Consider the following 57,671-nt stretch of genomic DNA (forward strand, 5'->3'; position numbering starts at 1 on the left):
GCAGAAATATGGTTTGAAAAGATGACAAACGCCAATATCAAACCTAATGAAGTTACCTATAATACGCTGGTCAATAAAAGAGATTTACCTTTCCAAAAAGCCCTGCCGTATTATCAAGACTTTCTAAAAAAATTCCCTTTACGCAAAGGCAATTTTAAGAGTGAGAACAATTATAATTTCTTGTTCTCTGCCCTCTTTAGAAAAGTGCGCAGCCTACAAGATTTTTGGTATGTAGAAAAAGAGCTACACCGCTTAGGCTTTCGCATCAACGAACATACCAAGCGAGCCTACGAGTCGGCAAAAAAGCGTGTGGGGGCGAAATAGCCCCAAGCGGCACTTCCCAAACGCCAGCTTTTGGGGCTTGAACTTATCGCCTACTTTTCGTATCTTTGTGCTACACCCATCAGGCAGTTTTTATGAAATACATCACCGACATCAACGAATTAGACCTAAACGGCACTTATACATATGCCGACTATCTTACCTGGCGTTTCGAGCAGAGCGTCGAACTTATCAAGGGTAAGATTTTTAAAATGTCGCCTGCGCCCAGTAGGAAGCACCAGAAAATTTCCTTTAACCTAAGTGGTATTTTTTACAACCAACTCAAAGGAAAATCCTGTCGCGCCTTTGCTGCCCCCTTCGATGTGCGCCTTTTGGATAAGAAAAAATCTTTAAAGGCAAACACAGAAATTTATACCGTTGTGCAGCCTGATATTTGCGTGATTTGCGATAAAAGTAAATTAGATGAGCGCGGTTGTATCGGTGCGCCCGATTTGATTATCGAAATCCTTTCGCCCGGTAATTCGAAAAAGGAAATGAGAACCAAGTATGCCCTCTACGAAGAAAGTGGCGTAAAAGAATATTGGGTTCTCTATCCGTCTGAACACGTTTTGCAGCAATATATTTTAAATGAAAATGAAAAATATGAGCTAAAAAATAATTTTGCAGAAGACGAAGTTTTTAATTCCCACATTTTTGCCGACCTGCAAATTGACCTATCCGAAATTTTTGAAGAAGAAGAACTTTAAAAAAATATTAAACAACATCAAAAATTATGAAATACATCACCGACATCAACGATTTAGACCTAAACGGCACTTATACATACGCCGACTATCTTACTTGGCGTTTCGAGCAGAGCGTCGAACTTATCAAGGGTAAGATTTTTAAAATGTCGCCTGCGCCGAGCAGGAAGCACCAGAAAATATCAGGAAAGTTATATGTTAAGGTCTTTATGGCTTTCCAAAAAAATGCTTGTGAGGTTTATTCCGCCCCCTTCGATGTGCGCCTTTTGGATAAGAAAAAATCTTTGAAGGCAAACACAGAAATTTATACCGTTGTGCAGCCTGATATTTGCGTGATTTGCGATAAAAGTAAATTAGATGAGCGCGGTTGTATCGGTGCGCCCGATTTGATTATCGAAATCCTTTCGCCCGGTAATTCGAAAAAAGAAATGAGAACCAAGTATGCACTCTACGAAGAAAGTGGCGTAAAAGAATATTGGGTTCTCTATCCGTCTGAACACGTTTTGCAGCAATATATTTTAAATGAAAATGAAAAATATGAGCTAAAAAATAATTTTGCAGAAGACGAAATTTTTAACTCCCACATTTTCTCCGACCTGCAAATTGATTTATCCGAAATTTTTGAAGAAGAAGAAGAAGAAGAATTTTGAAAAGCTAAAAAATCAATTTCCCACTGCTTCGCAGTTTATCCGACACCTTCAAATCAGGATTTCCCGCTACATGAATCTTCACATTCGGAATATCCAAAAGCGTATCAGGCAGCACCTGAAGTGGGTTATTTTCTAAACTAAGACTTTTTAAAGAGCTGATTTGTCCGATTTCCTTCGGCAAAGTTTCGAGTAGGTTGTTGCTAAGATTGAAGTATTCCAAATTTTTTAGCTCGCCGATTTGAGTTGGAAGGTGGCTTATCTTGTTTTCTCTAAGCCATAAATAACACAATTCGCTCATTTCCGAGAGCGTAGCGGGCAGGGTAGTGAGTTGATTTTTTATGGCATCAATGCGCCGCACCTTTTTGAGTTTTCCTATTTCTTTGGGTAGATTTATGAGTTGATTTTTCGCTAAATCTAATGTTTCTAAAAATTCTAACTCGCCAATTTGGGTAGGCAGCGTTTGGAGTTGGTTTTTTTCTAAATTCAAAGTATGCAATAATTTGAGTTTTCCTATTGCTGGCGGAAGTGCCGTAAGTTGATTGTTTTCCAAATGTAAAGATTTCAGGTTTCGCAATTCGCCTATTGCTGGCGGAAGTGCCGTAAGTTGATTGTTTTCCAAATGTAAAGATTTCAGGTTTTGCAATTCGCCTATTTCTGGCGGCAACGTTTTGAGTTTGCCGTTGTGTAATTTAAACGATTCTAACTGAACTAATTGCTTTATTTGAGGCGAAATCGTGTCAAAAAGATTTCCCCCTAAGACCAATGATACTAAGTTTTGACATTGACAAACCTCTATCGGAAACTCGGTGAATGAATTTGCACCCAAATACAAATATTCCAAGTTTTTTAGCTGTGCAATTTCAGCAGGAATCACACGAAGCGCGTTGTAGTTGAGTAGAAGGCATCTCAACTTTTTTAGTATTTTTATTTGTGATGGAATATAAGTCAGTTTTTTTCCTTGAATTTCTAACCCGTCCAGCATCAAAGGATTTTCCACATCAGGCAAATATTCCCACACCCATTCTAAGACGATTTTATAGTCTTCTAATGAATTTTGATAATTATTTTCAAACTCATTTTGACAGTTTTGAGCCAATTCCAAAGCCAACAAAACATTTGTTTTGTCGTCGCTTTCTAAAAGTTCGATGATTTTTTGAAGTTCGGTATCAGGCATCACTTAGGCTATTTTTTTTTAATTTGATTCAGAATCTTGACCCAATCCTCCTCTGTGGGCAGTTGGTCTTTGAGCGTATGGGGGATTTTTTTAGTGAGCTGATAGGAGGCTACTCCCATCGGCTTGCTCACGTCGCGCAGGGCGTATTCTACCACTACATCATTCTTAGATTTGCAGAGAAGCAGTCCGATGCTGGGCTGGTCGCTGTCTTGTTTGAGCAAATCATCTACTGCCGAAAGGTAGAAATTGAGTTTTCCTACATATTCAGGCTTGAAATCATCTATTTTTAGTTCTACTACTACAAAACATTTGAGCTTAAAATGGTAAAAAAGCAAGTCTAAATAAAAATCTTGTCCGCCTACTTCCAAGTGGTATTGCCTTCCTACATACGAAAAACCCTTGCCCAAAGCCAATAGAAAATCGGTTACATTTTGGGTAATTTCCTTTTCAAAATCTTTTTCCCTGAATTTGTCGTTTTGTGCAATAAATTCAAAAATGTACTCATCTTTGAATAATTGCGCCGCTAATTCCGACTGCGGTTTGGGCAAAAAATGCTCAAAATTGTTGGGTAGCGTGCCGAATTGCGCATGTGCTTGCAAATCAATTTGGTGCATCAAAACGCGCTTAGACCACCCCTGTTCCACCGATTTTAAGATGTACCAAAGGCGCGTTTTTTGGTCCTTGAATTTGTCTAAAATAATGACGTGATGCGTCCAGCTTAATTGTGCAGCCACTGGCTGCACAAATTCAAAATCGGGATACGCAAGGGCGAACTTTTGCATATTTTTCAAGTTTCGCAGCGAAAAGCCCTTCATATCGGGAAAACTCGCGCTTAAATCTTGGGCAAGGTTTTGCACAACTTTTGCGCCCCAGCCCTTTTCCTGCTGCTGGGCTATGATTTTTTTGCCAATATTCCAATACAAGAAAAGCAGCTCCTGATTGACCTGCAATAGGGCTTTGGTCTTCGATTGTAACACAAGGCTACGAAGCTCCTCTAAAAACTCGGTATAGTGTTGGGGTTGCATATTCTAAAATTTTATGATTCAATTATTTTGTTTTTCTGGGACTTCGGGCTACTCAAAAATCAATTTTCCACTATTTCGTAATTTATCTGAGACTTTCAAATCAGAATTTCCCGCTACATAAATATTTACATAAGGAAGTTCTAACAGCGTATCGGGCAGAGTTTGGAGGCAATTGTGTGATACGTCAAGATGTTCTAAATCCTTCAGTTGTCCAATTTCAGATGGAAGGCTTGTGAGTTGGTTGCTGCGTACATCTAAGTAATACAGCGATGCAAGTCTGCCGATTTCAGGAGGAATTTCAGTGAGTTGATTATGATTTAGATACAGCTCACCCAAAGAGGAAAGTTGTCCAATTTCGGCAGGTAAGGTTTGAATTTGGTTGGCAGCCAAATCTAAGTTCTGTAATTTTTTTAGACCGCAGATGCCTGAAGGGAAATTTTTGAAGTGGTTTTCTCTAAGATTAATCTCATTTAAGTGCTTGAGGTGAGCAATTTCAGGCGGCAAGCTTTCAAGGACATTATCTTCTATATTCAGTTCTTTAAGTTGAGCGAGTTGCCCGATTTCAGGAGGCAAGGTTCGCAAAGGGCATTCGCACAAAAGTAGGGTTTCTAAACGCAAGAGTTTCCCTATTTCGGGCGGCAATATCTTGAAATGATTTCCAGAAAGGTTTAACCATTTTAGCTGTGCAAGCAAAGCAATTTGGGCAGGAATTTGGTGTAAACCAAACTCTGACAAGTCAAGATGGGTTCTTTTCAGAGGAATCATCTTCCCATGAAACGCTTGTCTATCAAACCAATCGAAGAGTATCTTGTAGTTCTCCACAGTAGTCCCATAATGCACCTCAAACTCTGCTTGGTAGTTTTGCGCCAGTTCCAAAGCCAAGAAAACATTTGCTTTGTCGTTGCTTTCTAAAAGTTCGATGATTTTTTGAAGTTCCATATTCTGTAGTGCGAAGCTCCAGCTTCGCCTATTGTATTTTATAGTTTCTACCGAAGCTCCAGCTTCGGGTTACAGTAATTATTTTGTGGCATACACCTGAATCTTAGACAGCCTCAAACCCTCGCCCTGCGCATATTGAAAAGAAAACTGAACACCTGTATCTGTCTGAATCAAAGCCTGTTGTTTAAAGGTATATTGGGGCATAAATTCCCAAGTTGTTTCTATTTCTTCTAAGAGGCTTAAAACGCTGTTCAAATTCGTTTTACTGCTGAGGACGTGATTGCCCGACACATAGTGCCTGCCGTTTTGTGCATCGAGGCTAATTGTTCGCAATACCCCCTCCACAAACATCAACTCTGTGCCTTCATCTGTAAAATACGAAAAACCGAAGGAGGCATTATCACGCTCGTAGTAGTGTCGTGCATCTGCTTCTATCTCACCAAAATACGCCTCATATTCTGCAAGAGGCATACCCGCTTTGAGTTCTTTGAAATACTTAAAGGTGGCGGTTTTGAGGAAACTTGTGAGTTTCACTACTTGATTTGAGTGAAAACCAAAACCACTGTAACTCAAATTATGGTATAAATGAGATAGATATTCCTCCAAAGTGTAGGGCGGTATTTTTTCAGAATTGGGATATTTGCGCTTCAAAATATTGGGGTTGGCTATCAAATGATTTATATAATGCACGATTTTTTCTTTTGTATAAAAATGAAGCATACGTCCAACGTTATGCCCCACATCTCTGTAATCTTCGGGGTGTAACATAGACATTAAAAAAGGAATGACCCAATCAGGGTACAAACCAGAATTTTCTGCCTTTTCCACAAAACGCAGTCGGTCTATAAGCGGGTCTTTATCCTGATGATTGCGGTAATAAAATGTGCGGTCGTGGAGGTCGCCGCTGGGAACAATGCCACTGTATTGCAACAAATCTATGGCTTTGAGCTTTTGATACCAAATCACATCACAAAATCCATTATCCAAGAGCCTCCCCACACAAAAATTGAGTGCCAAATAATCAATAAACTGCATCAATTTTGACGTTTCAGACTCAAAGATGGTCAGCACTTGCGCAATCGCTTCCTGCCTCAAACCCTCAAAATCCTCTGAATTTTGGTCAATAAAAACATCTGCAAAGGTTTCAAATGCCTTGCCTTCAAGGGTAGGAAAGTGTGCTTTTGCCAGCGCAAATCGTGCATCTGCCTCACTTTCAAGGTAGGTTTGAATTAGATTATTTATGTTCATAAAATTTAGATAAAATGTATTTTTTTTTTCGGTACTAAAAATCACTCAAAAATCTTAGATAAATCTATAGTCAATTTATGCACCACAACCGAAGCCAAAGTGTCCGTTTTAGAGAGCGAGGCTTGCAGTTCAAATTGATTTTCTATCAACACATATTGCTCTATTTTGCCTTCTTCTGCATCTACTATCCAATATTCACCTACATTGTGCGCTGCATAATCTTGAAACTTGACTCCGTAGTCATTCTTTCGCGTGCTTTCCGAAAGGATTTCTACCACTAAATCAGGGGCAGGGAATAGCTTTTGGTCTGCTGTAAAAGTATCAGAGATTGCCTTGCGATAAAACACAATATCAGGCTCATAGCAATTTCGTGAAAGGGTAATCATCATTTTTTCTATGCCCACAAAGCCTAAATTGTCGTCATCAACGTGGTTCATAAGGTGTTTTGAAAGACGGCTGCTCACCCTCAAATGCGCCATTCTTACGGGTGAGTGTAAGATAATTTCGCCGTTGATAAATTCCGCTTTTACATCTTCGTGTACCATTTCCAAAAATTCCTGCCTTTTTTGAGCCTCCTCCTTCAAATAGGCTTGCATTTTTTGGATAATCAGAACCACGTCAGGGGCTTGTTTGAGTTGTTCTATTAAGGTCATAAGGCAGTGTTTTTTTCTTAGGTTTGCTTTGCTGTAATCCGAAGCTGGAGCTTCGGGTTACGGTATCTCAAAAACGCTCACTTTGCAAAATTGGTTTGCCTACTTGTATTTATTTTGCGGCATACACCTGAATAGTAGAAAGTAGTTGCTTGTTTTAGCCCCAGCCCGAAGTTAGGGCTTCGGGCTACTGTAGTGCAAAGCTCCAGCTTCGCTTATTGTATTTTATAGTTTCTACCGAAGCTGGAGCTTCGGGCTACTTTTCTAAGGTCTTTTTTACTAATTCCAAAAATACCAATACTTCCTCAATCTTGCGAAAAGGCTTTATCCTGCCAAACCCTTTGGGTAAGCTACGGATTTGACTTGTGATTTCACCTTGATTGAGGTCAGTTACACCCTCTAAGATGGCGTTTATTTCATGGCACAAAATTACTGCCTGCTTGGGCGTTTGTGTTTGATAGGCTTTGATAAGACTACATTCGTCCTCAAACTGCTTGTACTGAATGTAGTGAAAATAGTAGTAGGTAAAAAAGTCGTTTAAGGCTTGATAATGGAAATACATTTCATTTATTTATTGATGAATAATTGTATGATTTTTTTTGCAAAAAAATTCTACATTCATCAGTTTTAATGCCCTTCGCTCATTTTTTTCATCTCTTCAGCCTCCGCATATTTGCCCAGTTGCTCGTAACAAAAAGCCCAATCTATGCAAAGTTGCTTACGATTAAACTTTTCGGGATTTACCCCAAAATCCATGTTCATTTCTGCAATCAAGTGATACGCTTCGCTGATGTTTTCCATGGCTTTTGTGTAATGCTTTTCTTTGATTTGTTTTTGGTATTTTTCTATCAATTCATCAAACTCTGCCTTATAGATAAGTTCACAGTTAAGGTGCTTTGCTTGTTCGGGGTTCATGCGCTAAAAGTTTAATTGATGCTGTGAAAAATAAAAAAAAGAGGCTACAGGCAAAAAGGAAGTTAGCCTTAAAAGGCTGTCGCTTTTACCCTTCATGCTAATAAAAGAATGAGTGGGGCATTGAGCCGGCGATTCTACATCTCAGAGAGACTTGCAAAGCTCAAGAACTTCATTTCACCCTATCGGTTTTTAACCCGATTTCGCTAGTTCGGTCGCCCGAATTACGCTACCTTAGAACCGTTATAGTTACGAGGAAATCCTTTTTTACGGCACTCTTTTGTTTGCAAAGTTAAGGAAAAATAGCTACATTTCAAAAAATGAAACAAATAGACATCTTGAAAACGACTGCATTATTTTTGTTGAATATGTTTTTCAAACCAAGCCTGCACCGTTTCCAAAGTCTGTTCGCCCGAAGCCACAGAAAGTGTGAAATTGATAAGCATTTCCTCATCAATTATCAAGTCATAACCATTTAATTGTAGAAATAAAAGAGCGGCTTCCAGTCCTGTGCGCTTATTTCCATCTTGAAAAATATGATTAGAAATAATGCTAAACATATAAAGCCCCGCTTTTTGGGGTATCGTAGGATAAAGCGGTTCGCCAAATATTTCCATCTGCGCTGCTTCTAAAAGGTAATCCAAACTTTCCTCGTGAAGAAAGTTATAGGGCGGCACGAAATTGCCACCCACATCAGCAATAGTTAGTTTATTGATGAGAATAATGTCTTGTTTTTCTAAGTGATTCATTTTAAGAAAGGGCTTTAAAAACGTTGTGATACCTTTTGAAATCATTTTTAATAATTGCTTCCACTTCTTGCTGTCTTTTCTCTACCTGCTCCTCTGCTGGGGGCGCAAGGGCAGCCAATAGCTTATCCACTGCCGCTTCGGGCATCTTTTGGATTTTTTTGATGAGTGCTTCGCGTTTTTCGGTGAGTGTCATGGTATTTTGGGTCATAAGATTTTGGCGCGATAAAATGAAATAATAAGGTGAAATATTCGCCCACAAAGGCTTTTCAAACACAAGAAAACAAAAAAGGCGACAAGCGAAAAGGCACTTTTTTACGCCGAGCTACCACTGCTCCACCTTTCTCTTTTCAGAAAAAGGGCAAGAATCGAACTTGCGACCTGCGGGTAATGAGCCGAAGTAAGCCTTTTCTACGGCACTTTCAAGTAAAAACGCTATTTTGAGCAAGAAAGTTGCTTGCTATTCGTTTTGTTTTTCAAACAAAAAGCCCCTAAATGCTTTGCAGCAAAAGGGGCAAGACTTTTCTTTTTTTGTTTTTATACTAAAAATTCACTCAACTTTTTTATTTTACAAAAATATTTTAGCATAAACTTAAAATAAAAAAGGCGACAAGCGAAAAGGCACTTTTTGCGCCGAGCTACCACTGCTCTACCTTTTTTTTGCAAAAAAAGGGCAAGAATCGAGCTTGCGACCTGCGGGGTTAATGCCGAAGTAAGCCTTTTCTACGGCACTTTTGAGCAAAAACGCCGAGCAGGGAGAAAAAGTTTCCCTCTCTTTGTTTTATTTTTGGTACAATTTAAAGACTTGCGCCCCAAGTTTTTAGGTCGGCGAGCAAATCAGGGGCTAATTCGTCGTTGTATTCAAGTTGCATTTTTTTGGTCTTAGCGGCTGCCTTGCTTAGAAACTTTACTAAGATGGCTTTTCCCTTCTGCACCTCTGCTTTGGGGTCGCCTTTCAGACCTGCCTGCATCTTGCCCTGATACAACATGCCCAAGAGCCAAAAAATGCTCCACCTATCAGGCGTTTTTTCATTTTCTAATAGCTCCAATAAAAAAGGAATCGCCGCTATTGATGCCGAAAAAAGCAGTCCCTTTTGTATCAAAGCGGCAGTAAGTGCGTCTAAAGCATCTTGTCGCATTTCCTCTTCATTTGAAGCCAATCCTTCTATCAAGTCGGGCAAATCGGCTGCACTGCCATAGACGTGCGAGAGTTTTGCCCAATCGAGTGAGCGCAGTTTTTTGAGCATATTTTGAAGAATAAGGTATAAATTTTTATAGGGTAGCATTGAAAACACTACCCTATAAAAACGAAAGTTTTTAAGTATTATTTTGCAAAAAAATTAAAATATCACGTATCAGACCGAAACATTTTGAAGTTTGCTACACCTTACTTTCTGCCAATTCTGCCCTAAAACCTGCCTTCTGAACCAGCTCCTGAACTTGGGTAGGCGAAAGTTCGGAAGTGGTGATGGTCAGAATTTTATCAGGGTTTTGGGTATCCACTTCCCAAGTATCGATGGCGGTTTGGGCGTCAAAAATGGGTTTGACTTGTGCAATGCAGCCGCCACATTTGATATTTGTTTTGAATTGATAGGTATTCATTTCTAATTTGTTAGTGGTGATTTGACTTTTGGTCGCGATATAGGCAGCAGTCGGGCAGTGTTTTATAGACCTCGTCAGTTGCTTTTTCATTTTGGGTGTCGTGTCCGCTTTTAGCCACAGCCTTTTCCATGTCGGCTTGGGTAACTTTGGCAGGATTGAACTCCACGACGGCTTCTTCGGTTTGGGCAGTCCATTGCACAGTTTCTATGCCTTTGAGGTCGCCTATTGCATTTTCTATGCGCTCCCTGCACATTTCACAGTTGCCACGCACTTTGAAAGTCGCTTTTTGTAGCGAAACGGTAGCCGTCTTTTGGCAGGAGGCAAAAAACATTACCACTGCGACAAACATCAATAATATAATTTTCATATTAAGCATTTTTTTAAAAAGAATTGTAATTTTTTGATTTTAGAAAAAGGGTTTTCCCTTGTGAAAGCAAGTAGCAAGATACAAATTTTTGGCAAAATTAGAAAACAAGCCCCCAGAACGGCGACGATTTGGACAAAAAAAGCTATTTTTGCCTACTGCCTCATTTGGCACAAAAAAAAGTCTTTTATGCCCAAACTCATTCCCGAAATCGGCTTAGAATTTTTTACCGAAGACGAAACCGACCGCGAACTTTGCAAGACCTATTGGCTCATCGAAGAGGACGCTTTCCGCTATACGATTGCAGAAGTAGGGCTTCGCTTTCGCCTCAAACCTGCCCAAGTGCAGCGGCGTGTGCGTGCCTTTTGCAGGGCTTTTATCAAAAAATCGCGCTGCCAACTTTGTGGGCTGCCTGCCTACTACTTTGAACGTAGGGGCGATTTTTACGACAATCTCAAAATATTTAGCTACCAAGCGTGGGAAAATCCGCAGCCTTTTTTGTGTAAAACCTGTGAGCAAGAAGCCGAAAAAAGGCGCGAAGCACGAAAAATAGGGCAAAAAAAGACAAACACAATAGAAAGCCCTTTGGCGCAAGTATCGATTTTCCGCAGTCCGCTGCACCTAAATTATTTCAAGGAGCTAAGGCGCGAAAAATATTTTGTCTACCCAAGCCTCGATTTGGGCGTTTTTCTGACCCAGCAAAGTGAAAGCGCAAAACAAGAAATGGCTACCCTTTTAGAAGGCGATATAGAAAGTTTGCAAAGTCTAAGAATTGATTTTCTCGTCTGCGACGCACAGGGGCTGCCTTTGGAAGCACTCGATTACGACCCACAAAAGAAACTATCACAGGAGGAAATTAGGCGCAAGACCCAATTTTTCGCAATTTTAAAACTCCCGTATCAATGTCTTTTTGCCTGACCTTTGTTTGCCTAAATTGGGTTCGTGCTGCTTTGCAGGGACACTAATAGCAAATTTGAAAACCGTTTTTGCGATAATTTACCTGCCTTTATATAAAAAATGATTTATTACATCAAAAATAATTTCATATAAATCATAAACAAATCCCACCAAAAAGAAAACCCGCCTCTCAAAGAAAAGCAGGTTTTACCCAACACACAAACACAAACAATAAACAACACAAACGTAAAGAACCTAAGAAAGTTGCTATAAGCTATCTCTTTTTAGCGAAAAGATAGTTTTTATAGCTTGTCCTAACTCAAAGGCTCGATTTCCTTTTCTTCTACTGCGCCACTCAAAGGGGCATTGTCGCGCTTGCGCTCTGCCACCTCTACGTTGCGCCCATTTCTGCCAATGAATTTGTCCATAGAGTTATAGACTTCGAAGACATTTTCCGCCAAAAAGTCGTACATGCGAGCAGGCAAAACGCCGCGCAGTAGGGGCAAAAACTTAACCATCAGCGGCTCTGAAACTAAAATTTCGTTGTTTTCCACTGCCTCGATAATGCTATTGCAGATGTCTTCGGGTTCTAAAAGTGGGGTGAGAAGGGGTGCAGTTACGCCCTCGAACATACCCGTTTTGATGTAACTCGGCATAACGGTTGTAACCTGCACATTGCTATTTTTCTTCTCCATTTCGATGCGCAACGATTCCGACCAGCCCAATACCGCCCATTTGCTACCTGCATAGACCGACATGCGCGGGTTTGGCGTAAGGCTTGAAGCCGAGGCGATATTGATGATGTGTCCGCCTCTTTTATCCAACATGCCGCCGATAAAAACACGCGCAATGTGCATCACGCCTGCGACGTTGATGTCGAGGGTGCGCTCGATGTCCTCATGGCTGTGTTCGTCAAAATATTTATTGCCTACCACAATGCCTGCATTGTTGAAAAGAATATCGACCGTTCCGATTTCGGCTAAAACGTCGGTGGCGGCAGTTTTGATGTCGTCTAAACTTGAAACATCTACGCGGTAGGCATGTACGCGATAGCCTTCCCTGCGCAATTCGGCACTGACGGCATCGAGGTTGTCTTGGTTGATGTCCCAAATGATGAGGTCGGACGCGCCTTTTTGCAAGCATTTCTGACCTAAGATTTTGCCAATTCCGCTTGCACCGCCCGTAATGAGGACTACTTTATTGCTTATTTTTGTCATGAGGGTAGAGATTTTTAGAAACTATTTGAAAAAATATGAAACAAGAATTTGAAAATAGAAAAAAGAGGCTGCGCTCGCCTACTTTTTGTATTAGAGCGGATTGATGCGCAGGGTCTTTTCTAAATAGTGGAAATAGGTTTTGAGCATATCCTCGCGGCTGATGCTAAAATAGTGATGAATAATTTGCATCTTTCGCTTAATTACCTGCAAAACGCCCGTTAGTTGTCCCCAAAGGACAAAAGCCGCCTCGCTGGGGTCGGTAGGGCAAAAGAGACTACCATCTTTGATACCTTGCCGTAAGACATTGATAAGGATTTCCATAACAGAATTTCCCTCTTCTAAGGTCTTGATGGACTCTGGCTCGCTGCCGTCTAAGTTGAAATTTTCGTTTTGGTAGTCTAAAATGGTATTAAAGTAGTTGGGATACTCGAAAGCGAAATTTACGTAGGCTTGGGTCAGGGCAATGAGATTGTCGTAGCCCGATTTCGCCTTATCCGTAGCAGCACGAAGCAAGCGTTTCAAGACGCGAAAAGCACGCAAGATAATGGCTTTATAGAGTTCTTCCTTGCTTTTGAAGTAGAGATAGAGCGTGCCTTTGCTCAACTCTGCCTCACGTGCCACATCTGCCATCGTTGCCTTATCCATGCCTTGTGTGAAGAAGATTTTTTCGGCGGCATCTACAATGGCTTTTTTCCGAATTTTTTTCTCTTTGGCTTTTCGTTCTAAAACGCCCATAGGAATCAATACAAGTAGGGTAGTGAGAAATAAGTAGAGGTCAGTAAGTAGAGATAAGAAAACTGACCAAGAGTCATTTATTGAACGCAAATATAAGGCTAAGGTTTTGAAATACAAAGTCTTTTTCGTTTTTTCGGAAAAAAAAGAAAAAACAAGGCTAATGCGGGCTTCAATCCTTAGAAAGGAAGCACAAAGGCAGGCAGAAATGCAAAAAAGGCGATTTTTGTTACTTGTATTGCGTAGGCTTATTTGAAAATTTGGATAAGAAGTGTTATCTTACCTTATCATTTTAGCCCCTTTGCTATGTTTGTTGCTGATGCTCATTTTATTGCGGAAGTAGAAAACCTTATCAACGATTGGGAGCGTCTTTTGTACGCCTCTGAAAGTTGGGATAAAAACTTCGACCTCGCCTCCTTTCGCTTTCTACACACGCTCAAAGGCAGTGCTGCCCTTTTTGGATTTGCAGCTTTGGCAGAAACGGCTCATGTTTTGGAATCTTTTTTTGAAACGGCACAAGCCCAACATAGCCTTACACAGGCAGAAAAAGGCTTCTTTTTGAGTGCCGTCAGCCACTTTCGCTACCTTTTGCATCACGAACCCTTGCAGGGCAAAGATGCAGAATCGCATGCCGCCTTTCTCCAAAAAGTGGTCTATCACAAAAAAGGGCTGCACAAAAAAGAAATCGCTTCTTATTGGATACACTACCAGCCTGCCACCAAAACCGCCAAAGTAGGCATCAAGCCACACCTGCATTTAGACGACCTACAAGCCATAGAAGCCGAAATCGCAATCTTTGATATTGCCACCCCCCAAGACGCTCAAAACCTCGCACAAGGGAAAGCCCAAGAATGGGTTATCCTTATTTCGACCAAACTCAAAATCGAAGAATTGCGCAATATTTTCCTTTTTCTTACAAATGAATGTAAGCTCGATATTTTGCCCCTAACCTTCGAGGGTGTTCCCCATTTTAATCTCTTTACTTATCCGCAAACGCGCTCTTTCCTACAAAATTATTTTCAAAGTCCTGACAAGGAAAACCAAAATCCTGCCGCCCTTTCTGATTTTAGCACCTTCAAAAAAGCCCTATCCAACTTTCTAACCCCCTATTGGCAACAGACAAAGACCGCTGACGCGCCGACGCACGATTTGGAAAAGACAAGCCCCTCCCTACGTCTTGCACTTTCCGAAATAGATGCTTTGAGCCAACTTGTCGCGCAAAGTTTGGCGGCACTAAAAGTAGCGCAAATAGAAAAAGCCCAAGAAAATCTTATTTTATTACAAGAAAAAATAAAAAATTGGCAATACGAAACACCCGACAAACTCAAACAAAAATGCGATTTGCTTGTCCGCAACCTAAGTCAGGAAGGGCTTAAAAAGGGAACACTAAGCCAAGAGGCGCGTCTGGATTGGCACATCGAGGCGCAATTAAGGCTGCATAAAACCCAAATAGAGCTATTAGGCGAAATCTTTTTGCACCTGATACGCAATAGTTTTGCACACGCCTTTGCATTTTGGGCAGAAAAAACAACAAAACCACTTATTTCTATCCACTTTGAAACCCTAAAAGAAGGCGAGCTAATCATTACATATCGCGATAATGGCGCAGGAATAGATGTAGAAAAAATTAGACAAAAAGCCCTTGATACACAACTTTTTAGCTCTGCCGAATTAGAAAACATGGACGCAGAAAGGCTTGTATCGCTTATCTTTCAAGACCGTTTTTCTACCCAAGCCGCAGAAAAATTGTCCCATCTGGCGGGGCGCGGTATCGGCATGGGTATCATCAAGAGCCAAGTGGAAAAAATGGGAGGCAAGTATCGCCTTTTGGTAGAAAAAGAGGGCGGATTTGGTTTGGAAATAGTTTTAAATATATAAGTTATTTGTGGGACACAAACAACGGCGAGAAATAGTTTTAAATATATAAGTTATTTGTGGGACACAAACAACGGCGAAAAAATAAACCCTAAGTCTTTAAAAGAAACTTAGGGTTTGAGATAAAAACCTGAATAGGCACTTTTTTAGTTGTACTTCACAGCATTGAGCTTGCCTTCTGTAATTTGGCGCGAACCTCCGATACCACAAACACGTGCCTCGAAAGTCCCTGAAACAGTTTTGTTTTGGGTATCAATAGCGGTGATATTGATTTTGCCACTAACATTGGGCGTGCATAGATTTGAAGCCAAAGTAGAGCCGCCGACAGGGGCAGTACGCAAGACAACAGAAGGCACAACGTTATCCTGCACGCTGGTAGAATCGAGAATCAAATTGTATTCGCCTACTTCGGCTCTAAAAGCAACGGCAATGCTCTGCCCGTCGGCAGTGCTAATGCCTGTGATGACCAAATTATTGCCCGTTTTTACCCCCGTAACTGTGTTTGAGTTCCAAGCCTGCCCCTCGATGCGTGCGTTCATGCGCTTATTGGGGTCTATTTCCTCGTCGCCTTTACAGGCGTAGAAAAGCGCGGTGGCAGCCAAAAAGAGTAGGATTGCGCCTAATGATTTCTGAATTTTCATTTTTTTCGTTTAATTAGTTTGAATTAGGTTTGGATAAAAAAAGAGATTAAGGCTTCAAACGCAAAGTTTGCTTACAAGGTTTTGCGCCGCAGCCTAAAACGAGTCTAAAAATTGAGAATTACGCGCTTTTAAGCAAAGTTTTAGGGAAACTTGCTTGCAAAGCACTAACTTTGCAGCAGGATTGTAGTGATAGGGTCGTACAATTAGAAAAGTTGAAAATTATCCGAAACCCATCAAACAACAATCCCCTACTGCCCAATTCAGCCACAAAATAGCAAAATCCGCTATCTTTTCAAAACTTACAACACCTCAAATTGCAATTTCTTATGACAACTATGAGAAAAAAATGGCATCTTACCTTTTCCCTTGCCGCTCTGTGTTTGATGAGCCTTTTTTTAGGAGCTTGTGAAAACAAAGGTAGCCAACAGACTGAAAATCAGATACAGGAAAGAGAAGCACCTGCCGAAATTTGGAAAGATACCGAATATATGGCGCGAGTCATAGACCAGCACTTCAAAGAAAATTCGGTTAAGAAAGGACTGCCCGGGGTCATGCCTATCAAAGACCAAGTAACCAAGTCGGAACGCTATATGGGCATCAAAAAGACCCTACGCGACACGCTCTACCGCATCAACGCCGATGAAATTGTGATGGGAACGCTTATGCGCGAAGGCGGCTTGGAACATGTCGTGGATTTCAAGATGATTTGGGATAAAAAGTTAGTCAATCAGGATAGCACCTATGGCGGCTTGAAGGTAAATGATGTGTTCATTCGCCATGCCGATGGCAAATCGCGCTACCGTTGGGAAAAGGCGGGTGAATATTGGGAACGCATCAATACACAATTAGAACAATAATCTTTCTAAATCTTGTGCTACAAATCCTACGCTGCCTTCTTTGGGAGGGTAGGATTTGTGTTGTTACAACGGTCAGAATGTCAAAAAACGAGGTTTTATGCTTTGCACAAGCCTCCTGAACCCCCACGCTGCCCTCCCCCCATAGGGGAGGGTTCGAAAACCAAATCATTTTTTTGCATAAATGCAAAAAAATGATACCGCATAAAAGCCCCGCCCTATGGGGGCGGGGTTTGGGGCAGTAATGTTAAGTTCTGTAAAAAGTCTTGTTTTGTCAAATTTGACACGAAATAAAATTTGGACAGAACCCTATTTTTGGGTTTGAAAATCCTTTTTTATTTCAATCGCACTGCGGACAAGGCAATGCCTTGTCCCTACATTTGCACCTGATTTTTAGAATTTAACATCACTGGGGTTTGGGGTGGGGTGTATTTAAGGCTTTTATCGTTGTAACAACGCCTTAGGATTTGCAACACTTTGCTTAGATAGCGGTTTAAGCCAATAACCGTTGGACTTTTGTCCTGCCCTTCTTCTTTCGTTTCATTTTTTAGCCCCTTTATGAAGCCTTCCATCGAACAGATACAAGCTCCGATTGCAGATGAATTACATCATTTTGAGAAAAAGTTTCGTAGCTTTCTAAAAACAGACGTATTGCTTTTGGATAAAATTACCAACTATGTAGTCAAGAGCAAAGGCAAGCAGATGCGTCCGATGTTTGTATTCCTGACAGCAGGTTTGTGCGGAACGATTAGCGAGGCAACGCATCGAGGCGCGTCTTTGGTCGAGCTGCTGCACACCGCAACCCTTGTGCATGACGACGTAGTAGATGATGCCAATTATCGCAGAGGCTTTTTTTCGGTCAATGCCCTTTGGAAAAATAAAATCGCCGTCTTGGTAGGCGACTATTTTTTAGCACGTGGCTTGCTGCTTTCCATCGATAATGACGATTTCGAGCTCCTGCGCCTTGTTTCACAGGCGGTGCGCGAAATGAGCGAAGGCGAACTTTTGCAGATGGAAAAGGCGCGACGGTTAGACATAGACGAAAGCGTTTATTTTGAAATTATCCGACAAAAAACCGCTACCCTTATCGCTGCCTGCTGTGGAGTAGGGGCAGCTTCGGCAGGAGCTACGCCCGAAATAGTGGCTAAAATGCAGGATTTTGGCGAAAAAATCGGTATCGCCTTCCAAATCAAAGACGACCTTTTTGACTACGGCACTGCCGACATCGGCAAACCCATTGGCATAGACATCAAAGAGCGCAAAATGACCCTGCCGCTGATTTATAGCCTTACCCAAGCCACTACCAAAGAGAGAAAACATATCTTGTACCTGCTCAAAAACAAGAACGAAGAAAGCACTACGGTAAAAGAAATCGTACAATTTGTGCGGCAGAAAGGCGGCTTAGACTACGCCAAAGGCAAAATGCAGGCTTTCCGAATACAAGCCGAAGCCCTATTGGAAGAACTGCCCGCCTCGCCCTACAAAGAAGCCCTGCTCGCCCTTGTTGCATACGCCATAGCGCGTGAGAAATAGCCCTTCTATCCTATAAACCAGTGGTGTTAAATTCTAAAAATTAGATGCAAATGTAAGGGCAAAGCATTGTCTTATCCGCTATGAGAGTGAGATAAAAAAGGCTTTTCAGACCCAACCAACATAGGCTACATAGGCTTAGTCCAAACTTTATTTCGTTTCTAATTTTACAAAACTATAACAAAACAAGGCTTTTCGCAGAACTTAACATTACTACCCCATGAACCTCGCCTTAGATGCCTATTATAGCCCCCAGAAAGCGCGTGTGGCAGGCGTATTTTTTCGCCATTGGGAAGATAGCACGCCCTACGCCATCGAAACCTTAGATTTCTTTTTTGAAAACACCCACAATCCGATAGCCGAATACGAATCAGGGGCATTTTTCAAAAGGGAGCTACCCCTGCTTTTGGCGTTTGTCCAAAAATACCTACAAAATTTTGAAGAGACGACCCAAAAACTACAATACCAAAATCAGGATTTGGAAACGTTGTTAATTGATGGGTATGTCTTTTTGAACCAAGACGGAAAAAAAGGCTTAGGGGCTTATTTTTATGAGGCTTTGCAGGCGCGTGTGCCTGTGATAGGCGTTGCCAAAAGGTCATTTTTAGAAAATCAACAAGGGGTAGCGCGTGTTTTGAGGGGCAAAAGTCAAAATCCGCTTTTCGTTTCCGCCATAGGGCTGCCACTTTCCCAAGCCGCAAACCACCTATCGCAAATGGAAGGCGCGTATAGAATCCCGACCCTGCTCAAAAGGGTAGATAGCGAAAGTAGGCAATAAAGGCAGAATCCAAATTTTATTTGGCGTTTTTTTTAAAAAAAAGACGCACCGCCAGCAATTTCCGACCAGAAGGCGAAGAAGCACGCTCACAATTTGCACAAAAAAGCCAAAATTCGTAATTTTGAGAACAAAGACCCCACCCTACTTTGCACCATTTTTTATACACCTCAAAATTCACCAACACTATGAGCAATTCCACCGCCGACATCCTACCTTTGAACGGCACCGACCACATCGAATTTTATGTAGGAAACGCCAAACAAGCCGCCTACTACTACCAACACGCCTTCGGTTTTGAGTTGGTAGCCTATGCCGGACCCGAAACAGGCGTGCGCGATAGAGCCTCCTACGTCCTACAACAAGGCAAGATTCGCTTCGTATTCACTACCTCCCTACTGCCCGATTCTGAAATTTCCGAACACGTCCGCTTGCATGGTGATGGCGTGAAGGTCTTGGCTCTTTGGGTAGATGATGCCGAAAAATCATACTACGACACCATGAGCAGAGGCGCGGTTTCGATACATGCCCCCCAACGCCTACGTGATGCAGATGGCGAAGTGGTAGTGGCTTCTATCAAAACCTACGGCGATACAGTTCATACTTTTGTAGAAAGAAAAAACTACAAAGGCGTTTTTATGCCCGGTTTTGTGCCTAAAAAGTCAGACTTTGCCGTTAAGCCCGTTGGTTTCAAATTTGTAGACCACTGTGTAGGCAATGTAGAGTTGGGCAAAATGAACGAATGGGTAGAATTTTACCAAAAGGTCATGGGCTTTAATCTCTTAGTAACCTTTGACGACAAAGACATTTCTACCGAATACACAGCTTTGATGTCCAAAGTAGTTTCAAATGGAAATGGCTACGTCAAATTCCCTATCAATGAGCCTGCCGAAGGTAGGAAAAAATCGCAGATAGAGGAATACATCGAATTTTATCGCGGCGCAGGCGTGCAGCATATCGCTATCGCTACCGACGATATTATCGAAACAGTAGGCGAATTGCGTCGTCGTGGTATCGAATTTTTGTATGTTCCCGAAACCTATTACGACGACCTAAGCGAGCGCGTAGGGGCAATTAAAGAAGATGTAGAAAAGCTCAAAAAACTCAATATCTTGGTAGATAGAGATGACGAGGGCTACCTGCTTCAAATCTTCACCAAGCCTGTGGAAGACCGCCCAACGCTTTTCTATGAAATTATCCAACGTGAAGGCGCAACTTCCTTTGGCAAAGGCAATTTCAAAGCCCTTTTCGAGTCGATAGAACGCGAGCAGGCACTACGCGGCAATTTGTAAGTCTTTGAAAAAGAGATACAAACCAATAAACCCTAAGTCTTTTTGAAAGGCTTAGGGTATTTTTTTTATGCGAAAAACAAAGGGCAACATCTTAAAAGTCTTTCCGCTTGCAGGCAGTAGAAGAAGCAAAAAACCATTGTAGGCACAAAGAAATAAGCGAGCCAAAGGTTTGGAAAAAAGGCAACTGCTTTTGTCGGTACGATTTTTAGACAAAAAGACTGCCTTCTCTTATACAAGGTAAGAATAGCCGTAAAAAAGAAGTTTTGACAAGGGCTTAATAGAACAAAAAGCAGCACGCTATTTTTTTTGTGCCAAAAATAGCCCTTCTAAGGCTCAAAAAGCATTTGAAAAATAAGGTATAGATGCACAAAACGGATTTTCTATGCAGAATGTTTTTAGAAATTAAGGGGTTTTCCCGACTCCCTTTTTATTTTCAAATGTAAGGGAATAGCAATTTTTTAGCATTTTTCGCCCTTCCTTTTTCTATCTCCAAAAGAGCATACAAGCCCCAAGTTGTATCAGGGCAACCTAATTAGGCGAAAAACTATCTTTTTGCGTTCAAAGATTTGAAAGGGGCTTGAAATAAGCGCACCTGATTGGTTGTCTTAGGATTTTGTTTGAAACAGAACCACTTACTTGCTCTATAACAAAAACTCACAAAAAAAATATTATCTTTACCCCATGAAACCTTTTATCCCATCTGAGCCTACATGAAACCAAAAATACATAACTCACAAAACGAATATAGAACCAAAAGGTTTCGTTCTATTACAATTCGCCTGCCCTTTATGTCTTTTGCCCTATGTTGGATAAGCCTTCTTTTGGGGTCATTTTTTGCCTTGCCCTATTCTGCGCTTTTTGCCCAAAACGACACGCCTACTATAAGAAACGAAAATGCCGTCGCCGAACTGCATAGTTCAGCCACACCGAGCAACCCAACGCGCCCTACCGAGGAGTGGCAGATAGAACGCATCTTGAAGGAGGAGAATGAAAGGTGGAGAGAGGTAGTAGAAAGTTATGAGTCGAAGATGACAGGGCTGGTGCTAATTGCCGCCTTTATGATTTTACTTTTGGTTACGCTTATTTTCTATCATTTTCATCTACAACTGCGCTATCAGAAAAGTTTGGAGGCACAAAATCTGACCATTCGCCAAAAAAATATAGAGTTGCAGGATTCCTATAAAGCCATTGAAGAAGCCAATCAGACCAAAGACCGCTTACTTTCTATCATCTCACACAATATTCGTAGCCCTTTGGCTTCGCTTTCGGCTTTTTTGAAACTTATCGAAGAGAATGCTGTCGTATTTTCACCCGAAGAGATACAAAAGCTATCACACGATTTGCAGGGCAGAGTGGAAAACTTAGGCGTTTTTATGAACAACTTACTCAAATGGGCGCAGGTGCAAAGTGGAAAAATCAATTACAGACCCACAGAAATTGAGGTACAGACCGTAGCGCAAGACATACAAAACATTTATGATTTAGAGCTAAAAAACAAACAAATTCGCCTCAATATCAGCCTGCAACCGCCTGCTTCCGTTTGGGCAGACGAACAGATGTTTCATTTTATTTTACGAAACTTGGTATCGAATGCTATCAAATTTACGCCGCGAAATGGTGAAATTCGCATCAGCAACGCCCTTATAGGAAACCAAAATCGCATCTCGGTCAGCGATACAGGCGTAGGCATGACCTTGCAAGAAATTCAGACTATCTTTCAAAGTAAAAAATATTTCACCAAACAAGGCACAGAATCGGAGCAAGGCACAGGCTTGGGCTTGGTTGTCTGCAAAGAATTTGTAGAGCAAAATGGCGGCACAATAGAAGTAGAGTCCGAAGTGGGCAAAGGAACAAGTTTTCATATCTTGCTTCCGCTTGGCAGTAGTGCCACGACACAAAATAATCGCGAAAATGTGGAAGCACTCTGCTAAAAATCATTAAATTTGCGACGGCTCACGCTTTTTTTGCTCTTTCAATAGGGCTTTAAAGGGCTTTTAAACGCTTTTTAAAGCCAAACTCAAAAACCTCCGTTTCGCCTTTCTTTGCGAAAGGAAACAAAAAAGCCCCCTTTACGTTTGTAAGGGTATGCACTTTGTTTGAAAATAGTTTGATATATTCAAACAAAGCCTGCAAAAGACAGAAGGCAAATTAACTATTCGGCTCTCATTTGGTACAAATTTTAGCCGCGCCTTCGCGCTTTTCCCAAGCCTTTTCTTTGAGGCAGCCTCTTTGAGGGTCTGTCTTTTCCTTATATTTCAAAACATTCAAACCCTTTTTATACTCACATGGCACAAGTTATTGAAGCAACCGCCCAAAATTTTGACACCCTCATCGCCGCCGACCACCCCGTTTTAGTGGATTTTTGGGCAGAATGGTGCGGTCCTTGTAAGATGATGAACCCTATCATTCAGGAATTAGCCGAGGAATTGGGCGACAAAGTAACCATCTGCAAAGTGAATGTAGATGAAGATGCCGACCTTTCTGTTCGCTATGGTATTCGTAGTATCCCTACTATGATGATTTTCAAAAGTGGCGAAATGGTAGATAAGTTAGTTGGCGCAACCACCAAGCGCGACTTAGCAGGACGTTTGGCAGCTAAAATGTAATTTTTACGCCAAACCGATAGCCTTTTTAAACCTGAAAAACCTACAAAACGTTGTCGTCTTGTAGGTTTTTTATTTTTCGAGCTGTTTTTAGACTTCAAAAAAGCAGCAAGGCTATTTTGTCAGTTTGAAACGCAATCCTGTGCGAATTTCTACATTTTCTTGGCTTCCTTTCAAGCCTCCCCCTTCAAAAAGGTTGCCTACTGTGGAGCGGTACTGTAAAGCAGCCGTCCAGTAGAGGCGTGGTGCAAGGCGATATTGCAAGCCTGTTTGTAGGGCAATTTGCGGCACCAAAGGGCGGCTATCGGGCATCAGGTAGGAAACGCCTACGCGCTCGGTTTGCATCGACTCTTGCAAGCGAAGGACAAAGACCGTTCCTGCCGAAACAAAGGCAGTTAGTTTTTTATCGCTTTCATTTGCCTGATAGCTTAAAAGCAAGGGCAAGGTGAGGTCTTGGCGTGAATACGACCATTGGTTAGGGCGTGGAAAATATTCGTCTGACGCAATGTCTGGGCTTCTTTCGTAATCGGTAGTGGCAAGGCTAAAAGCAACTTGATTGCTAAGGAAAAGCCCCGATTGCAACTGCCAACGCTTGCCCAAACCTACGGCAAGGTCTATGCCTACATTCTGAACGGTACTACGAAGCGGATTTTTGAGCAAATCAGTCTGGAAATCACTTCTTTCTGTCCCATTCCATTCTACTACCTGCAAATTCTGTGGTGCGCTATAACGGTATGTTTGGCTGCCCATGCCTGCCTGCAAACCTACATACAAAGCCAATGCGTTTTTTGGCGCAGGTTTATCGTCGTTAGTGGGCGTTTGTGCGGCTGCCCGATTTTCACTTTCAAAAGAAATCAGGGGTAGGAAAACAAGTTGCGGATTTTGGTCGGAAGGAAGGGCGACAAAAGCAAGATTTTCAAGACTTATCGCCGATTGTTTATCTGCCAAAACATCTGCCAAAATAAGTGCGTCTTGCGACACCTTTTCGGGTGCTTCCTTTTGAGGCTCACTTTGGGCAAGTGCAATAATTTTCTCTTGGTTTTTCTCTTGCTTCGGCTCTAACACTTCCATTTTTGCAGCCTTTTGGGAAACTTTCCGATTTGGCTTCTCAAATTGATTAGAGTTGGCAGACGTAGCTTGTGCTAAAAGTTGGGAAGGGGCATTTGGCGATTCTGTATTGGTAGGAGTCTGTTCCAAATTATGAGCGAGAGCCTGCTTCGCAGGAGCAGTTTCGGCTTGCGAAGGTGCAGCACTTTTCGGCGTGGCAGCGACTTGGGTTGTGATAGGATTTGGATTGAGCGTTATCCAAAAGAGGAAACCCAAAAGCAGCGTCAGGACGGTAAAGCTACCCCAAAAAGCAGGGCGACGATACCAAGGGGGCGAAAGTTTCGCCTCAATATTTTTCCAAATCGCATCTGGGGGGGCTATTTCTGCCTCCTCGAAGATACGCTTGAAGTGGTCTTCGAAATTATCATTACCCCAATTGCTCATATCGTTGTTGTTCTTTAAGTATCATATCTTGTAAGATGGCTCTCGCTCGTGAGTATTGGGACTTCGACGTTCCCTCGCTGATACCGAGCATTTCAGCAATTTCGCTGTGTTTATAGCCCTCTATGGCGTAGAGATTGAAAATCGTTTGGTAGCTGGGTGCTAATCTTTGCACCATGCGGAGTAGGTCTTGGAAATTATAGCTCGACTGAATACTCTCGCCGCCTTGCGGAATTTGTAGGTCTTCTACTTCTTCTTTGATGGCTTGGTCGATTTTCCTACGATTTTGTTTGAGGGCGGTATTGATGACGATTTTCTTAATCCAATACCCCAGCGGACATTCCCTACCGAAGCTCTCTATTTTTTGGAACACTTTTAAAAAGGCTTCCTGCAAAATATCGTCTGCTTCATGCGTAGTTTTGGAATAACGGAGAGCTATCGCATACATTTTGGGTGCGAAAAGCTGATAAAGTTGGGCTTGCGCCTGTCGCTTACCTGCCACACAACCTGCAATGAGTTCTTCTTCGATATGTGATTCTAATTGGCGCATAACGAAAGGGATAGCCTCTTATCTACAAGACCCACTTTGGTTTTCAAAAGGTTGCAAGCGAGGGCGGAAAAATCAAAAGTTTTCAAACGCTTATCTACGGTGTGTTTTTTCGAAGCCAAAAGCCTTCTTTGAGAACGGCTGCCACCCTTTGGAAGGCTACTTTTAGCGAAAACACATCCACTCCCTTTGCGCTGCATACTTAATTTTTCTATTTCCCTCTGCCAGAGCCTTTTTGGGATTACAAGGCAGAAAAGAGGAGAGAAAAAGTTTTAATTAGATGGATAGGATTCAAATGCAAAACGGTAAGTTTTCTAAGCAGAAAAAGACTTATTTTGGAAAATATTTTGAAGGGGCAGGAGGAGCAAAAAATGCCAACCGAATTTTAGTAAAGCAAAATGTTAGGGCAAAGATACGATTTTTTTTAAAATTTGACCTTTTCAAAGAAAATTTGGCTTCTTTTTTACAGCCGTTGCGCAAATTTTATGCCTTAAAAAGGCAAAGGCTCATTTTTTTCTAAAACTGAAAATAGATAAAGGGTTGAATACCAGCCGTTTTAAACTGAAAGAGCAGAAGCAATACCGCCACAATAAGCAGGGCTTTGGTCAGGTCAGAAAGTTCGATGAAAATCGTCTGTGCCTGCATCTTCCATTTTGAGGGGAGCAGGTGCAAAATCAAGCCCAAAAGTATCACTGCATAGATTTTGTAGTAGCCTGCCCAGATGGTAGGAATGGCTGCCCATTGAAAAGAACCTACAATTTGTCCCATCATCACCTGCACCGCCTCTACGTCGGTAGCCCTAAAATAAAGCCAACAGTAACAGACAAAGTGAAACGTTATCAAACCTGTTATGATTTTATATCCAATTCCTTCTTTGATAGAGGCAGGAATTGGCACAAAACGAAGCCAAAGTTTGTGTATCGCCAAAGCAATGCCATGCAAACTGCCCCAAATCATAAACCGCCACGCCGCCCCATGCCAGAGACCACCTAAAAACATAGTCAGAAAAAGGTTGAGGTAGGTACGAAATTGTCCTTTTCTATTTCCACCCAAAGAAATATAAAGGTAGTCTTTGAGCCAAGCCGAAAGCGAAATATGCCACCTGCGCCAAAAATCAGTGATATTTAATGATTTATAGGGCGAATTAAAATTGATAGGCAGGCGAAAGCCCAAGAGCAAAGCCAATCCGATGGCGATGTCGGTGTAGCCCGAAAAATCGCAATAAATTTGTATCGCATAGCCATAAGCCGCCATCAGGTTTTCGAAGCCGCTATAAAGGGCAGGGTCGGCAAAGACTCTATCCACATAGTTTGCCGAAATATAGTCAGAAATTAGAATCTTTTTCGCTAATCCATTGATTATCAAAAAGATAGCTTCGCCGTATTCGCGTCGGGAGAGCTTGTAGGGCTGATAAATTTGCGCCACAAATTCGGAAGCTCGCACAATAGGTCCCGCCACTAATTGTGGAAAAAAGCTAACATAAAAAGCAAAATCTAAGATGTTTTCTACAGGTTTGATGCGATTTCTAAAAATATCAATCGAATAACTAATGGTTTGAAAAGTAAAGAAAGAAATGCCAACGGGCAGAAAAATGCTATCGGTATTAAATTTTTCTTGTCCAAGCAAAACATTGCCGAGGGCGGCTAAATAGTCTTTGGGAATCCAAGTAGGATTTTCGCCTGTAAAAAATGCAATTATATCTTTTAGAGAACCTGCAAAAAAGAAAGTATATTTGAAATATCCCAAGACTAAGAGATTGACCACCACACTCAAAGTAACCCAAAGGCGGCGTTGAGCCTCATTTTCTTCGATGTCGTCTAATTGGTGAATTTTATTACCGATAAAATAATCTATGAGTGTAGAAAAAAGTAAAATAAGAAAATACCAGCCGCTAGAAAGATAGTAAAAATAGAGGCTAAAGACAAGCAGAAAAAGGTTGCGAATGGTTGTTTTTTGGTGTACAAATTGATACACAAAAAGTACAAAAGCAAAGAAAAGCCAAAACAAGACCTGTGTGAAAATAAGTGGCTCATTTTCTTTATGCAACAAAAAATCGAGCGAAGGAAAGGTAAATCCTGCCTCAAAAGACCCTGCCAAGAGTGTAAAGAAGTGGTACATAGGTATAAAAGCCGATAAAGAGTATGGCGCAAAGCCTTAAAATAGTCCCGAAGCCGCCTTTTTGAAAGAAAACGTAAAAATACGAGTTTTTCTTTGCCTATTGCTGCCTTCGCCCAAAAAAATCGTAGTTGTAAGAAAAGTACCTCCTCAAAGGCTACTTTTTGTGCTTTCTGACCTTGAAAAACAGCAAAAATTTGCCTTTTTTCAGAAAAAAACTTATTTTTCTTCGAGATTCGAGCAGAAATTCGCGTCCCTTTTATTCACCTTCTAATTTTTTTAATGCTTATGCGCCCACTAACCGCCTTGCACACCCACAAAGTAGCCACCATTTTTCACCAACCCGACCTCAACGCCTTAGTCGTCATTTGGAACAAAGGCGTGGTTAGGAGTGAGGACTATCGCCACCTTTGGCGCAAAGCTACTGATTTTGCCGAAGAGCATAAAATCCAACACTGGCTTAATAATGAAACAGATTTAGAAGTTGTTTCACCTCAAGACCTAAAATGGGCTTTCGACGAGTGGTTTCCCGATAGCGTAGCCCGCTTGGGCATGAAAAGGCGCGTTGCCTTAGTGGTTTCGAAGCGTTTTTATACCGAAATGGGGACTTCAAACCTTATCCAAACCTTCGGCAAACAAGGCGAAGAAGCCATCTTTAAGCGTTTCAAAGACACCGAAGAAGCCTTTGAGTGGTTAGCGGAAGCGAATTAGAAAATACAAAAATTACTTTAATAATTCTTTTCCTATGATGCAATTCAGGCAGGCACGCTGCTGGCAGGCTTGGCTATAAAGTTCTATAAAACCTTGCGTTGCCCCTGCATGCGGCAAGGCAAGGCTTTTTTTATCCAAATTAGATTTTTCATTCAAACTATCCCAAATTTCCGTAATCTGGTTCGATTCGGCTTTGATAGTTTTGAGAAGCAAAAAACTGTGAAAACCTGCATCAGACTCTTGGTAATACTTTTTCTTGCTATAAGTCAAAATAGATACAACATTGATAAGCAAATTTTCAATAGAACTTTTCCCTAAGTTTGAATAACTTGTACTTTTCCACTTTTTATCGAAATCATAGTGTGCCTGCCAATAAGTAGAAGGTTCGATAGAAAAAGTTTGTATCACTTCCTTAGCCTGCCTCCATTCGGTTAGGGCAGAAAAAAGATGGGGCATTTTTTGTAACAAGGCTGCCACTTGCGCCAAACGCACCGTAGGGAAATTGGCAGGGCGCAATCTTAGAAAATTCCAATTTTGGCGTTTTAAATTTTTATATTGCCAATTATTTTTATGCACATAAAAACTAAAATGCTGGGCTAATTCCTTTTGATAGGCGGTTGTCGGATTTTCTAAAAAGCCCGCCATGCCAAAAATAAGGGCTTCAATCAAATGCGGATTATCTGCCACTTTGCGCAACGATTTGAAGGGCAAAATTTCGGCAAGGCGAGCAAAAGGTTCATTATTTACTTTAAAACCAAAATGACGTAAGAGCCATATATAGCTGGTTTCCTCCCAATCGTTATTTTTTTGGTTTAGAATTTGAAAAACATCATTTGACTTTCTTTCTAACCTTTGTAGCAACGCCATTTTGAGCGCGTTGGTCTTGATAAGAGGCGATACCGTTGCCCATTCTGCTTGGCAGGGTATCAAAACTTCGGTTCGCAAAAAGCGGTAATATTTTTCTAATAGGTGCGGCGAAACACGACTTTTTAGCTCCAAAGTGGGAATAGGGGTCTTATCCTGACGCAAAATTGGGGTAGCTTTTTTTTCCTTTTTTGCCTTTTCATCTTCCCAAACCAGATGCAAAATCACGTTGTTGTAGTGGCTATCCTGCTCATGGGCATGGCGCAGCCAATCGCGTACATGCAGGTGTAGCTCGACGCTACCATGCCACACCTGTTTGCCAATTCTAAGGCTTGCACCCTGAAAATCAGCCCCTTGATTCGAATTTCGCTTTCCTATGGCAAGCACTTCGAGCGGCTCACCCTTTTGGGTTTTGAGATTTTTTTTATCAAAATATTGAAACTGCCATAGATAGGCTAAAAAATCCTCCGTCATAGAAATTGTATTTCTTTAAGCCCAAAATATTTCACTTTGTTATCCATTTCTACTGCCAAACGCCCGACCTTATCGATGCCAATAATCTGACCTGCCACCTTTCTGCCTTCCACCAAAAAGATGTGCCACTCCTGATAGCGATACAAATTTTGTAGGTACGCATTGCGCAATTTTTCGCGTTCTGCCGCCTGCAAAAGTTCGTATTTTTGGGCAAAGGTTTCGAGGATACGGTTTGCCAAAACCTCGATGTCTTGTTTTTGATTTAAGATTTGAAAAAGAGAAAGTGCTTTTTTTTCTTCAAATTCTTTTTGATTGACATTTAGCCCAACGCCTATGATGCTTTTTTCTATTTTTTGTTGTGTAATTTCATTTTCTATCAAAATACCTGCTAATTTTTTATCTTGAAAGAAAATATCGTTTGCCCATTTTACCTGCACTGCAATTTTAAACTCCCTTTGCAAAGTTTCTAAGATTGCCAAAGAAACGACGATATTGAGCCAAAAAGCCTCTTGGGGCTGCAAAAAAGTAGGGTAGAGAAGGGTAGAAAAGGTTAGATTTTCGAAGGGACGCGCTTCCCAAAGATTGCCGCGCTGCCCTTTGCCTGCTGTCTGGTTGCGTGCTAAAATGGTATAGCCTTCGGGGAGTTGTGTTTGTTGTGCCAAAATTTGCAAGTGGCTATTGGTAGAAGGCAACGAATCGTGTAGGTGAATAATTGGTTTCATATTCGAAAATAAACAAAAAAACGAAAGCAAAATTGCCTTCGTTGTGTTTTTTTACAAATTTCATCAAAATCAACCGCCGCAGCCACCGCAACCACCACAGCCGCTGCTACAACTGCTACCACTACAACTGCTGCCTGCATCTCCACTGCTGCAACTGCTCGCGCCGCTGCAAGCCGAATAGCCACTGTCGTAGGGCGTGGAAGTGGGGCGATAGTGTTGGGCAAGACCCGCATGGGCGGGCGTAACGGCTGCCCAAGCGGAAATTCCGAATAGGCTTGCCAAAGCAAGATGGGGGACAAGTTCTTCTTTTTTCTCCTCGTCTTGGGCTTGCGTTTGTTCGGCTAAACTTTGGCGCAAAGGCTTGTAAATGAGGGCTAACTTGCGCAAGTGTGCCTTTCCGCGCTCGGTAATTTCTTTTTTGAGCGAACGACCATATCCTACTAAAAATGCCGTTCCGACTGCCATCATAAGAAGCAAAAAACCAATGGGACGGTCGGCTAAAATGCCATTGATAAGACGATACGCTCCGAAAGCAACAAAACCGCCCGTTACAAGGTTTGCAAACTGCTTTCTAACACTTATCACATTTTTAGGAAAAAGCAAACCTATTTTTTTATCCTGCAAATGCATCTTTGGATATTTTTCGGTTTGTTTGTCCATCTTTTGCAACAAATTAGACGACTTTCCTAAAAGTTTTGTCAAAGACTCCTCTTTGTGTGCAACCTCCTCTAAGACAATTTGCTCGAAATGATTGCTCGAAATTTGGTCTTTTTCAATTTTGTTAAGGTTAGGACTTATCGCCATTTTTCCGTCCTCGCTCAAAACAATCGCCTTTCGGTCTAATAGCGCAGCGATAGCCGTTTCGGTTAAGCCTTTGGTTTTGCCGCGCAAATAGGCAATAAGGTAGGGGTCTTCCGAATGATATTCCCCTAATTTTGCAGTATTATCAGTAGCCTTTTTAAAGACCCAGAGCGAAAACATGGCTGCCGCCCAGATGCCTGCATAGAAAGTCAAAAAATCAATCCCAATGATAGTTTCCATCATAGCAAAGGGTTAGAAGTGGCAAAGACGCGCTTATTGGCGTTCCTTTTGTGTTAATACTCAAATTTAGCGAAAAAAGTTGGTTTGGGAGCTAAAAATTTTGCATTTTTGCGGCAGGACTCTGCCCTTTTAGGCACCCACTTGGGCGATTTGGCAAGACAAGGCAGGTTTATTTATACCCTTATGCGTTTTTTCTTTAACCTCGTTTTTGCGATTTTCTTGATTTTTGGCTGCTATCAGGGCTATCTTTGGTGGAAAAATCGCAACAGTATCGTCTTGGACTTAATGAATGTGCGCTTTGCTACGCGAAAAGTAGAGCGCAATTACGGCAAAGAAGTAGAAGCAATTTGTAAAGAATTAGACTTTCCGCATCAATCTTATTTTAAAGCCCTCATTATTTTGGAATCTTCGGCAGATAAAAAGCCCAAAACGCGCTACGAAGCACACGTTTTTGAGCGGCTCAAAGCGGTGCGCGATGGCGAAATGGAATCATATAACCACCTAAAACAAGCCGATTTGGAGGGCTTTTCAAATCGCGAACTGACAGAATTAGCAACCTCTTGGGGACCTTTACAACTCATGGGCTATCATACCCTCAAACTCAAAATTCCACTTTCGGAGCTAAAAAGCGAGCGTGGCTTGGCACATTCTATCAAATGGTGCAAAAAAACGTATGGAAATTATCTGACCAAAAACGACTACGAAAACGCCTTTCACATTCATAACACAGGCAAGCCTTTGGGCTGGTTTTCGAAACCGCAAACCCATGACCCTTATTATATCTTCAAAGGGCTGCGCTATATCAATGCCTTAGAAAGGCAGATTGAAGCACATGCGCGAGCTGAAAAGCCTTGATTTTTAGTCGTTTATGTCTAATTCGCTCGCCAAACCCACAATTTTATGGATAATGGCATCAGCTTCGTCTAAACAGGTGCGCAAAAGTTTGAAATAGTATTGGTTTTGTTCGGAAAGAATTTCCTCCTCTATCAAACTCAATAGTCCTAAGGCACTGGCGACGGGTCGTCTGATGTCGTGAGATTGGTAATGTGCAATTTTGGTTAGTTTTTCATTTTGGGATTCCAACTGCATTTCGTATTTTTTCCGATGCGTAACGTCGGTAGCATTGATACCCAAGCCCAAAATTTCGCCCTTTTTATCTTTTACCAAACGAATTTCTACTTTAAACCAGACCTTTCGCTTCGTTTCGGGGTCTGTAGCATCATATTCCAAAAAGATAGTGCGCCCTGAAAACGCGCCCTCGAAAGCCGTCTGCGCCAATTCTATGTCGGCGGCAGGGACAACTTCGTGAAAAGAGCCTATTTCGGAAAGCGATTTTTTCAGAAAACGCTTGACATTGCTTTCCGCCGTCTGGTTGTAGGCAAGCAATTTGCCCTCTTTGCTGATAAGGAAGTAGGAAAGCGAGGTGCTATCCAAAATGGCGCGTAGCTTTTGTTCGGATTCTTGCAACTCTTTGGCTTTTTGTTTTCGCAAAGAAACATCACGAAAAAAGACCGTAGTAGTTCGTTCTGTAAAATAAACATTTAATTCTACCCAAGTATTTTCGGTTTCGAAATACTGCTCCAAGTGCAAACTTTTCTCTTTATGTCGCGCTTGCTGTATTTTGTCAAAAAATTCCTGTGCCGCAGGGTAGTCAAAAACTTCGAGGAAGGTCTTGCCCAATACTTGTTTGGCTTTTAAGGAAGCCATGACTTCAAATTGATGATTGACCTTTCTAAATTTCCAGTCTGCATCTAAGACATAAAAACCCTCTTGCATGGCGCGAAGCAGGCTATCGATGCGCCTTTTATAGCGTCTTAGGCGTGCGTTCATCAGCTCGATGTTGGTGATGTCATGTCCGATACAAATTACGCCTAAGGGCTGCTCTTTTTCACCGAAGGGGGAAAATTCCCACTGTGTCCAGAGGAACTCTTGGTCTGTATTTTTTTTGGGCTTTCGCAGCCTTGCGACGATACCTTTTCCTGTTCTAAGGCAGTGTTCTACGGCTTTTCCACAAATCGCCCAATCTTGTTCATAGACGGATTTTAAAGAATCTACCCCTAAGAAATTCTGACTAATATAAGAAAATCGTTTTTTGAAATAATCATTTACATAAACGTACCTGCCCTGCATATCCGTTACGACGACATAGAAGTAGGAGGAATTGATGAGATTAGAAGCAAGGTAGGTTTCAAAAGCCTCTGTGGAGATTGCATTGGTACGCAACTTCGAGCTATCGGAGGCATCAGGCTCGAAAGGAGTGTTGGAGGGAGGAGTCATTATCAGGATTTGTAGCATAGCACTGCCGCCTTTGGGGAAATGCAAAGACGGCAGCGTTATCAATAAAAAGCTAAATTTTTAGTAAGACGATTTGTCGTCAAAGTCGTCGATGAGCAGTTCCTTGGTTTTTCGTAGGATATTGGCGAAAAAGCCGCCTTTTGAATTTTCTTTGCCTTGCTGTTCTGAAGTCATACTTGCGGGCTGCCCTGCCGTTGAAGTTTCGGTTTGGAAATGTTCGCGCTCGTCTATGGTTTTGAAGCCCGCCAATACCAAGCCTACCGAAGTAGCATACATCGGATTTTTGACCGAATCGTCTATGCTTTTGCCCAAATACTCGTTGGGGTAGCCAATGCGCACTTCCAAACCTGTACGCTTTTCGAAAAGCTCGCGAAAGTGCTGCAATAAAGCACCACCGCCCGTAAGAACCACTCCGCCTGCTAATTTGTTTTTAAAGCCGCCCTTTACAATTTCACTATACACCATATCTACCATTTCTTCGGCACGCGCCTCGATGATATAAGAGAGGTTTTTGATAGAAATTTCTTTGGGCGCACGATTGCGCAAACCGGGTATAGAAACAACCTCATTTTCAGGTGCGCCCTCTGCCAAACAGCGTCCGAACTTCACTTTGAGTAGCTCTGCCTGATTTTGCATAACGGCACAGCCTTGTTTGATGTCGGCAGTGATAATGTGTCCGCCAAAGGGAATGACGGCAGTATGTTTGATGATGCCTTCTTTGAAGATGGCAATATCGGTTGTTCCGCCTCCAATATCGACGATGGCTACCCCTGCTTCTTTTTCCTCTTGGCTAAGGACAGAGAGTGCCGAAGCCAAAGGCTCTAAGATAAGACTTTCTATCTCCAATCCAACGCGCTCTACACAGCGTTTGATGTTCTTGATGGCGTTGGTTTGGGCAGTAATGACATGAAAATCCGCTTCTAAACGCACCCCTGCCATGCCGATGGGGTCTTTGATGTTTGGTTCGTAATCTACGGTGTATTGTTGTGGCATGACATGAATAATATCGGTACCCGGTTCGGTAACGATACGGTACATATCGCTGGTGAGGCGATTTACGTCTGAAAGCGTAATTTCGCCATCTTTCGAGCCACGTGTGATGCTGCCATGGTGTACCGAACTTTTGATGTGCTGTCCTGCGATGCCTACATTGACGACTCTAATGGCAATACCTGACGACTTTTCGGCTTCTTCTATGGCTTGTGAGATGGCAAAGATGGTCTTGTTGATGTTGCTAATGACCCCCTCTTTCACGCCCTCCGAAATCGCTCTGCCAACGCCTAAGATTTCTAATTTCCCATAAGGATTTAATTTTCCTACTAAGACACAAATTTTAGTCGTGCCTATGTCCAGACCTGCTACAATTCTCTCGTTTTGCATCATATTATTTTGAAAAGTAGAAGAGTGATGATTGTGTTTTTTCGCTTGCTCGAACAAATTTCAGCCCATTTTTCAGACTTCGGTCTTGACAATAGCCCTATTCAAGCCTAAAGACAAAAATAGTTAAAAATTGCCAAAAACACAAAGACAAACAGCCACAATTTACAATAAGTTTCGCAAAAGACAAACAAAAAAGTAGGAACAAGGCAGCCTTATTCCTACTCGTTTTCTATTTTTTGAAGCCTTTTTTGAAAACCCACAAGGGGACGATAATGGTCTATTGGCAGGCTATTTACAAACTATTTGCAAACTATTTGCAAACTATTTGTCCCTGATACTTAACCGACACCGATTTGTACTTGCCCCAACCCTTGTTAGGTATGATTTTTTCGTAGAATACTTTTATTTTGTCTAATTTTTGTTCAAAACCTTGTGCCGTTCCAAATTCGATTTCCTGTTCGCCGATTTGTGGAAAAAGCGTTAGTTCGAAGCGGCTATCGAGGTGAATCTGTGCAATTTGCGCCCGCCAAAACTTATCTTTTTCTATGTATTGTAAAAACTCGAAAAGTTTTTTGCCTTCCGCTTTGGCAAAAAAAGCCGTATCCTGCTGGATTTTATCCACCCCTGCCCCTGTGAGCAGGAGAGTACGAAGGGCAAAATTTGTAGAAGTAGGAAAGAAAGTAGCGTTTTCTGTTAGGTAGCGGCTTGGCGTTTCGTTGCCCCAAAGTCGCGCCAAAGGCTTGTATTCCTCTACTTCTATCCACAAATTGCCACGCACATCAGTAGCCACTTGGCAGTGGCGGACATATTCATTTTGTCGCAATGCCTTTTCTACCTCACCTACATTGAGTTCGGCTAAGGAGATAGAATCTAAGTCAATCTTGGCTTTGTTTTTCAAATAACTACGAATCAATTTCCCATTTAGGAAATGCAACGTATCTATGGGGCTATGCTGCTTGATTTGAATTTGGACACTCCCCAGCGGCTGCTCCTTTCGGTGACTATGTGCCAGAGCCATGCCTGTAATGAGCAAGCCCACCAGAATAGCAAAAGAAATCCAATACTTGTTTCTATTTTGTTTGTAATTTATATTCATACCAAAATAATAAATTTGACCTCTAAAAAGGCGCACACGTTTGGATAAGGGCAGAGAAAATGATAGAAAGAACGTCAAGCATAAGAAGCAAAAACCGTAGGGGGCTTATTTTCTTTCTAATCAATTCTGAAAGAAAGCCCTATCTGCACATTTCGCATCAGTTGCGGATTGTACCAAAGGTCTACGTCGAAGCCTGTGGCATCAATACCTGCATACTCGCGGTTGAAAAGGTTGATGGCGCGGGTAAAGATATGAAAATTTTTGTTGATTTGGTAGCGAATATGCACATCAGAGGTAAAGTAGCCCTTGATAAAATAAGCGTCGTCATCAAAATCTTTGCGACTTGTGAGGTAGCGGCGGTAGAATCCGCTCGAAATGACATTTTGGATATTGACGTAAAAGCGTTTGTGTGGCGAAAAGGCAATGCGTCCCTGAAAAAAGCGGCGTGGCTGCATGCGGAAGGCAGGAATAAAATCGCCTGTACCGGGCAAAGTTTCGAAGCCGAAAGCCGATTGATAGGCTAAGTCGAGGTCGAGTTTGAGTACGGGAATGATATTGCGCATCTGTACCATCAATTGCAGCCCCACAATCGTAGTAAGGCTATTTTCGTCGTTGATGAAAGAACGCGCACTTCTGCCTGTGGGTGAGCTATCGTCGTTGGCAACGGCATTTGGGTACTGTAAAGTATCGATGGGGACAAAACGGCTTACGATATGATTTTGCGTAGTAACGAAATAAAGTCCTGCATCAAAGGTTATTTTTTTGTTTAAAAAATTGCGATACCCTACTTCAAGGGTAGTAGAAAATTCAGGCTTTAAGTTGGTGTTCGGAATTTGTTGGTAGCTCACCGAATCAGAGAAACCAATTCCGATAACAGGCACTGCTAAGGAAACAAAACTTTGTGAAGCCGCAGGCAGTTTGCGTGCTGCCGCATAGGAAAGGCGCAGCGAGCTTTTTTCGGAAAGTTTGCGCAAAGCCGCCACACGCGGATAGATGATGCCGCCATATTTGGAATTGCCATCGGCGCGAAGCCCCACTACCCAATTCCACTTTTTGCCTGTGTAATATCGCTGCACAAAACCGCCTACATTGAAAAAGGCGAGCGGATTATAGCCAAAATAACCAAAGGTAGGCTGTGGTGCAGGGCGATAATTAGGCTGAAAGGGTTTATAGTCTAATTCATTGAAGGGTTGTCCCAAATCGTTTGAAGTGGGCAGATTGCTGGAAGCTTGGATAGAAAAACCGCCTGTCCATTCGACGTAATTACTGGGGCGATAGGTCAGGATAGCTTCGCCAAAGATGTCGTCGGAGGCTTCGTATTTGTAGGCACGCCCGTCGAAACCAGATTCGTAATTAACGGCAAAAGAGCTACGCACATCTGCCCGATAGTTTAGGTAGGAAAGGTTTGCTGCCAAAGCCCATTTCGACCAGCTATTTTGGTAGGAAAGTGTTGTCCGCCTGATGCGCTCACCCAAATAGGTTTCGGGATTTCGCATAGAAAAAAAGAGGGGTGAGCGTCCGATAGCACTGTGGTCTTTTCGCTGCATCTCTTCGAGCGAAAACTGAAAATTTCGGTAATTTACCTGTACGCCCAAAAGTTCGCTGCTCTGCGGAAGCGCATTGATGACAGGCTCGAAAGGTGTGCCTACATAGTAGCCTAAGCCCAACTGCCCACGCATGACTTCCTGCACAAAGAGGTCGGGATTTTCGGTAGCAAAGTTTTCAAATTGCTGGTAAATTTCGGGGGGGATTTGGTCGAAGATGCCCCCAATGCGATGCGTTAGATAGCCGAAAGTATTGAAAAGGCGCGGGTCTTTGGTGTGTCTGATGTTCAAATCGTCGCGCTGGGTGCGATTGGCATAGATGCTATACTGCAAAACGTCTTTATCGCGCCCTAATTTGCCGCCGAAGATAAAATTGAGGTGGCGATACGAATCCGTACCAAAATAGGAATTGGCTTGGGCAAAAACGCCTTTCTCTGCCTTTTGGGTAATGATATTGATAACCCCCGCAACGGCATCACCGCCATACACGGCGGCGGCAGGACCGTAGATAATTTCTATGCGCTCGGCTTGCGCAATGGGCAACTGTGCCGCAATGGGCAGTCCGCCATTTACGGAAGGTTGTAAGGGAACGTTATTGAGTAGGATTTTCGCATATTGGTTGCCTATTTGCCCACGCATCATAAACATTTCGCCCAAATCGCCTGCACCGGGCTGCGAAACGCGAATCCCCGGCACAGATTTAAGCACATCTACCAGCGTTACGTAGCCATTCTTGACTATCTCCTCGTGTGTGATGACATAGACCGTAACGGGCAATTCGTCTAAGCGTTTGGCAGAGCGGCTCACCGACACTAATTTGGTAGCCTCGCTCATCGTAACGGCAGCCAAATCGTCTTTGGTGAGGCGTTCTTTCTCAAACATCAAATTGACGCTATCTTGCGCCCTAAGCTCTGCCGCCCAAAGCCCCAAAAGGCTCAAAATGGCAGCGCACAATGCGATTTTTCCGAAAAAGTACAAAGGCGATACGTTCATTGTTGGTAAAAGTTGTCATAAACCGTTTTTGACAGCACCCAGAACGGCAAAAGGAAGTTTGAACAAAAGATTCGAGCAAAAGAAAAGATAAAAACGAAAGCCGCCCATAAGGTCGCTTACTTTGCTTTACGCAAATTTTGGAAAAATGAAGCAGCCGAACAAACGGCAAAGCATAAAAAATGCAAATCTGACCCAAACTTTCGACCAAAGACGCAAAAAACCCACCTTACCGAAGGGGTAGGTGGGCATTTCACAATCTTCATAACACTACAAAAAGGGCAGCAAATACAGATTAGGCTTCTACGTCTGTTGCGTCGTTCTGTTGTAAAGACTTATTCAGTTCTTTTACCATCTGACTAAACGCATCTCGCGAAATTGCCTCCGTCTGGATATTGACTTCTTTTTTAAGCAGGGTGAGTGCTTTTTTATCGATGGCTTCTTGTACGATTTCTTCATACTCGTTGCCTTTCTTTTCGCGCAAGATGCGCTCGGCTAAGTTGTCTAAGAGTTGCTCGTCGAAAGTTTGTGCCATCGAGCCTAAGTATTGGCGCAACTGGTCTTTCAAAATCTCTAAAATATCTTCGCGCTGCACCTTGACATCTTTATCTCTCAAAATCGCTTTCTTGATAAGCGTCCATTTCAAAGATTTCTCGAAATTAGGGTAGTCTTTCTTGATGGTGTCGGGCGAAAGTTCGGGCGAAATGTGCTTAATCCATTTCTCCAAAAACTCGCGCGGTAGCTCGATGGTGGTATTTTCTAATAATTTTTCGCGCAACTGATACTCCAAAAGCGTGTTGGTTTCTTTGTCCATCTCTTTGAGAAGGTTCTTGCGCAAACCCTTTTTGAAGGCTTCTTCCGACAAGATGCGCTCATCTTCTACAAAAGCCTCAATTTCTTCTTGGGGCGCACCCGAAGTTTCCAGCTGTTCTTTGGTTTGCAAACCGAAGACCTGCGCAAAGAAAGTCTTGTTTAGCTCGGCAGGGCGCGTGCGCGTTAGGCTATTTACGGTCATCGTAAATTCGCCTTCCAATGCAGCGGCGGCTTCTTCTTCTATGCCTAAGGCTAAGGCGGTCTTTTTCGCGTCCGAAAAGATGCGCTTCATCTCAAAAGTGATGGTATCGCCAGCCTTCACGCCTACAAACTTATCCAATTCGGCAGCCTCGATTTGTTTCAAGGGAACTAAGGTATCTACTTCAAAAGACGTAGTCTTGCTCTTGATAGTACCATATAGGAAATCGCCTGCGGCAGAAACTTCGGGTTCAGAGGTTTCGCCGAAACGGTTTTGAAGGTTCTCGATGTACTCTTGCAGGAAGGTATCATCTATTTCGATGTCGTATGCGGTGATGTCGAAATTGGTTTGGTAGGAAAAAGTGGGGACAAAACCGATTTCGTAAATAAGTTCATAACCTACCTCACTAAGCAAATCTGCCTGTGTAAGGTCTTGTAGGGGCAAAATCTGACCCACAATTTCGAGTTTCTCTTGGGCGATGAAATTATTGAGGGTCTGGTCGAGCTGCTCTTGTATGAGGTCTGCTTTTACGCCTTTGCCTATCATTTTCTTGACAAAACTCATAGGAGCTTGACCCGGACGAAAGCCCTTGAAAGAGGCTTTTGCACGATATTCTTTGAGTTTTTTCTCAAAATCAGCCTTATAGTCTTCTACCGCAACCGAAACTTTAATCAAGCCGTAGCAGTTGTCTTTTTTCTCTAATACGATTTCCAAGGTCTTAGCAATTTAGAAAGATGAAACAATGATTTGCCTGTCAGCATACCTCGCCTCCGCAGTGGGCGAAAAGTTGAAAATAAGTGCCGCAAAGGTAGCAAAAAAAGATAGCAAAAGGAAATAACAACCCTTTCTATCCGCAGCCCCTTTCTGGCTATTTCTCTTTCCTACTTTCCGAATCCCGATTGCTCCTTTTAGCAGCCCACTGAAAAGAGAGCCGCCAAGAGAGAGGCGAAAAGAAAATAGGCTATGCGGTAGGAAATAGAGAAGGGCATAAACGAAAAAAGAAAATTCCCAAGACTGAGAATTTTCTTTTTTGCTTTGGTACGGATGGAGGGACTCGAACCCCCATGGTTGCCCGCTAGATCCTAAGTCTAGTGCGTCTACCAATTTCGCCACATCCGTAACTGCTTGCAAAGGTAAGGGCTTTTTTTCGAACCACCAAATGCAAAGCCACTTTTTTTCTGTTTTTTTCGAAGCCAAACGCCATTTTTTGTGTAAAGTGCTGATTTTAAAGCCTTTGTACAATTAAAAAAAAGCACCCTATCGCACAAAAAAATCACTTCACACGCGAAAAAGCCTCGAAAAGCCACGTTACGAAAATAGACGCAAAGGCTTGCGGCACTGCTCCAAAAAGAAAAGGCACAAAATAAAGCATCAACCGCCAAGAGTGTTCGAAAGAAGCCAAATTGCCCTTCGACCACCAACAGTACCATTTTTCGGCGCAACAGTTCAAACATACTTCGGCATCATACCCAAAAAGCAACTCTGTCGTAACAAGCGAAGGGACTAAGACGATTAAAAAGGCAAAGAAAAACTTATTTTTGAGGTAGAAAGGTAGCGTCGTTTTGCCTCGTTTTTTGTTGCGTGCCTCGGCTCTTTGTTGCGTCTGATTGGGAAAGAGTTTGCCTCGAAGCATAAAAAGCACCGCCCAAGTGGTCAGAATCGGCACAGTCCAATAGACTAAGCCAAAATGAAAGTTCGGGTTTTGCAATAGCTTCGTCTTGTTTTCTATAAAGGGCGTAACGCTTTTTGCCATGCCCCAGCTTACCATCAAACCGATAAAGACAAAAAGCGAAAAAAAGAGGGCAAATTTGGCTACCCAAGGCTTTTTCGTTTGAGGTACGACATATTTTTTGAAAAAATTGCCTACGGTATGGCGCAAAAGCCACCAAGCCATCGAAAGTTTGCCGAAAGCGCGTTGCTGCAAACCATAGGCGGGAAGTTTGTCTAATTCGAGATATTCTCTGCCTGTTTTGGCGTTTTGGGTCTTGTAAAAAGCATTTAATTTGCCCGAACTCACCCATAAATATTCGGCATAAAGTTGTCTATCATAGGATTTTGCCTGCGCCACCGCTTCCTGAAAAACGCCACGCCCGACATCTCTGCGCTTACATTCTACCAAAAGAAAATCTTTCGTTTTGGCATCATCAGCAAAAACGCCTATATCCACAAAGCGATAACTCGACCCCATCTTGACTTTGCGCTCAAAGACAATCCGCTGCGGAGGATATTTATATTGCAAAACCAACTGTAAATAACATTCCAAACGCACCTCCTCTTCTGGCTCATAGGCAAAACGTTCATTGGCATGGCTATAAAAAACTTGTTGCTTTTCTTTGCCCAAATTTTCGATGCGAACCAAACCCTGTCGGATTCCCTCCTTTACTAATTCAGACTGCAAAACTTGTGGAAGCATGATTATTTTTAGAGATAGTTTTTAGTTTTTTATGAAAAAGGACAAAGTAAGTCGGTAAGGCGAAGCCCCAACTTCGCCCTACTTTTTTAGACTTAAAGGTCAATTTTTAATTGTCAAAATCTACTTACTTTTTAGCAGGCAAAATCTTACCCGTCACCTCACCAAAGCCTACGCGCACGCCTTCGTACTCGCCAAAACCGCGCATAATGACCGTATCGCCATCTTCTATAAACTTGCGCTCTGTGCCGTCCGACATTTTGAGGGGCTTAGTGCCGCGCCAAGTTAGTTCTAACATCGAACCAAAAGAATCCGCTTCGCTGCCGCTTATCGTACCGCTTGCCAACATATCGCCTACACGCACGTTGCAGCCATTGACGGTGTGGTGCGCAAGTTGTTGTGCCATATTCCAATACATATATTTGAAGTTGGTACGGCAGATGGTAGTTTCGTCTACGGCAATATTCGTTTTGATAGAAACTTCTAAGTTTATATCAAAACTATAATTTTGTTCGCACTTCAAATAATCTAAAATATCAGGCTCTTGTTTGGGACTTGCTGTTCGGAAAGGCTCTAAGGCATCGAGGGTAACAACCCAAGCCGAAATAGAGGAAGCAAAGTTTTTAGCCAAAAAAGGCCCCAGCGGCACATATTCCCACTTTTGAATATCTCGCGCCGACCAGTCATTGAACAAGACCAGTCCAAAGATATAATCATCAGCCTGCTCTGTGGTGATATTTTCACCCAAATTGGTATCTTTTCCTATGATAAATGCCATTTCAAGCTCGAAATCTAATTGCTTAGATTCACCAAAAATAGGCGGCTCTTGTTCATTTGGCTTGGTTTGCCCCTTCGGACGGTAAATATCTGTACCCGAAACAACGATAGAGGAAGCGCGTCCGTGATAGCCGACAGGCAGGTGTCGCCAGTTAGGAAGCAAAGGCTCTCCGTCAGGACGGAACATTTTGCCTACATTGGTGGCATGCTCGATGCTCGAATAAAAGTCGGTATAGTCGCCAATGCGTACAGGAAGCTGCATTTCTACCGCCGAAATGTGATATAAAAGTTCGGGTTTTTCTTCTATTTTCTTTTCCAAATCCGAACCTTTTTGCAATAAAAAGCCAATTCTATTTCGTAGGGCGCGTGTTTGATTTTTACCCTGTGCAATCAATTCATTTAAAAAATTCTCATAAAAAACAGATTCATCTATGCCTAAATCTTCAAAGTAGCCTTCCTCTGCCAGCGCAGCCAAATCTAAGACGTAATCGCCAATGCGCACGCCTACACGCGCGTCCGTTTCCTGTGTTCTGAAAATGCCAAAGGGCAGATTTTGAATCGGAAAGTGGGAATCGGGCGCAACTTCTATAAAAGCGCGAAGGGTTGGATTTTGCAAATTGAAATCCGAGTCATTCGTAGAATGGTTCATGATAGCGTATTTTTTAAAATTAAATTGATAACAAAATCATATCAAAAGCCCTACTCTTTCATTTTGACAATCTTTTTATCAAAGCGATAGGCTTATTTGCAAAAATACACTTTTTTCACTACTTTTCACCATCTTTTTGGCTGCAAGCGCGTTTTTTTCACTATTTTTGGCAGTGAATCGCCGATTGGTTTCTAATTCCTTTTCTCTTATGTCGCTTTTTCAGAAAAACGTACTCAAAGAATACGCACAGGCTCAAAATAGTGAGGCAGTGCAGCAGGCTTTTGAAAAATTTAAAACGCATTTTGGCAATCCACAAATGCAGGAGCTTATCTTAACTGCAAAAGAAGAGCAATATCAAGAAGGTTTTTTAAAAGACTTAATGGTAGAAGTTTTTGGTTATACTCTTTTTCCTTCACCAGATTATGATTTGATAACTGAATTTAAAAATCCTAATAACGCCAAAAAAGCAGACGCGGTTTTGCTTAAAAAAAATCCTACTCAAAATAAGGAATCAGCGGAAATAAATTCACAAGTTTGGGCAATCATTGAACTAAAAGATACGCGCACTTCTTTTCTCAAAATCGTGGAAAGTCAAGCCTTTGGCTACAAAAATCAGCACCCAAATTGTAGGTATGTCATTACTTCAAATTTCAAAGAACTATGGTTTTATATCGATAACGCATACGACTACGAAGCCTTTGATTTATTCAATTTAACGTTGCCCGAATTTGCCAAACTTTACACACTAATACAAAAAGACAACTTATTTTCAAATCTACCTATTGAAATAAAAAATAAATCCATTGCACGTGAGCAGGAGCTAACCTTAGCTTTTTACGACGATTACCAAGCCTTCAAAGACCACCTTTTTATCAATATCGCCTTGCTCAATAAAAAACAGGATAAATTTTTGCTTTTTGAAAAGACACAAAAACTATTAGATAGAATTATCTTTCTTTGTTTTGCCTCTGCCAAAGGGCTGCTCCCTGCTAATATGATAAAAATTTTGATACAGCAATGGGAATACTTAAACGACATAGGCGAGCCAGTAACTTTGTATAGCCGTTTTGTGAAATATTTTAGTTTTATAGACAAAGGTTTTAAAAGTAGGATTTTTGATATTTTTGCTTACAATGGCGGACTTTTTGCGCCAGACCCACTCTTAGATGGGCTTCAAATTCAGGACGAAACCCTGCGTATGCGCTGCGAATGGATTGCTCGCTATGATTTTGATACGGATATAGACATTAATGTTTTAGGTCATATTTTTGAGCATAGTTTGAATGAATTAGACCAAAAACGCCTCGAACTAATGGAAGATTTAGCCGAAATAGAAGCAGGCAATCTGCCCAAAAATATGGGAAAAAGAAAGGCTGACGGCATTTTTTACACGCCTATCTACATCACGCAATACATGGTTGAAGAAACAATCGGCGTTGCCTGCCGCTCTAAAAAAAGAGTGTTGGAAATTGAGGAAATAGAAATAGATTGGGAAAATCAAATAGAAAAAGATTTTCTTTTAGAAAGATTAAGTCAATATGAAAATTGGCTTTCTAATTTACGTATTCTCGACCCTGCCTGTGGGTCTGGTGCATTTTTAAATCAAGTTTTGAGTTTTCTAATTTATGAATATCGTTGGATAGAAAGCCTAAAATTAGGTATTTTACCTCCACCCAAGCCCAAACTTACACAAAAAGATTCGCAAGAAAATGTAGGAAATATTTTTGAAAAGCCCTTGCCAATGCCTACAACCAAACCAAAAGAAAAGAATTTTATTCATAAAATCTTAGAAAATAATATTTTTGGCGTTGATTTAAATTCTGAAAGTGTATCTATTACAAAACTTTCACTCTGGCTCAAAACAGCGCAAATGCGGCAAAGACTGAACGAGCTTGCAGACAACATCAAAGTAGGCAATTCTTTGATAGACGACTCCGAAATAGACCCCAAAGCCTTCGAGTGGCGAAAAGAATTTCCACAAGTTTTTGAAGAACAAGACACTGAAAATCAAGGATTTAGTATCATTATAGGCAATCCTCCTTATGTGCGACAGGAGCTGCTATCAGAAAAACACAAAAACTATTTTTCTAAAAAATATCCCGAAGTATATAGCGGTGTAGCCGACTTATATGTTTATTTTTATAGTAAAGCCTTAGAACTACTGCAAAAAAATGGCATCTTGGCTTATATCACGCCCAACAAATGGTTTAAGACCAAATATGGCGAAGGGCTGCGCCGCCTCTTGCAACCACTACAAATTCAGCAAATAGTTGATTTTTTTGAACTACCTGTTTTTGAAGATGCCGCCACAGAGCCACAAATTATTATTTTATCAAATCAAAAAACAAATACAAATTTTTACTACTTTCCCGTTACCAAAAAGCTATTGGGAGAGGCGGGAATTGTCTATTTTGCGGACAAACTGACTACAAAAATTGAGATAAAAAAAGAGCTATTAAATACAAACGAATGGGTCTTTACTACGGAAGAAAAACAAGAGTTACTTCATAAAATAAAATATCCAAAAAAATTAAAAGTGCTACCACTTCGCGATTATGCAAACCAAAATATTTACAGAGGCATTACTACTGGGCTTAATCGCGCCTTTATTATAGACCACAAAATACGTGAAAAATTGATAAAGGAAGACTATAAAAGCAATGAACTTATAAAGCCTTATTGTCAGGCTACAGATATTAAAAAGTGGCATCTGGAAAATAAAAAAATGCACTTTTTAATCAATACAGGTTATGATATTGAAATAAGTAAAAATTCGTATCCCGCCATTTTCAACTACCTAAAAGCCTTTGAAAAAGAGCTAAAAGCAAGACAAGACCAAGGAAAAACGCATTTCAACCTGCGCCCCTGCAACTATTACGCTGAATTTGAAAAGCCCAAAATTATGTATATCCATACGGCAGTAAGGCATGAATTTTACTATGATGAAAAAGGTTATTTTTTAAATAATTCGGCATACTTTATTTCCCAAGCGGATAGGTTTTTGTGCGCTTTCCTAAACTCGAAACTTTTTGATTTCTACAAAAAACTTACCTTTGTAGCCTATGGAAACCCCGAAGAAAGAGGACGAAACAAATTAGATTTTAATAAAATGATACAAGTACCTATTCCTTGCATAGAGGAAGAAGACAAGCTATTTTTTCAAGAAAAACATCAAATTTTGCAGCAAAAATCAGAGGCTTTCTATAAAAAAGATAACGCCTTCAAGACGATTTTTAGCGGAGAATTTAAACTTTCAAAATTATCAAAAAAATTAGAAAAGTGGCATTGGCTTGAATGGGCAGCATTTCAAACCGAAATAGAAAAACAAAAAGGGCAAATTCCCACCAAGCGAAAAATGGAGTGGCTCGAACTTTTTGAGCAAGAAGGCGAACTATTGCGCAACCTCGAACAGCAAATTGAGCAGGAAGAAAAGCAGCTTAATGAGAAAATTTACCAAATTTATGATTTATCTAAAAAGGAAATTGAGATAATAGAACACGAGTATGGATATTAGCCAAACCATTTTTTTAGTCGGCACGCATACTTTTTTTCGAAAAAATTTGGTATTGTGTTTGCAAATGCTTTACTTGCATAAAATTTTACCAATAAGCAAGATTACGATATAAAATCGGCATAAAACCCCTACAAACAGATAGTAGGCACTCTCTTTTCTGCGTTTTTAGTAGGAAAAGAAAGTGAGGCTTTCGCTGCGCAATTCCTTAGCATTGCTAAAAAAAGAACGCGCCATTTTTACCTAACCCGATAAGCCTCCCATGTCTGAAAAATCCCTTTCTACGCCCTCTGCTCCTATCGAGGGAACAGTTCGTTTGGTAACGGAAAAACCGTTGTCGTCTGATTTTCAATACTTTTTGAGTGCGCAAGCCCTTGAATTTTTAGTAGCTTTGCACCAGAAATTCGAGCCTGTGCGTCAGGCTTTGCTCGATAGGCGCGAAGTTACGCAAAAGGCGATTGATGCAGGGCAGATGCCCACTTTTCCCAAAGAAACACAAGCCATTCGGAAGGACGCTACGTGGCAAGTTGCGCCAATCCCTGCCGACTTACAGGATAGGCGTGTGGAAATTACGGGACCAGTGGAGCGCAAGATGATGATAAACGCGCTCAATTCAGGTGCTAAAATTTTTATGGCAGACTTTGAAGATGCCAATTCGCCTACTTGGGAAAACGCTTTGCAAGGTCAGCGCAACTGTTATGATGCCATTCGCAAACAGATAGATTTTTACGACGAAAAAAAAGACAAACATTACAAACTAAATGCAGAAACTGCCGTCCTGTTGGTGCGTCCGCGCGGTTGGCACTTGTCGGAAAAGCACTTGCTCATCGATGGCGTACCGATTTCGGGTTCGCTCTTCGATTTTGGCTTGTATGTTTTTCACAATACCCAAGAGATGCTCAAAAGAGGAACAGCACCTTATTTTTACTTGCCCAAATTAGAAAACCATTTAGAGGCACGTCTTTGGAACGACGTTTTTGTTTTTGCACAAAATTATTTAGCAATTCCGATAGGAACTTTCAAAGCCACTGTGCTTTTAGAAACCATTTTAGCAGCCTTTGAGATAGAGGAAATACTTTACGAACTGCGCGAGCATATTGTTGGTATCAATGCAGGTAGATGGGATTATATCTTTTCGGCAATCAAAAAATTTAGGAATGTCGTGCAGCAGCCTTTGCCCGACCGCGCCCAAATTACGATGACCGTCCCTTTTATGCGTGCCTATACCGAGCTTTTGGTTCATTTTTGCCACAAACGCGGTGCGCATGCGATTGGGGGCATGTCTGCATTTATTCCTACCAAAAACGACGCTAACATCAATGCAAAAGCCTTCGAGCAGGTACGAAAAGACAAAGAACGCGAGGCTGCCGACGGTTTTGATGGCTCTTGGGTAGCACACCCCGATTTAGTTCCTATTGCAAAGGCGGTCTTTGATGCTAAATTTGGCGACAAGCCTCACCAAAAAGAGCGGTTGCGCAACGACGTAGTAGTGGAAAAGATGGAAACCCAACTTCTTGATTTTCAGATAGAAGGGGGAAAAATCACCGATTCGGGTATTAGGCTCAATATCAGCGTGGCACTGCGCTATGTTAGTGCGTGGCTCAATGGCGTAGGGGCTGCCGCCATTTTCAATTTGATGGAAGATGCAGCCACAGCCGAGATTTCGCGTACCCAACTTTGGCAGTGGCTTTTTCACCCCAAAGCCCAACGCTATCAGGCAGAAGAAAATGGCGAGGCGGCTTATTTTCCCATTACGGCGGCATACCTCAAATCTTGTTTTGAAGAAGAATATCAGAAAATTGTAACCGAATTGGGCGAAACACAAAGTCTTGCTTTGCGCTACCCAGAGGCGCGAGAGATTTTGGAAAAATTGGTCTTTTCACCTGATTATCAAGACTTTCTCACCACTTCGGCTTACGAAAGGCTCTAAGTCGAGCCTTCTAAAAAATAACCAACAATCAACACCTGCACCTTTTCTTTTTGGTATTTTATTCATTCTTACCCCCTTTTTAGTCATGACTTCAAACGGAACATCTCCTTTTGCGCATCGCAACGCAAGTGAATTAGCAAACGAATGGAAAAATAGCCCCCGTTGGGCAGGTATCAAGCGCGATTACAGTGCGGACGAGGTAGCCAAATTGCGCGGCAGCGCGCGTTTAGAGCATACTTTGGCGCGTATGGGTGCGGAAAGGCTTTGGAAACTTTTAAATGAAGAGGATTTTGTGCCTGCCTTGGGTGCGATTACGGGCAATCAGGCTGTCCAGCAGGTAAAGGCAGGTTTGAAGGCAATTTATATGAGCGGTTGGCAGGTAGCAGCCGATGGCAATAATGCAGGTCAGATGTATCCCGACCAAAGTTTGTACCCTGCCGATAGCGTGCCTGCCATGGTCAAGCGCGTCAATAATGCCCTTTTGCGTGCCGACCAAATCGAGCAGGCAGAAGGTAAAGAGCCAATTCAGTGGTTTGCGCCCATTGTAGCCGATGCAGAAGCTGGTTTTGGGGGCGTTCTCAATGCCTATGAACTGATGAAAGCCATGATTGAAGCGGGTGCTTCGGGCGTTCATTTTGAAGACCAACTTTCTTCCGCTAAAAAGTGCGGACACATGGGCGGCAAGGTCTTAGTGCCTACTTCGGAGGCGGTGCAAAAATTGAAGGCGGCGCGTTTGGCGGCAGATGTTTTGGACGTGCCTACGGTGCTGATTGCGCGTACAGATGCCAATGGTTCATACCTGATAACCAGCGACATAGACCCTGCCGATAAGCCCTTTATTAGCCAAGAGGCGCGTACCGCCGAAGGCTTTTTTATCCTCAAAGGGGGCATAGAGGCGGCAGTAGCACGCGGTTTGGCTTACGCGCCTTATGCTGATGTCATTTGGTGTGAAACCTCGAAGCCTGATTTAGAAGAAGCGCGTTATTTTGCCAAAAAAATACACGAAAAATACCCTCACAAACTTTTAGCCTACAACTGCTCGCCTTCCTTTAATTGGTCAGCAAATTTAGAGGCTGCCACGATTGCACATTTTCAAGAAGAGTTAGGCAAGATGGGCTATAAGTTTCAATTCGTAACCTTAGCAGGGTTTCATAGCCTCAATATGGGCATGTATGAGCTGGCACTCAAATACAAAAGCGAAGGCATGGCAGCCTATTCGCGCCTGCAAAACAAGGAATTTGACTATGAGGAAAAAGGCTACACAGGCACAAAGCACCAACGTTTCGTAGGCGCAGGCTATTTCGACCAAGTCGCGCAAGCCATCATGGGCGAAGGACTTTCTACTGCCGCCCTCAAAGGCTCTACCGAAGAAGAGCAGTTTAATCCCACGCCGTCGCATTTGTAGTTTTTTTTGATAAAAAGATGACAGAACTAACAGTTTTTTTTTAAACTGTTAGTTTTTAACTAATTAAATATTTTAATATTTTAACTAAAAAACTTTATTATACCTTTAATGAACTGCTTATAGCTTTCAGACCTGTTATTTTGAGGGTCAATGTCCAAATAGGGTGCAATAGCTCTGGCAGAAGCTCCCTTTTGAAATTCTGGTAGGATTTTACCTAACTCCTCTGCTGCGTTGTTGAGATTGTCTGGATTCCGAAACTTAGCTTGTCCTGCAAACTTTTGTGCATTGAAGCGAGGATAGGCGGCTTGTATTGCACGAAAATCCCCTAAATACCAAGATTCCAATTCTCTGCAAGCAATTCTTATCAGAAAAGGAGCAGGATTTTCTTGATTGTTTGCATCTTGACACAATTTTATTAAATCATGTTTAAGTTCTGTGCAATTATGACTGTCTTGGTCATGCACGATGACAATGCCTGTACGCTCATGAAAATGAGAAAAGGTTTTAACTTTACGTGGGATAGATTTTTGTAAATCTTGCTTTCCTTGATGAGAACGCACAAAATAGTTCTGACCTAAAACCCATTTTTGAGGCAAAATCTTAGGCAAAATCTCTTCTAACACGTCCCGCATAGATGGTTCTTCAGTTAAGATTTCTACTCTTGTCATAAAGTTTTAAATTAAGCTCTTAATTCCACTTCCTTTTAAGTAGCCCTGTGTCCACAAATAACCCAAGGCATCACCCTCTTTGACCAAATTCTGAACAACTTTATCATCTTTAGCTCGCTGAACTTGCGTATATCCGTCTTTTTTATAGAGCCAAAAAAGTTCCTCTATTTTGAGGTGATTCACAAAATCAGGCGAGTGAGTTGAAATAAAAACTTGTCCCTGCTGCGCATACTCTCTAAACTCTTCGGCTAACTCCCTCAAAAGTTCAGGATGCAAATAATTCTCAGGCTCTTCTACACAAAGGAGTGGATGTGGAGTTGGGTCGTTGAGTAAAATTAAGTAAGCAAACATTTTTATAGTTCCGTCAGATACGTAACGCGATATAAAAGGGTCCTTGAAAGTGCCGTCTTTAAATTGAAGGACAATACGACCATCTATGGTTTTTGTGGCTCGTACTTCGGAAATTCCTGGTATGCGTTTTTTCATCTTCCCTAAGATTTGTTCAAAAATAGGTCTATGGTTTTCATAAATATACTCTGTAACTTGAGCTAAATTGTTTCCATTTCTTGAAAGATGTTCACTAAGCCCTGTTTCCTCTATATTTTGGGCAGCCTGAATTTGAAAATTAGAAACAAACCAATTTTCTAACAACCTACGAAAAGTGCTAATTGCCTTAAATTTTTTGAATTGACCCAAGCCTTTGATAGCCAAAATATCAGGAGATTCTAAAACTTGCTCTTCTCGTTGGTCTTTAAACTCTTGCTTGGCTTCTGCAAATTCTGCTTCGTTTATAATCGCACTACCGCGCCCCCTTGAGAAATCTAAAAAACGATAAGGACGACCGCGACTGCCTCGCCTATAGCTCAATACTTCTTTAGTTACGATAGGAGATTTGTTTTCACTCAACCCAATAGAAAGTTCATACGTAACCAAGGGGGAGCCCGGTGTATCTCTAAATTTCAACTCAAATTCTATATCACCTGTGCTATTGCGAGAAATAACCTCATCAAACCCTCCGCGTTGATGAAGTGCGTGTTTAACGTTATGATGCAAAGCACTACTAAGGAAGCCAAAAACATCAAAAAGCGTAGTCTTTCCTGACCCATTAGCACCTAAAAAGACGCACAAGTTAGGGAAGTCACGTATTTCCATGTTATGAAACACTTTAAAATTTTTAACTTTTAGTTTTTCAATTTTCATATTTTTATAAAAAATTGTTTTTGTAATAACTATTTAGTCTAACTACTTCTATTTAAAACTACTCTTGAAGCAGTTAAAGACCTGGCAAATATAGTAAAAAATATCTAAATGCAAATTAAAAAGTCATAGAAAGTCAAAAAAATAACACCTCACCTCCGCTTGGTGGTTTTTGTGTGCGAAACAGTTTTTTTCTTTTTAGTGGAGGAGTGGTTTAGGCTGTGTGTAGATTTTTTCTGTGAAGAAGTGCCATGGCTTAGATTTTGTGCCTCTACGCGCCTTTTTGCCATCATCTTATCGAGCAGTGTCGTGCGCAGGCGGCGTGTCCTTTGGATAATCTGGGTGCGTTGGTCTTCGCTTGCTGTGGTGCTTTCCGATTCTTGGGATAGAACTTGGTCGCAAAGATTGAGGGCAGTTTCGCCCTCCCCTATAAGGGTTAGGTATTCCCAATAAAGTTCGCGCCATTGCAGGCTATCTTGAAAATAATATTGATAAAGATAGTCTAAATTAGATTTTTCCGTTTGAGCGCGTGCCTGATACGCCTCTTGTGAGGACGCATTTTGTAGCCCCCAAAGTAAATCTTGCAGCAAAACAAGGGAAGTTTGATAGTTTTGCGACCTACGCTCTGCCGCACTTTGCTCGACTTGCGACAACTTTTGCGCCCCAAAATAGGCATCATACAGTTGCCATTCCTGCTGCCAAGCCGCCAAGTCCCAACGCGCATCTCTGTCTTGAAGGGCTTTGAAAAGAGCCTCGATAGACGCAAAAGAAGGCGAATACGCCGTATCCTTATTACGCGCCTTTTCCCAAAAATGGGAAGTCTGCTTTTGTGCCAAAAAATCTTTGCGCAGGCTATCCAAATAGAGTTGAAGGCTCGTTAGGTCGTCGTAATAAATCCAGTCGTTTTTGATTTTTGCAGGAATATCTGCCAAAGGAATCCTTTTGAGGCGTATGGTTTGCCCCTGCCACTGCCAAAGGGTTTCATATTGTGCCTGCTTTTTAAAAAACGAAGTGCTATTTTCTTGTGCTTTTAAAAAAGGCATCAGAAAACAGATAAGAAAAATGAAAATAAGTTTTGCTTTCATAAAATTAAGAAACTTGTATAAAAGGATACAACGAAAAAGCGATAGGCTTTGCAGCAAAACCGATTTTGGTTGCTGCCCAGACCGATTTAAAAAGTTCGGAGTGGCGGTAAGTGTCCAAATCTTGCGCCTGCTGCCAATGGCTATAAGTCGTAAAAATGGCGGGATTGTCGGCATCTTGCAGGAGTTCTAAGTGCAGACAGCCTTGAAAATGGCGGATTGCATTTTTATTGGTTTCGAAATTTGCCAAAAAAGTAGGCACAAAATCAGGACGAAATTCCATGCGGACGATACGAACAAGCATCAGATAGGAAAGGTTAGGATTTAGGGAATTGGTATGCTACTATTAGTATTCGAGTTTGCGAATGGCATCAAAATAAGAAACCGAAAAAGGGACTAAGTCGTTGAAATTGAGCTTTTTGGTATCAAACTGAAGCTGCGGATACATCTCCTTCTGACTGCGTACAATTTCTTTGAGGTAGTCTTGAATTTGCTTTTTATGCAATTTTTCGCCCTGCCAAAAGATGTTTTTTCCCCCCAAAGCCACAAAATAATCCGTATTGATGATGCGAATATAAAGGTGCAAAAAACGGCGGTGCGGTGCAGGCATGCCAAAATTGAAAAAGGCATATAGGGCGGCATATTCTAAAATAAGCGGCACAAAATGGTCTAATTTGTTATCTAAATACCAAAAAACGGCTTGTAATTGTGCCGTCAGATGGGCATTGATTTCTGTTAAGTCGGCAGGTTTGGCAATTCCGAAAGTAGCCTTTGTCGCATAGAAATTCTTGACCATCTGTTTTTCCGAAAATTCGGCAAGTTGGGTCAAGATTTTTTGTAGAGCCTGATTTTTTGCTGCAATGGGCAAATTGTCCTCACTAAAAAACTGCAAATGCGCCGTTTCTATCAGGTTTAAAATATCACCTTCGGGCAGAGTCAGGTAGTCTATGCGGTACAAAACAGTGAGGTAGTAAAAAGAAACTAAGGCTTCTAATTTTGCCAACGCGCCTTCCTGACAGGCGTGCAGGGCTTCGTGTGTCCATTTTTTTACAAAATACGACTTGTTATCAATCTCATTTTGCGGCAATTCGCCCACATGAGAATCGGCAATCGGGGCAAGTTGCGGAAATTGAACCAGCCAAACGTCGTCATTTTTATCGGCATTGACGGCAATTTCGCGCAGTCCGTTGTAGAGTTTGGCAGGGTTGCTATCTTCGGTATCGGTAGAAAAGCGCATCGAAAGAATGTTGTCGGGACTAAGTGAAAAACAACTATAAAAAAAGTTATAGTTTGATTCCATAAGCCTTCTATAAAGTGCAATATTTGGCACTTTACTTTCTGCAATTTGTACCTGTGCGGAAAAACTTACCTCCGTAGCCTCTCCCACTACTTTTTTCGAGCCTTGAAAGATGGTGAATAAAATCTTAAACTTTTCGCCTGCTTCTTCCAACGCAATTTCTACATTCGCCTCGTCTTCATCTAAGAGAAAGTTGAAAAATTCGAGGTAGGCTTGCTTGTAATTTTTCTGTTCGTAAAAAGCCATCGCACGCTGCCAAGACTGCTCCTTTTCGAGCGACTTATGCGCGTCTGTATATCTGCCAAAACGCACCTCGATGTCGTCTTTGATATAGGGCGAAGCGGGCTGAAAGAAGGCAAAAATATTTTTAAAATTCATGTGCTTTTCAGTTTTATAGCAAAAACATCATATCAGCCAAAGGCGATAAAGTTAGGCAGGAGACTTTCCTGTTCCTACCTTCGCGAGCCTTCCGTAGGGGAAAGTTTCTTTTTGTAGTCTTTATTGCGAATAGACTCGATAAATTTTGCCCAAGCAAAGGGATTAAGCAACTGCAAAGTAGGGACAAAGAAACGATTATTGATGCCATAAATCTGATTGTTCATCATCATTCTATAATTCCCTTCGGCACTCATGGGCGTTTCGAGTGCCATGTTATAGATGCGCTCTTGACTCAAATTTTCGCGCATGGCAGTCAGGCGCGGGTCTTCGAGTTGGAGGGCTAAGATAGCTTCTTTAAATTCGTAGGCGTTATCAAAAGGATAAATAATTACTTCATCTAATAAATTATCTTTTTGCTGCATATTGATAAAAATAGAATAAGAAGGTTCGCCTCTTCGCGGAATGATGATGCGCACAGGCTCTAATCCCATAGAAGTTATATGCACCGTATCGCCTTCTAAGGCATTGATGGTAAAATAGCCTGCCCCGTTGCTGGTAGTGCCTACGCCCGCTCTTGGAATGAGGATATGGGCATACGGCACGCCATAAGCACTATCGCCCTCCACCAAAATACCCGAAAAACGCACTACTTGGCGTTCGCCCTGCGCCCTTGATTCAGTGGTAAGTGAAAGGGCAAGCAGCAAAAAGCAGACTGCACCCCATAAAGCCAAAGAGGAACATTTGGAAAAAAGAAAGTTTTTCATCTCGAATAAATTTAACAAAAATAAAATACAATTTTATCCAAAAGCAAAATCACACGCAAAAACCATAGAGGGCAAAGTCGCTTTTCCTATCCTACGCATAAAGATACGAAATTGTGTAGGATATGCGAAAAAAAGGTGAATAAAAACGCGCCTTTCTTTGGCAGAAGCAGGGACAACGTGCTGGCTTGTCCCTACTTTTTTTGGGTCTAATCTACTTTCGAGAGCTTGACTACATTGGTGCGCTGTTTTTCATTGATAGGCATGCTGGCAGTATTGATAAAAAGGTCGCCTTTTTCCAAAAGTCCGTTATCTACCAAAATCTGTTGGGTTTCTTTGAAGGTAATATCGGTAGAAACAAATCTATCATAGAAAAAGCCTCTCACGCCCCAAATCAGGCTAACTGTGGTGAGCAAACGGGCGTTTCCTGTGAAAATAAAAATACGCGCTTTGGGGCGATGGCTCGCTATGCGAAAGGCAGTATAGCCGCTCTGGGTCATGGAAAGAATCGCCTTGGCTTGCGTATTTTGCGCCAAACGGCAGGCAGTCGTAAGCACACTGCGGGCGATAAAATCGGGGTAGCTGGGGTCTATTTCGTAATAGCGATTGTAAATAGATTCGGCATTGACCTCCATCGAGTGGATAGTCTTCATCACACTCTTGACCACTTCTACGGGGTATTTGCCTACGGCGGTTTCACCACTTAGCATGAGCGCGTCTGCTCCGTCCATGACGGCATTGGCGATGTCGTTGGTTTCGGCACGTGTCGGGCGCGGATTGGTAATCATCGACTCCATCATCTGGGTTGCGATAATGACGGGTTTTCCTGCTTCGTTGGCTTTTCTGACGATTCTTTTTTGCAAAAGTGGCACATCTTCGGCTTTAATTTCTACGCCCAAATCGCCACGTGCGACCATAACGGCATCAGAAGCCTCGATGATGGAATCGATGTTGTTGATGGCTTCGGGGCGTTCTATTTTGGCAATGATATGCGAAAAGCCTTTCTGGTTGTTGATAATTTCGCGCAAACGCAACATATCGCTGGCTTGTCGGACAAAAGAAAGGGCAATCCATTCTACCTTGTGTTTGATGCCAAAAAGGACATCTTGGTAGTCTTTATCTGTTAGGGAGGGCGCGGAAATGTCGGTATTGGGCAAATTCATACCCTTTTTAGATTTGAGCATACCCCCAAAAACCACACGCGCATGCACCAATCCACCCGAAACCTCGGTTACGGTAAATTCTAATTTTCCGTCATCTATCAAAATCGTATCACCTGCCTTGACATCGCTGGGTAGCGATTCATAGGTGCAATAGACGCGCTTGGCATTAGAAAGGCACTTTTCTACGGTAAAGACCACTTCTTGGTCTTTTTCTACCAAAACGCCCCCATTTTCAACCTCGCCAATGCGGATTTTGGGACCTTGTAGGTCTAAAAGAATCCCCACGTGAAAATTAAACTTGTCGTTGAGTTCGCGAATATGGCTCACCACTTGGGCATGCTCTTCATAACTGCCGTGTGAAAAATTGAGGCGAAAGACATCTACGCCTGCGACCATTAGCTCTAAAAGTTTTTCGCGTGTGGCGGAGGCAGGTCCGACAGTGGCAATGATTTTGGTCTTATTGAAAAAAAGTTTCATAGAATTGTGTGTGGTTAGAGGTAAGAGAGAGGCAATTTTGCCGCCCTTGCTTGCGTTTTGGGGCTATTCAGTAGCCTTCTCGCATTAAGGCAAAGATAAGGACAAATTTCGGATTCTTGTTTTTTTAGCTTTATTTTGCTACTTAGAACCAAATTGATACGATTTTGTCAACCGAAACCACGTCTATTGCTGTTATTGGCGGCGGCAGTTGGGCGACTGCCTTAGTCAAAATCCTTTCCGAAGGCAATACCCACATTCATTGGTGGCTGCGCTCGAAGCACGACATCGAACACATGAAGACCTATGGTCGTAACCCCAGTTATTTGAGTGATGTAGAAATAGACAGTGAAAAAGTCTTTCCTACACAACAGCTCAAAGAAGCAGTGGCGGCGGCTTCTCACGTCTTGCTTGTCATTCCCTCTGCCTTCGTGAGCGAGGTTTTGGGCAAATTGCAGCCGTCAGATTTGGCGGGCAAAGTTGTCATTTCCGCTGTAAAGGGTATGATTGCAGGCAAAAATAGCTTAGTTACGGATTATATCCACGAACAATTAGGCGTGCCTACTTCTCATCTTTTAGTAGTGGCAGGACCTTGTCATGCCGAAGAGGTCGCCCAAGAGCGTCAGTCTTACCTTACTATCGGTGGGAATGATTTAGCCCAAGCCGAATTTTTCGCCTCCCTACTGCGCTGTCATTACATCAAAGCCTACCCCAATTTAGACTTAGATGGTGTGCAGTATGCTGCCGTTTTGAAAAATATCGTTGCCTTAGCCTGTGGTATTGCACGAGGGTTGAATTATGGCGATAATTTTCAGTCTGTATTGGTTTCAAATGCCATGCAAGAAATGAAACGATTTTTAGACAAAGTTCGCCCCGAAACGCCACGCGATTTGAACGAATCGGCATATTTAGGAGATTTGCTCGTAACGGCATACTCTC

General features: G+C 42.0%; 52 protein-coding genes and 1 tRNA gene (1 of these 53 running past the window's edge). 17 read left to right on the forward strand and 36 right to left on the reverse strand.

Annotated features, from left to right (window positions below; genetic code table 11):
- The 3 genes from G500_RS22475 to G500_RS0105755 all read left to right on the forward strand — a co-directional run.
- The coding region (locus G500_RS22475) for a pentatricopeptide repeat-containing protein (protein ID WP_035756418.1) at positions 1-324 on the forward strand (324 nt) is incomplete at its 5' end.
- Positions 325-416: 92 nt separating this feature from the next.
- A complete protein-coding gene (locus tag G500_RS0105750; protein ID WP_027001885.1) occupies positions 417-1,028 on the forward strand; it encodes a Uma2 family endonuclease in 612 nt (203 codons plus the stop codon).
- A gap of 26 nt (positions 1,029-1,054) precedes the next feature.
- Positions 1,055-1,675, forward strand: a complete 621-nt coding sequence (locus tag G500_RS0105755; protein ID WP_027001886.1) for a Uma2 family endonuclease — start codon at positions 1,055-1,057, stop codon at positions 1,673-1,675.
- Between the two features lie 4 nt (positions 1,676-1,679).
- On the opposite strand, the gene G500_RS22480 is transcribed toward G500_RS0105755, so the two are convergent.
- The 12 genes from G500_RS22480 to G500_RS0105840 form a co-directional block, all read right to left on the reverse strand.
- Complete coding sequence (locus G500_RS22480; protein ID WP_051203316.1) at positions 1,680-2,849, reverse strand: leucine-rich repeat domain-containing protein; 1,170 nt, start codon at positions 2,847-2,849, stop codon at positions 1,680-1,682.
- Positions 2,850-2,857: 8 nt separating this feature from the next.
- Complete coding sequence (locus G500_RS0105765) at positions 2,858-3,874, reverse strand: PDDEXK nuclease domain-containing protein (RefSeq protein WP_027001887.1); 1,017 nt, start codon at positions 3,872-3,874, stop codon at positions 2,858-2,860.
- A gap of 48 nt (positions 3,875-3,922) precedes the next feature.
- Positions 3,923-4,813 (reverse strand): leucine-rich repeat domain-containing protein, encoded by an 891-nt coding sequence (locus tag G500_RS22485; protein ID WP_051203317.1) that lies wholly within the window; start codon positions 4,811-4,813, stop codon positions 3,923-3,925.
- 78 nt (positions 4,814-4,891) lie between these two features.
- Positions 4,892-6,061 (reverse strand): hypothetical protein, encoded by a 1,170-nt coding sequence (locus G500_RS0105775; RefSeq protein ID WP_154657036.1) that lies wholly within the window; start codon positions 6,059-6,061, stop codon positions 4,892-4,894.
- Between the two features lie 41 nt (positions 6,062-6,102).
- Positions 6,103-6,714, reverse strand: coding sequence for a Uma2 family endonuclease (locus G500_RS22490; RefSeq protein WP_035756432.1), 612 nt, complete (start codon positions 6,712-6,714; stop codon positions 6,103-6,105).
- Between the two features lie 253 nt (positions 6,715-6,967).
- Positions 6,968-7,273: a hypothetical protein gene (locus G500_RS0105785; RefSeq protein ID WP_027001889.1), complete on the reverse strand. Its 306-nt coding sequence runs from the start codon at positions 7,271-7,273 to the stop codon at positions 6,968-6,970.
- Between the two features lie 65 nt (positions 7,274-7,338).
- Positions 7,339-7,626 carry a hypothetical protein gene (locus tag G500_RS0105795; protein ID WP_027001890.1) on the reverse strand — a complete coding sequence of 96 codons (288 nt, stop codon included), beginning with the start codon at positions 7,624-7,626 and terminating at the stop codon, positions 7,339-7,341.
- Positions 7,627-7,976: 350 nt separating this feature from the next.
- Positions 7,977-8,372, reverse strand: a complete 396-nt coding sequence (locus tag G500_RS22495; RefSeq protein WP_051203318.1) for a type II toxin-antitoxin system death-on-curing family toxin — start codon at positions 8,370-8,372, stop codon at positions 7,977-7,979.
- A 1-nt stretch (position 8,373) separates the two neighbouring features.
- The gene (locus G500_RS0105810; RefSeq protein WP_027001891.1) at positions 8,374-8,580 is read right to left on the reverse strand and encodes a hypothetical protein; all 207 of its coding nucleotides are present in this window, start codon (positions 8,578-8,580) and stop codon (positions 8,374-8,376) included.
- 586 nt (positions 8,581-9,166) lie between these two features.
- Positions 9,167-9,616 carry a hypothetical protein gene (locus G500_RS0105830; protein ID WP_154657037.1) on the reverse strand — a complete coding sequence of 150 codons (450 nt, stop codon included), beginning with the start codon at positions 9,614-9,616 and terminating at the stop codon, positions 9,167-9,169.
- A 133-nt stretch (positions 9,617-9,749) separates the two neighbouring features.
- Positions 9,750-9,971 (reverse strand): heavy-metal-associated domain-containing protein, encoded by a 222-nt coding sequence (locus tag G500_RS0105835; RefSeq protein ID WP_027001894.1) that lies wholly within the window; start codon positions 9,969-9,971, stop codon positions 9,750-9,752.
- Between the two features lie 10 nt (positions 9,972-9,981).
- The gene (locus G500_RS0105840; RefSeq protein WP_027001895.1) at positions 9,982-10,338 is read right to left on the reverse strand and encodes a heavy-metal-associated domain-containing protein; all 357 of its coding nucleotides are present in this window, start codon (positions 10,336-10,338) and stop codon (positions 9,982-9,984) included.
- A gap of 186 nt (positions 10,339-10,524) precedes the next feature.
- On the opposite strand from G500_RS0105840, the gene G500_RS0105845 reads away from it, so the two are divergent.
- Positions 10,525-11,253 carry a hypothetical protein gene (locus tag G500_RS0105845; RefSeq protein ID WP_154657038.1) on the forward strand — a complete coding sequence of 243 codons (729 nt, stop codon included), beginning with the start codon at positions 10,525-10,527 and terminating at the stop codon, positions 11,251-11,253.
- Between the two features lie 293 nt (positions 11,254-11,546).
- Here G500_RS0105845 and G500_RS0105850 read toward each other — a convergent pair whose 3' ends face one another.
- Both G500_RS0105850 and G500_RS0105855 read right to left on the reverse strand, forming a co-directional pair.
- Entirely contained in the window at positions 11,547-12,449 is a 903-nt protein-coding gene (locus tag G500_RS0105850) for an SDR family NAD(P)-dependent oxidoreductase (protein ID WP_027001897.1), read from the reverse strand.
- Between the two features lie 90 nt (positions 12,450-12,539).
- The gene (locus G500_RS0105855) at positions 12,540-13,274 is read right to left on the reverse strand and encodes a TetR/AcrR family transcriptional regulator (RefSeq protein ID WP_245574463.1); all 735 of its coding nucleotides are present in this window, start codon (positions 13,272-13,274) and stop codon (positions 12,540-12,542) included.
- 213 nt (positions 13,275-13,487) lie between these two features.
- Between G500_RS0105855 and G500_RS0105865 the strand changes: the two genes are divergently transcribed.
- Positions 13,488-15,059: an ATP-binding protein gene (locus G500_RS0105865; protein ID WP_161626087.1), complete on the forward strand. Its 1,572-nt coding sequence runs from the start codon at positions 13,488-13,490 to the stop codon at positions 15,057-15,059.
- Between the two features lie 143 nt (positions 15,060-15,202).
- Here G500_RS0105865 and G500_RS0105870 read toward each other — a convergent pair whose 3' ends face one another.
- Positions 15,203-15,697 carry a DUF6252 domain-containing protein gene (locus G500_RS0105870; RefSeq protein WP_027001900.1) on the reverse strand — a complete coding sequence of 165 codons (495 nt, stop codon included), beginning with the start codon at positions 15,695-15,697 and terminating at the stop codon, positions 15,203-15,205.
- A gap of 326 nt (positions 15,698-16,023) precedes the next feature.
- Between G500_RS0105870 and G500_RS0105875 the strand changes: the two genes are divergently transcribed.
- The 6 genes from G500_RS0105875 (at position 16,024) to trxA (ending at position 22,754) form a co-directional block, all read left to right on the forward strand.
- On the forward strand, positions 16,024-16,554 hold the full coding sequence (locus G500_RS0105875) for a hypothetical protein (RefSeq protein ID WP_027001901.1): 531 nt from the start codon (positions 16,024-16,026) through the stop codon (positions 16,552-16,554).
- Positions 16,555-17,109: 555 nt separating this feature from the next.
- A complete protein-coding gene (locus G500_RS0105890; RefSeq protein ID WP_027001903.1) occupies positions 17,110-18,084 on the forward strand; it encodes a polyprenyl synthetase family protein in 975 nt (324 codons plus the stop codon).
- 217 nt (positions 18,085-18,301) lie between these two features.
- On the forward strand, positions 18,302-18,859 hold the full coding sequence (locus tag G500_RS0105895; protein ID WP_027001904.1) for an endonuclease V: 558 nt from the start codon (positions 18,302-18,304) through the stop codon (positions 18,857-18,859).
- A gap of 185 nt (positions 18,860-19,044) precedes the next feature.
- A complete protein-coding gene (gene hppD / locus G500_RS0105905; RefSeq protein WP_027001905.1) occupies positions 19,045-20,148 on the forward strand; it encodes a 4-hydroxyphenylpyruvate dioxygenase in 1,104 nt (367 codons plus the stop codon).
- A 710-nt stretch (positions 20,149-20,858) separates the two neighbouring features.
- Positions 20,859-22,079 carry a sensor histidine kinase gene (locus G500_RS0105915; protein ID WP_086047829.1) on the forward strand — a complete coding sequence of 407 codons (1,221 nt, stop codon included), beginning with the start codon at positions 20,859-20,861 and terminating at the stop codon, positions 22,077-22,079.
- 354 nt (positions 22,080-22,433) lie between these two features.
- Complete coding sequence (trxA, locus tag G500_RS0105930) at positions 22,434-22,754, forward strand: thioredoxin (protein ID WP_027001907.1); 321 nt, start codon at positions 22,434-22,436, stop codon at positions 22,752-22,754.
- Positions 22,755-22,865: 111 nt separating this feature from the next.
- On the opposite strand, the gene G500_RS0105935 is transcribed toward trxA, so the two are convergent.
- The 3 genes from G500_RS0105935 to G500_RS0105955 all read right to left on the reverse strand — a co-directional run bounded on the left by G500_RS0105935 (position 22,866) and on the right by G500_RS0105955 (position 26,904).
- Positions 22,866-24,242: a hypothetical protein gene (locus tag G500_RS0105935; protein WP_027001908.1), complete on the reverse strand. Its 1,377-nt coding sequence runs from the start codon at positions 24,240-24,242 to the stop codon at positions 22,866-22,868.
- Positions 24,226-24,789, reverse strand: coding sequence for an RNA polymerase sigma factor (locus G500_RS0105940; RefSeq protein ID WP_027001909.1), 564 nt, complete (start codon positions 24,787-24,789; stop codon positions 24,226-24,228). The genes G500_RS0105935 and G500_RS0105940 overlap by 17 nt, the downstream gene beginning before the upstream one ends.
- A gap of 513 nt (positions 24,790-25,302) precedes the next feature.
- Positions 25,303-26,904: an MBOAT family O-acyltransferase gene (locus G500_RS0105955; RefSeq protein WP_051203320.1), complete on the reverse strand. Its 1,602-nt coding sequence runs from the start codon at positions 26,902-26,904 to the stop codon at positions 25,303-25,305.
- A gap of 285 nt (positions 26,905-27,189) precedes the next feature.
- Here G500_RS0105955 and G500_RS0105965 point away from each other — a divergent pair, with 285 nt between their 5' ends.
- Complete coding sequence (locus G500_RS0105965) at positions 27,190-27,612, forward strand: hypothetical protein (RefSeq protein WP_154657040.1); 423 nt, start codon at positions 27,190-27,192, stop codon at positions 27,610-27,612.
- A 12-nt stretch (positions 27,613-27,624) separates the two neighbouring features.
- Here G500_RS0105965 and G500_RS0105970 read toward each other — a convergent pair whose 3' ends face one another.
- The 3 genes from G500_RS0105970 to G500_RS0105980 all read right to left on the reverse strand — a co-directional run bounded on the left by G500_RS0105970 (position 27,625) and on the right by G500_RS0105980 (position 30,716).
- The gene (locus G500_RS0105970) at positions 27,625-28,950 is read right to left on the reverse strand and encodes a DUF2851 family protein (protein WP_027001914.1); all 1,326 of its coding nucleotides are present in this window, start codon (positions 28,948-28,950) and stop codon (positions 27,625-27,627) included.
- Positions 28,947-29,672 (reverse strand): biotin--[acetyl-CoA-carboxylase] ligase, encoded by a 726-nt coding sequence (locus G500_RS0105975; RefSeq protein WP_154657041.1) that lies wholly within the window; start codon positions 29,670-29,672, stop codon positions 28,947-28,949. Before G500_RS0105975 ends, G500_RS0105970 begins: the two co-directional genes overlap by 4 nt.
- A 69-nt stretch (positions 29,673-29,741) precedes the next feature.
- On the reverse strand, positions 29,742-30,716 hold the full coding sequence (locus G500_RS0105980) for a TIGR04222 domain-containing membrane protein (RefSeq protein ID WP_086047832.1): 975 nt from the start codon (positions 30,714-30,716) through the stop codon (positions 29,742-29,744).
- Positions 30,717-30,821: 105 nt separating this feature from the next.
- On the opposite strand from G500_RS0105980, the gene G500_RS0105985 reads away from it, so the two are divergent.
- On the forward strand, positions 30,822-31,568 hold the full coding sequence (locus tag G500_RS0105985; protein WP_154657042.1) for a hypothetical protein: 747 nt from the start codon (positions 30,822-30,824) through the stop codon (positions 31,566-31,568).
- Positions 31,569-31,571: 3 nt separating this feature from the next.
- On the opposite strand, the gene G500_RS0105990 is transcribed toward G500_RS0105985, so the two are convergent.
- From G500_RS0105990 to fahA, 8 genes are all read right to left on the reverse strand, one after another.
- Positions 31,572-33,053, reverse strand: a complete 1,482-nt coding sequence (locus tag G500_RS0105990) for a PAS domain S-box protein (protein WP_027001918.1) — start codon at positions 33,051-33,053, stop codon at positions 31,572-31,574.
- Positions 33,054-33,068: 15 nt separating this feature from the next.
- Positions 33,069-34,388, reverse strand: coding sequence for a cell division protein FtsA (gene ftsA, locus G500_RS0105995; protein ID WP_027001919.1), 1,320 nt, complete (start codon positions 34,386-34,388; stop codon positions 33,069-33,071).
- Positions 34,389-34,698: 310 nt separating this feature from the next.
- The gene (locus G500_RS0106000) at positions 34,699-35,484 is read right to left on the reverse strand and encodes a cell division protein FtsQ/DivIB (protein WP_027001920.1); all 786 of its coding nucleotides are present in this window, start codon (positions 35,482-35,484) and stop codon (positions 34,699-34,701) included.
- 116 nt (positions 35,485-35,600) lie between these two features.
- Complete coding sequence (locus tag G500_RS0106005) at positions 35,601-38,021, reverse strand: TonB-dependent receptor plug domain-containing protein (protein ID WP_027001921.1); 2,421 nt, start codon at positions 38,019-38,021, stop codon at positions 35,601-35,603.
- Positions 38,022-38,313: 292 nt separating this feature from the next.
- Complete coding sequence (locus G500_RS0106020; RefSeq protein WP_027001922.1) at positions 38,314-39,744, reverse strand: trigger factor; 1,431 nt, start codon at positions 39,742-39,744, stop codon at positions 38,314-38,316.
- A gap of 322 nt (positions 39,745-40,066) precedes the next feature.
- Positions 40,067-40,149: transfer RNA gene (locus tag G500_RS0106025), tRNA-Leu, on the reverse strand.
- Between the two features lie 154 nt (positions 40,150-40,303).
- Positions 40,304-41,443: a type I restriction enzyme HsdR N-terminal domain-containing protein gene (locus tag G500_RS0106035; protein ID WP_027001923.1), complete on the reverse strand. Its 1,140-nt coding sequence runs from the start codon at positions 41,441-41,443 to the stop codon at positions 40,304-40,306.
- 124 nt (positions 41,444-41,567) lie between these two features.
- Complete coding sequence (fahA, locus tag G500_RS0106040) at positions 41,568-42,866, reverse strand: fumarylacetoacetase (protein ID WP_051203322.1); 1,299 nt, start codon at positions 42,864-42,866, stop codon at positions 41,568-41,570.
- A 208-nt stretch (positions 42,867-43,074) separates the two neighbouring features.
- Here fahA and G500_RS24840 point away from each other — a divergent pair, with 208 nt between their 5' ends.
- From G500_RS24840 to aceA, 3 genes are all read left to right on the forward strand, one after another.
- Complete coding sequence (locus tag G500_RS24840; RefSeq protein ID WP_161626088.1) at positions 43,075-46,380, forward strand: Eco57I restriction-modification methylase domain-containing protein; 3,306 nt, start codon at positions 43,075-43,077, stop codon at positions 46,378-46,380.
- A gap of 259 nt (positions 46,381-46,639) precedes the next feature.
- Positions 46,640-48,307: a malate synthase A gene (aceB, locus tag G500_RS0106055; RefSeq protein WP_086047831.1), complete on the forward strand. Its 1,668-nt coding sequence runs from the start codon at positions 46,640-46,642 to the stop codon at positions 48,305-48,307.
- Positions 48,308-48,392: 85 nt separating this feature from the next.
- Positions 48,393-49,712, forward strand: a complete 1,320-nt coding sequence (aceA, locus tag G500_RS0106060) for an isocitrate lyase (protein ID WP_027001926.1) — start codon at positions 48,393-48,395, stop codon at positions 49,710-49,712.
- Positions 49,713-49,792: 80 nt separating this feature from the next.
- On the opposite strand, the gene G500_RS0106065 is transcribed toward aceA, so the two are convergent.
- The 7 genes from G500_RS0106065 to pyk all read right to left on the reverse strand — a co-directional run bounded on the left by G500_RS0106065 (position 49,793) and on the right by pyk (position 56,735).
- Entirely contained in the window at positions 49,793-50,380 is a 588-nt protein-coding gene (locus tag G500_RS0106065; protein WP_027001927.1) for a DUF4276 family protein, read from the reverse strand.
- 6 nt (positions 50,381-50,386) lie between these two features.
- On the reverse strand, positions 50,387-51,580 hold the full coding sequence (locus tag G500_RS0106070) for an AAA family ATPase (protein WP_027001928.1): 1,194 nt from the start codon (positions 51,578-51,580) through the stop codon (positions 50,387-50,389).
- Between the two features lie 149 nt (positions 51,581-51,729).
- Positions 51,730-52,662 carry a hypothetical protein gene (locus tag G500_RS0106075; RefSeq protein ID WP_154657044.1) on the reverse strand — a complete coding sequence of 311 codons (933 nt, stop codon included), beginning with the start codon at positions 52,660-52,662 and terminating at the stop codon, positions 51,730-51,732.
- A 4-nt stretch (positions 52,663-52,666) separates the two neighbouring features.
- Positions 52,667-52,963: a putative quinol monooxygenase gene (locus G500_RS0106080; RefSeq protein WP_035756424.1), complete on the reverse strand. Its 297-nt coding sequence runs from the start codon at positions 52,961-52,963 to the stop codon at positions 52,667-52,669.
- Between the two features lie 42 nt (positions 52,964-53,005).
- Positions 53,006-54,334, reverse strand: coding sequence for a type III secretion system chaperone family protein (locus tag G500_RS0106085; RefSeq protein WP_027001931.1), 1,329 nt, complete (start codon positions 54,332-54,334; stop codon positions 53,006-53,008).
- Between the two features lie 74 nt (positions 54,335-54,408).
- Positions 54,409-55,098, reverse strand: coding sequence for a carboxypeptidase-like regulatory domain-containing protein (locus tag G500_RS22510; RefSeq protein WP_051203324.1), 690 nt, complete (start codon positions 55,096-55,098; stop codon positions 54,409-54,411).
- 206 nt (positions 55,099-55,304) lie between these two features.
- Positions 55,305-56,735 carry a pyruvate kinase gene (pyk, locus tag G500_RS0106095; protein WP_027001932.1) on the reverse strand — a complete coding sequence of 477 codons (1,431 nt, stop codon included), beginning with the start codon at positions 56,733-56,735 and terminating at the stop codon, positions 55,305-55,307.
- A 164-nt stretch (positions 56,736-56,899) separates the two neighbouring features.
- Here pyk and G500_RS0106100 point away from each other — a divergent pair, with 164 nt between their 5' ends.
- Positions 56,900-57,671: the 5' portion of an NAD(P)H-dependent glycerol-3-phosphate dehydrogenase gene (locus G500_RS0106100; RefSeq protein ID WP_245574464.1), read on the forward strand. 236 nt of this gene lie beyond the right edge of the window; the window shows 772 of its 1,008 coding nt (coding positions 1-772); the start codon lies at positions 56,900-56,902; its stop codon lies off the right edge, out of view.

Source organism: Hugenholtzia roseola DSM 9546, assembly GCF_000422585.1.
Classification (GTDB): domain Bacteria; phylum Bacteroidota; class Bacteroidia; order Cytophagales; family Bernardetiaceae; genus Hugenholtzia; species Hugenholtzia roseola.

Excerpts from the sequence above, each read along its gene's own strand:
- G500_RS0105750 (WP_027001885.1), top strand. The coding sequence starts at position 417 with ATGAAATACATCACCGACATCAACGAATTAGACCTAAACGGCACTTAT.
- G500_RS0105755 (WP_027001886.1), top strand. The coding sequence starts at position 1,055 with ATGAAATACATCACCGACATCAACGATTTAGACCTAAACGGCACTTAT.
- G500_RS22480 (WP_051203316.1), bottom strand. The coding sequence starts at position 2,849 with ATGCCTGATACCGAACTTCAAAAAATCATCGAACTTTTAGAAAGCGAC.
- G500_RS0105765 (WP_027001887.1), bottom strand. The coding sequence starts at position 3,874 with ATGCAACCCCAACACTATACCGAGTTTTTAGAGGAGCTTCGTAGCCTT.
- G500_RS22485 (WP_051203317.1), bottom strand. The coding sequence starts at position 4,813 with ATGGAACTTCAAAAAATCATCGAACTTTTAGAAAGCAACGACAAAGCA.
- G500_RS0105775 (WP_154657036.1), bottom strand. The coding sequence starts at position 6,061 with ATGAACATAAATAATCTAATTCAAACCTACCTTGAAAGTGAGGCAGAT.
- G500_RS22490 (WP_035756432.1), bottom strand. The coding sequence starts at position 6,714 with ATGACCTTAATAGAACAACTCAAACAAGCCCCTGACGTGGTTCTGATT.
- G500_RS0105785 (WP_027001889.1), bottom strand. The coding sequence starts at position 7,273 with ATGTATTTCCATTATCAAGCCTTAAACGACTTTTTTACCTACTACTAT.
- G500_RS0105795 (WP_027001890.1), bottom strand. The coding sequence starts at position 7,626 with ATGAACCCCGAACAAGCAAAGCACCTTAACTGTGAACTTATCTATAAG.
- G500_RS22495 (WP_051203318.1), bottom strand. The coding sequence starts at position 8,372 with ATGAATCACTTAGAAAAACAAGACATTATTCTCATCAATAAACTAACT.
- G500_RS0105810 (WP_027001891.1), bottom strand. The coding sequence starts at position 8,580 with ATGACCCAAAATACCATGACACTCACCGAAAAACGCGAAGCACTCATC.
- G500_RS0105830 (WP_154657037.1), bottom strand. The coding sequence starts at position 9,616 with ATGCTCAAAAAACTGCGCTCACTCGATTGGGCAAAACTCTCGCACGTC.
- G500_RS0105835 (WP_027001894.1), bottom strand. The coding sequence starts at position 9,971 with ATGAATACCTATCAATTCAAAACAAATATCAAATGTGGCGGCTGCATT.
- G500_RS0105840 (WP_027001895.1), bottom strand. The coding sequence starts at position 10,338 with ATGAAAATTATATTATTGATGTTTGTCGCAGTGGTAATGTTTTTTGCC.
- G500_RS0105845 (WP_154657038.1), top strand. The coding sequence starts at position 10,525 with ATGCCCAAACTCATTCCCGAAATCGGCTTAGAATTTTTTACCGAAGAC.
- G500_RS0105850 (WP_027001897.1), bottom strand. The coding sequence starts at position 12,449 with ATGACAAAAATAAGCAATAAAGTAGTCCTCATTACGGGCGGTGCAAGC.
- G500_RS0105865 (WP_161626087.1), top strand. The coding sequence starts at position 13,488 with ATGTTTGTTGCTGATGCTCATTTTATTGCGGAAGTAGAAAACCTTATC.
- G500_RS0105870 (WP_027001900.1), bottom strand. The coding sequence starts at position 15,697 with ATGAAAATTCAGAAATCATTAGGCGCAATCCTACTCTTTTTGGCTGCC.
- G500_RS0105875 (WP_027001901.1), top strand. The coding sequence starts at position 16,024 with ATGACAACTATGAGAAAAAAATGGCATCTTACCTTTTCCCTTGCCGCT.
- G500_RS0105890 (WP_027001903.1), top strand. The coding sequence starts at position 17,110 with ATGAAGCCTTCCATCGAACAGATACAAGCTCCGATTGCAGATGAATTA.
- G500_RS0105895 (WP_027001904.1), top strand. The coding sequence starts at position 18,302 with ATGAACCTCGCCTTAGATGCCTATTATAGCCCCCAGAAAGCGCGTGTG.
- hppD (WP_027001905.1), top strand. The coding sequence starts at position 19,045 with ATGAGCAATTCCACCGCCGACATCCTACCTTTGAACGGCACCGACCAC.
- G500_RS0105915 (WP_086047829.1), top strand. The coding sequence starts at position 20,859 with ATGAAACCAAAAATACATAACTCACAAAACGAATATAGAACCAAAAGG.
- trxA (WP_027001907.1), top strand. The coding sequence starts at position 22,434 with ATGGCACAAGTTATTGAAGCAACCGCCCAAAATTTTGACACCCTCATC.
- G500_RS0105935 (WP_027001908.1), bottom strand. The coding sequence starts at position 24,242 with ATGAGCAATTGGGGTAATGATAATTTCGAAGACCACTTCAAGCGTATC.
- G500_RS0105940 (WP_027001909.1), bottom strand. The coding sequence starts at position 24,789 with ATGCGCCAATTAGAATCACATATCGAAGAAGAACTCATTGCAGGTTGT.
- G500_RS0105955 (WP_051203320.1), bottom strand. The coding sequence starts at position 26,904 with ATGTACCACTTCTTTACACTCTTGGCAGGGTCTTTTGAGGCAGGATTT.
- G500_RS0105965 (WP_154657040.1), top strand. The coding sequence starts at position 27,190 with ATGCGCCCACTAACCGCCTTGCACACCCACAAAGTAGCCACCATTTTT.
- G500_RS0105970 (WP_027001914.1), bottom strand. The coding sequence starts at position 28,950 with ATGACGGAGGATTTTTTAGCCTATCTATGGCAGTTTCAATATTTTGAT.
- G500_RS0105975 (WP_154657041.1), bottom strand. The coding sequence starts at position 29,672 with ATGAAACCAATTATTCACCTACACGATTCGTTGCCTTCTACCAATAGC.
- G500_RS0105980 (WP_086047832.1), bottom strand. The coding sequence starts at position 30,716 with ATGATGGAAACTATCATTGGGATTGATTTTTTGACTTTCTATGCAGGC.
- ftsA (WP_027001919.1), bottom strand. The coding sequence starts at position 34,388 with ATGCAAAACGAGAGAATTGTAGCAGGTCTGGACATAGGCACGACTAAA.
- G500_RS0106000 (WP_027001920.1), bottom strand. The coding sequence starts at position 35,484 with ATGAATATAAATTACAAACAAAATAGAAACAAGTATTGGATTTCTTTT.
- G500_RS0106005 (WP_027001921.1), bottom strand. The coding sequence starts at position 38,021 with ATGAACGTATCGCCTTTGTACTTTTTCGGAAAAATCGCATTGTGCGCT.
- G500_RS0106035 (WP_027001923.1), bottom strand. The coding sequence starts at position 41,443 with ATGCTTCCACAAGTTTTGCAGTCTGAATTAGTAAAGGAGGGAATCCGA.
- fahA (WP_051203322.1), bottom strand. The coding sequence starts at position 42,866 with ATGAACCATTCTACGAATGACTCGGATTTCAATTTGCAAAATCCAACC.
- G500_RS24840 (WP_161626088.1), top strand. The coding sequence starts at position 43,075 with ATGTCGCTTTTTCAGAAAAACGTACTCAAAGAATACGCACAGGCTCAA.
- aceB (WP_086047831.1), top strand. The coding sequence starts at position 46,640 with ATGTCTGAAAAATCCCTTTCTACGCCCTCTGCTCCTATCGAGGGAACA.
- aceA (WP_027001926.1), top strand. The coding sequence starts at position 48,393 with ATGACTTCAAACGGAACATCTCCTTTTGCGCATCGCAACGCAAGTGAA.
- G500_RS0106065 (WP_027001927.1), bottom strand. The coding sequence starts at position 50,380 with ATGACAAGAGTAGAAATCTTAACTGAAGAACCATCTATGCGGGACGTG.
- G500_RS0106070 (WP_027001928.1), bottom strand. The coding sequence starts at position 51,580 with ATGAAAATTGAAAAACTAAAAGTTAAAAATTTTAAAGTGTTTCATAAC.
- G500_RS0106075 (WP_154657044.1), bottom strand. The coding sequence starts at position 52,662 with ATGAAAGCAAAACTTATTTTCATTTTTCTTATCTGTTTTCTGATGCCT.
- G500_RS0106080 (WP_035756424.1), bottom strand. The coding sequence starts at position 52,963 with ATGCTTGTTCGTATCGTCCGCATGGAATTTCGTCCTGATTTTGTGCCT.
- G500_RS0106085 (WP_027001931.1), bottom strand. The coding sequence starts at position 54,334 with ATGAATTTTAAAAATATTTTTGCCTTCTTTCAGCCCGCTTCGCCCTAT.
- G500_RS22510 (WP_051203324.1), bottom strand. The coding sequence starts at position 55,098 with ATGAAAAACTTTCTTTTTTCCAAATGTTCCTCTTTGGCTTTATGGGGT.
- pyk (WP_027001932.1), bottom strand. The coding sequence starts at position 56,735 with ATGAAACTTTTTTTCAATAAGACCAAAATCATTGCCACTGTCGGACCT.